General features: G+C 68.7%; 59 protein-coding genes and 1 other RNA gene (2 of these 60 only partly in view). 41 read left to right on the top strand and 19 right to left on the bottom strand.

The genetic code is table 11. From position 1 onward, the window contains the following. The 3 genes from mltG to IM708_RS07525 all read left to right on the top strand — a co-directional run. A protein-coding gene (gene mltG, locus IM708_RS07535; RefSeq protein WP_209425726.1) for an endolytic transglycosylase MltG crosses the window boundary here: on the top strand, positions 1-926 show its 3' portion. 229 nt of this gene lie to the left of the window's left edge; the window shows 926 of its 1,155 coding nt (coding positions 230-1,155); its start codon lies beyond the left edge, outside the window; its stop codon occupies positions 924-926. Positions 927-1,126: 200 nt separating this feature from the next. Next, positions 1,127-1,489 carry a hypothetical protein gene (locus IM708_RS07530; RefSeq protein WP_209425725.1) on the top strand — a complete coding sequence of 121 codons (363 nt, stop codon included), beginning with the start codon at positions 1,127-1,129 and terminating at the stop codon, positions 1,487-1,489. Continuing rightward, positions 1,386-2,783 (top strand): terminase family protein, encoded by a 1,398-nt coding sequence (locus tag IM708_RS07525; RefSeq protein ID WP_209425724.1) that lies wholly within the window; start codon positions 1,386-1,388, stop codon positions 2,781-2,783. Before IM708_RS07530 ends, IM708_RS07525 begins: the two co-directional genes overlap by 104 nt. Positions 2,784-2,852: 69 nt before the next feature. On the opposite strand, the gene IM708_RS07520 is transcribed toward IM708_RS07525, so the two are convergent. After that, on the bottom strand, positions 2,853-3,410 hold the full coding sequence (locus tag IM708_RS07520) for an N-acetyltransferase (RefSeq protein WP_209425723.1): 558 nt from the start codon (positions 3,408-3,410) through the stop codon (positions 2,853-2,855). Between the two features lie 205 nt (positions 3,411-3,615). On the opposite strand from IM708_RS07520, the gene IM708_RS07515 reads away from it, so the two are divergent. From IM708_RS07515 to cysE, 16 genes are all read left to right on the top strand, one after another. Continuing rightward, positions 3,616-4,818 (top strand): phage portal protein, encoded by a 1,203-nt coding sequence (locus IM708_RS07515; protein WP_209425722.1) that lies wholly within the window; start codon positions 3,616-3,618, stop codon positions 4,816-4,818. Then, the gene (locus IM708_RS07510) at positions 4,815-5,060 is read left to right on the top strand and encodes a hypothetical protein (RefSeq protein ID WP_209425721.1); all 246 of its coding nucleotides are present in this window, start codon (positions 4,815-4,817) and stop codon (positions 5,058-5,060) included. Before IM708_RS07515 ends, IM708_RS07510 begins: the two co-directional genes overlap by 4 nt. 14 nt (positions 5,061-5,074) lie before the next feature. Next, complete coding sequence (locus IM708_RS07505; RefSeq protein ID WP_209425720.1) at positions 5,075-5,620, top strand: HK97 family phage prohead protease; 546 nt, start codon at positions 5,075-5,077, stop codon at positions 5,618-5,620. A gap of 172 nt (positions 5,621-5,792) precedes the next feature. After that, positions 5,793-6,968 carry a phage major capsid protein gene (locus tag IM708_RS07500; RefSeq protein WP_209425765.1) on the top strand — a complete coding sequence of 392 codons (1,176 nt, stop codon included), beginning with the start codon at positions 5,793-5,795 and terminating at the stop codon, positions 6,966-6,968. Positions 6,969-7,137: 169 nt separating this feature from the next. After that, positions 7,138-7,725: a hypothetical protein gene (locus IM708_RS07495; RefSeq protein ID WP_209425719.1), complete on the top strand. Its 588-nt coding sequence runs from the start codon at positions 7,138-7,140 to the stop codon at positions 7,723-7,725. Beyond that, positions 7,722-8,060, top strand: coding sequence for a head-tail adaptor protein (locus tag IM708_RS07490; protein WP_209425718.1), 339 nt, complete (start codon positions 7,722-7,724; stop codon positions 8,058-8,060). The genes IM708_RS07495 and IM708_RS07490 overlap by 4 nt, the downstream gene beginning before the upstream one ends. Continuing rightward, positions 8,057-8,461 carry a DUF3168 domain-containing protein gene (locus IM708_RS07485; RefSeq protein WP_209425717.1) on the top strand — a complete coding sequence of 135 codons (405 nt, stop codon included), beginning with the start codon at positions 8,057-8,059 and terminating at the stop codon, positions 8,459-8,461. The genes IM708_RS07490 and IM708_RS07485 overlap by 4 nt, the downstream gene beginning before the upstream one ends. A gap of 39 nt (positions 8,462-8,500) precedes the next feature. Beyond that, positions 8,501-8,914: a phage major tail protein, TP901-1 family gene (locus IM708_RS07480; RefSeq protein WP_209425716.1), complete on the top strand. Its 414-nt coding sequence runs from the start codon at positions 8,501-8,503 to the stop codon at positions 8,912-8,914. A 10-nt stretch (positions 8,915-8,924) separates the two neighbouring features. Further along, positions 8,925-9,245, top strand: a complete 321-nt coding sequence (locus IM708_RS07475) for a gene transfer agent family protein (RefSeq protein ID WP_209425715.1) — start codon at positions 8,925-8,927, stop codon at positions 9,243-9,245. Then, positions 9,245-9,469 carry a rcc01693 family protein gene (locus IM708_RS07470; protein WP_209425714.1) on the top strand — a complete coding sequence of 75 codons (225 nt, stop codon included), beginning with the start codon at positions 9,245-9,247 and terminating at the stop codon, positions 9,467-9,469. The genes IM708_RS07475 and IM708_RS07470 overlap by 1 nt, the downstream gene beginning before the upstream one ends. Continuing rightward, complete coding sequence (locus IM708_RS07465) at positions 9,466-10,122, top strand: phage tail tape measure protein (protein WP_209425713.1); 657 nt, start codon at positions 9,466-9,468, stop codon at positions 10,120-10,122. Before IM708_RS07470 ends, IM708_RS07465 begins: the two co-directional genes overlap by 4 nt. A 4-nt stretch (positions 10,123-10,126) precedes the next feature. Beyond that, on the top strand, positions 10,127-10,759 hold the full coding sequence (locus tag IM708_RS07460) for a DUF2460 domain-containing protein (protein WP_209425712.1): 633 nt from the start codon (positions 10,127-10,129) through the stop codon (positions 10,757-10,759). After that, positions 10,756-11,613 carry a DUF2163 domain-containing protein gene (locus IM708_RS07455; RefSeq protein WP_209425711.1) on the top strand — a complete coding sequence of 286 codons (858 nt, stop codon included), beginning with the start codon at positions 10,756-10,758 and terminating at the stop codon, positions 11,611-11,613. Before IM708_RS07460 ends, IM708_RS07455 begins: the two co-directional genes overlap by 4 nt. Next, entirely contained in the window at positions 11,610-12,056 is a 447-nt protein-coding gene (locus IM708_RS07450) for a peptidase (protein WP_209425710.1), read from the top strand. The genes IM708_RS07455 and IM708_RS07450 overlap by 4 nt, the downstream gene beginning before the upstream one ends. Before the next feature lie 18 nt (positions 12,057-12,074). Next, positions 12,075-15,965 carry a glycoside hydrolase/phage tail family protein gene (locus IM708_RS07445; protein ID WP_209425709.1) on the top strand — a complete coding sequence of 1,297 codons (3,891 nt, stop codon included), beginning with the start codon at positions 12,075-12,077 and terminating at the stop codon, positions 15,963-15,965. Between the two features lie 103 nt (positions 15,966-16,068). Further along, positions 16,069-16,872, top strand: a complete 804-nt coding sequence (cysE, locus tag IM708_RS07440) for a serine O-acetyltransferase (protein ID WP_209425708.1) — start codon at positions 16,069-16,071, stop codon at positions 16,870-16,872. Between the two features lie 3 nt (positions 16,873-16,875). On the opposite strand, the gene purB is transcribed toward cysE, so the two are convergent. From purB to ssrA, 5 genes are all read right to left on the bottom strand, one after another. Continuing rightward, positions 16,876-18,183, bottom strand: coding sequence for an adenylosuccinate lyase (purB, locus tag IM708_RS07435; protein WP_209425707.1), 1,308 nt, complete (start codon positions 18,181-18,183; stop codon positions 16,876-16,878). Positions 18,184-18,439: 256 nt separating this feature from the next. Next, the gene (locus IM708_RS07430; RefSeq protein WP_209425706.1) at positions 18,440-19,360 is read right to left on the bottom strand and encodes a pseudouridine-5'-phosphate glycosidase; all 921 of its coding nucleotides are present in this window, start codon (positions 19,358-19,360) and stop codon (positions 18,440-18,442) included. Next, positions 19,361-20,263, bottom strand: coding sequence for a PfkB family carbohydrate kinase (locus IM708_RS07425; RefSeq protein WP_209425705.1), 903 nt, complete (start codon positions 20,261-20,263; stop codon positions 19,361-19,363). It lies immediately after the preceding gene. Beyond that, positions 20,260-20,889, bottom strand: coding sequence for a class I SAM-dependent methyltransferase (locus IM708_RS07420; RefSeq protein ID WP_209425704.1), 630 nt, complete (start codon positions 20,887-20,889; stop codon positions 20,260-20,262). The genes IM708_RS07425 and IM708_RS07420 overlap by 4 nt, the downstream gene beginning before the upstream one ends. 93 nt (positions 20,890-20,982) lie before the next feature. Next, positions 20,983-21,336, bottom strand: a transfer-messenger RNA (tmRNA) gene (gene ssrA, locus IM708_RS07415). A 65-nt stretch (positions 21,337-21,401) separates the two neighbouring features. Between ssrA and IM708_RS07410 the strand changes: the two genes are divergently transcribed. The 5 genes from IM708_RS07410 to IM708_RS07390 all read left to right on the top strand — a co-directional run bounded on the left by IM708_RS07410 (position 21,402) and on the right by IM708_RS07390 (position 27,019). Continuing rightward, positions 21,402-22,625 (top strand): aminotransferase class V-fold PLP-dependent enzyme, encoded by a 1,224-nt coding sequence (locus tag IM708_RS07410; RefSeq protein ID WP_209425703.1) that lies wholly within the window; start codon positions 21,402-21,404, stop codon positions 22,623-22,625. Positions 22,626-22,644: 19 nt separating this feature from the next. Then, a complete protein-coding gene (locus IM708_RS07405) occupies positions 22,645-24,060 on the top strand; it encodes a deoxyribodipyrimidine photo-lyase (RefSeq protein WP_209425702.1) in 1,416 nt (471 codons plus the stop codon). Positions 24,061-24,138: 78 nt separating this feature from the next. Further along, positions 24,139-25,350 (top strand): cyclopropane-fatty-acyl-phospholipid synthase family protein, encoded by a 1,212-nt coding sequence (locus IM708_RS07400; protein ID WP_209425701.1) that lies wholly within the window; start codon positions 24,139-24,141, stop codon positions 25,348-25,350. A 28-nt stretch (positions 25,351-25,378) separates the two neighbouring features. Then, positions 25,379-25,837: a TrgA family protein gene (locus IM708_RS07395; protein ID WP_209425700.1), complete on the top strand. Its 459-nt coding sequence runs from the start codon at positions 25,379-25,381 to the stop codon at positions 25,835-25,837. A 42-nt stretch (positions 25,838-25,879) separates the two neighbouring features. Then, positions 25,880-27,019 carry an NUDIX domain-containing protein gene (locus IM708_RS07390; protein WP_209425699.1) on the top strand — a complete coding sequence of 380 codons (1,140 nt, stop codon included), beginning with the start codon at positions 25,880-25,882 and terminating at the stop codon, positions 27,017-27,019. Between the two features lie 4 nt (positions 27,020-27,023). Here IM708_RS07390 and IM708_RS07385 read toward each other — a convergent pair whose 3' ends face one another. From IM708_RS07385 to IM708_RS07370, 4 genes are all read right to left on the bottom strand, one after another. Then, the gene (locus IM708_RS07385; protein ID WP_348524951.1) at positions 27,024-28,226 is read right to left on the bottom strand and encodes a multidrug effflux MFS transporter; all 1,203 of its coding nucleotides are present in this window, start codon (positions 28,224-28,226) and stop codon (positions 27,024-27,026) included. Further along, entirely contained in the window at positions 28,223-28,855 is a 633-nt protein-coding gene (locus IM708_RS07380; protein WP_209425698.1) for a DsbA family oxidoreductase, read from the bottom strand. The genes IM708_RS07385 and IM708_RS07380 overlap by 4 nt, the downstream gene beginning before the upstream one ends. Then, positions 28,852-30,372: a class I adenylate-forming enzyme family protein gene (locus tag IM708_RS07375; protein WP_209425697.1), complete on the bottom strand. Its 1,521-nt coding sequence runs from the start codon at positions 30,370-30,372 to the stop codon at positions 28,852-28,854. Before IM708_RS07375 ends, IM708_RS07380 begins: the two co-directional genes overlap by 4 nt. 354 nt (positions 30,373-30,726) lie before the next feature. Then, positions 30,727-32,436: an extracellular solute-binding protein gene (locus IM708_RS07370; RefSeq protein ID WP_209425763.1), complete on the bottom strand. Its 1,710-nt coding sequence runs from the start codon at positions 32,434-32,436 to the stop codon at positions 30,727-30,729. A gap of 387 nt (positions 32,437-32,823) precedes the next feature. Here IM708_RS07370 and IM708_RS07365 point away from each other — a divergent pair, with 387 nt between their 5' ends. The 5 genes from IM708_RS07365 (at position 32,824) to IM708_RS07345 (ending at position 37,574) form a co-directional block, all read left to right on the top strand. Next, positions 32,824-33,606: a 3-hydroxybutyrate dehydrogenase gene (locus IM708_RS07365; protein ID WP_209425696.1), complete on the top strand. Its 783-nt coding sequence runs from the start codon at positions 32,824-32,826 to the stop codon at positions 33,604-33,606. A 108-nt stretch (positions 33,607-33,714) separates the two neighbouring features. Continuing rightward, the gene (locus tag IM708_RS07360) at positions 33,715-34,833 is read left to right on the top strand and encodes an SPFH domain-containing protein (protein WP_209425695.1); all 1,119 of its coding nucleotides are present in this window, start codon (positions 33,715-33,717) and stop codon (positions 34,831-34,833) included. Between the two features lie 7 nt (positions 34,834-34,840). Continuing rightward, positions 34,841-35,932 (top strand): primosomal protein N' (replication factor Y) - superfamily II helicase, encoded by a 1,092-nt coding sequence (locus IM708_RS07355; protein ID WP_209425694.1) that lies wholly within the window; start codon positions 34,841-34,843, stop codon positions 35,930-35,932. Next, on the top strand, positions 35,932-36,369 hold the full coding sequence (dtd, locus tag IM708_RS07350) for a D-aminoacyl-tRNA deacylase (RefSeq protein WP_209425693.1): 438 nt from the start codon (positions 35,932-35,934) through the stop codon (positions 36,367-36,369). Before IM708_RS07355 ends, dtd begins: the two co-directional genes overlap by 1 nt. Positions 36,370-36,389: 20 nt before the next feature. Next, positions 36,390-37,574, top strand: a complete 1,185-nt coding sequence (locus tag IM708_RS07345) for a M24 family metallopeptidase (RefSeq protein WP_209425692.1) — start codon at positions 36,390-36,392, stop codon at positions 37,572-37,574. Between the two features lie 209 nt (positions 37,575-37,783). On the opposite strand, the gene IM708_RS07340 is transcribed toward IM708_RS07345, so the two are convergent. Together IM708_RS07340 and IM708_RS07335 are read right to left on the bottom strand one after the other, a co-directional pair. Beyond that, a complete protein-coding gene (locus IM708_RS07340; protein ID WP_209425691.1) occupies positions 37,784-39,622 on the bottom strand; it encodes an ABC transporter ATP-binding protein/permease in 1,839 nt (612 codons plus the stop codon). Between the two features lie 67 nt (positions 39,623-39,689). Next, on the bottom strand, positions 39,690-41,330 hold the full coding sequence (locus tag IM708_RS07335; RefSeq protein ID WP_209425690.1) for a LysM peptidoglycan-binding domain-containing protein: 1,641 nt from the start codon (positions 41,328-41,330) through the stop codon (positions 39,690-39,692). 98 nt (positions 41,331-41,428) lie between these two features. Between IM708_RS07335 and IM708_RS07330 the strand changes: the two genes are divergently transcribed. Next, positions 41,429-41,995 (top strand): TIGR00730 family Rossman fold protein, encoded by a 567-nt coding sequence (locus tag IM708_RS07330; RefSeq protein WP_209425689.1) that lies wholly within the window; start codon positions 41,429-41,431, stop codon positions 41,993-41,995. A gap of 13 nt (positions 41,996-42,008) precedes the next feature. Here the strand turns inward: IM708_RS07330 and IM708_RS07325 are convergent, their stop codons facing one another. Genes IM708_RS07325 through IM708_RS07305 form a run of 5 tightly spaced genes read right to left on the bottom strand, consistent with a single transcriptional unit; the run spans position 42,009 to position 45,126 of the window. Continuing rightward, positions 42,009-42,506 (bottom strand): hypothetical protein, encoded by a 498-nt coding sequence (locus tag IM708_RS07325; protein ID WP_209425688.1) that lies wholly within the window; start codon positions 42,504-42,506, stop codon positions 42,009-42,011. Beyond that, positions 42,496-43,452 carry a D-glycerate dehydrogenase gene (locus IM708_RS07320; protein WP_209425762.1) on the bottom strand — a complete coding sequence of 319 codons (957 nt, stop codon included), beginning with the start codon at positions 43,450-43,452 and terminating at the stop codon, positions 42,496-42,498. Before IM708_RS07320 ends, IM708_RS07325 begins: the two co-directional genes overlap by 11 nt. Next, positions 43,449-43,784: a tRNA-binding protein gene (locus tag IM708_RS07315; RefSeq protein WP_209425687.1), complete on the bottom strand. Its 336-nt coding sequence runs from the start codon at positions 43,782-43,784 to the stop codon at positions 43,449-43,451. Before IM708_RS07315 ends, IM708_RS07320 begins: the two co-directional genes overlap by 4 nt. After that, a complete protein-coding gene (proC, locus tag IM708_RS07310) occupies positions 43,781-44,593 on the bottom strand; it encodes a pyrroline-5-carboxylate reductase (RefSeq protein WP_209425686.1) in 813 nt (270 codons plus the stop codon). Before proC ends, IM708_RS07315 begins: the two co-directional genes overlap by 4 nt. Positions 44,594-44,622: 29 nt before the next feature. Then, positions 44,623-45,126 (bottom strand): YbjN domain-containing protein, encoded by a 504-nt coding sequence (locus tag IM708_RS07305; protein WP_209425685.1) that lies wholly within the window; start codon positions 45,124-45,126, stop codon positions 44,623-44,625. Between the two features lie 270 nt (positions 45,127-45,396). On the opposite strand from IM708_RS07305, the gene truB reads away from it, so the two are divergent. The 7 genes from truB (at position 45,397) to rpe (ending at position 50,414) form a co-directional block, all read left to right on the top strand. Then, positions 45,397-46,311 (top strand): tRNA pseudouridine(55) synthase TruB, encoded by a 915-nt coding sequence (gene truB / locus IM708_RS07300; protein ID WP_209425684.1) that lies wholly within the window; start codon positions 45,397-45,399, stop codon positions 46,309-46,311. A gap of 418 nt (positions 46,312-46,729) precedes the next feature. Beyond that, positions 46,730-47,140: a hypothetical protein gene (locus IM708_RS07295; protein WP_209425683.1), complete on the top strand. Its 411-nt coding sequence runs from the start codon at positions 46,730-46,732 to the stop codon at positions 47,138-47,140. Beyond that, entirely contained in the window at positions 47,137-47,847 is a 711-nt protein-coding gene (locus IM708_RS07290) for a MotA/TolQ/ExbB proton channel family protein (RefSeq protein ID WP_209425682.1), read from the top strand. Before IM708_RS07295 ends, IM708_RS07290 begins: the two co-directional genes overlap by 4 nt. A 6-nt stretch (positions 47,848-47,853) precedes the next feature. Beyond that, positions 47,854-48,240: a biopolymer transporter ExbD gene (locus IM708_RS07285; protein WP_245243056.1), complete on the top strand. Its 387-nt coding sequence runs from the start codon at positions 47,854-47,856 to the stop codon at positions 48,238-48,240. After that, positions 48,237-48,623: a biopolymer transporter ExbD gene (locus IM708_RS07280; protein WP_209425681.1), complete on the top strand. Its 387-nt coding sequence runs from the start codon at positions 48,237-48,239 to the stop codon at positions 48,621-48,623. Before IM708_RS07285 ends, IM708_RS07280 begins: the two co-directional genes overlap by 4 nt. Continuing rightward, the gene (locus IM708_RS07275; RefSeq protein WP_209425680.1) at positions 48,620-49,585 is read left to right on the top strand and encodes a TonB family protein; all 966 of its coding nucleotides are present in this window, start codon (positions 48,620-48,622) and stop codon (positions 49,583-49,585) included. The genes IM708_RS07280 and IM708_RS07275 overlap by 4 nt, the downstream gene beginning before the upstream one ends. Positions 49,586-49,703: 118 nt before the next feature. Beyond that, positions 49,704-50,414: a ribulose-phosphate 3-epimerase gene (gene rpe, locus IM708_RS07270; RefSeq protein WP_209425679.1), complete on the top strand. Its 711-nt coding sequence runs from the start codon at positions 49,704-49,706 to the stop codon at positions 50,412-50,414. Between the two features lie 96 nt (positions 50,415-50,510). Here the strand turns inward: rpe and tsf are convergent, their stop codons facing one another. Together tsf and rpsB are read right to left on the bottom strand one after the other, a co-directional pair. Continuing rightward, on the bottom strand, positions 50,511-51,407 hold the full coding sequence (gene tsf, locus IM708_RS07265) for a translation elongation factor Ts (protein WP_209425678.1): 897 nt from the start codon (positions 51,405-51,407) through the stop codon (positions 50,511-50,513). A gap of 74 nt (positions 51,408-51,481) precedes the next feature. Further along, positions 51,482-52,282: a 30S ribosomal protein S2 gene (gene rpsB / locus IM708_RS07260; RefSeq protein ID WP_209425677.1), complete on the bottom strand. Its 801-nt coding sequence runs from the start codon at positions 52,280-52,282 to the stop codon at positions 51,482-51,484. A gap of 302 nt (positions 52,283-52,584) precedes the next feature. Here rpsB and IM708_RS07255 point away from each other — a divergent pair, with 302 nt between their 5' ends. The 4 genes from IM708_RS07255 to IM708_RS07240 form a co-directional block, all read left to right on the top strand. Then, positions 52,585-53,280, top strand: coding sequence for a DUF1194 domain-containing protein (locus IM708_RS07255; protein ID WP_209425676.1), 696 nt, complete (start codon positions 52,585-52,587; stop codon positions 53,278-53,280). 95 nt (positions 53,281-53,375) lie between these two features. After that, complete coding sequence (locus IM708_RS07250) at positions 53,376-53,834, top strand: ClpXP protease specificity-enhancing factor SspB (protein ID WP_209425675.1); 459 nt, start codon at positions 53,376-53,378, stop codon at positions 53,832-53,834. A gap of 60 nt (positions 53,835-53,894) precedes the next feature. Then, complete coding sequence (locus tag IM708_RS07245) at positions 53,895-54,359, top strand: YbaK/EbsC family protein (protein WP_209425674.1); 465 nt, start codon at positions 53,895-53,897, stop codon at positions 54,357-54,359. After that, a protein-coding gene (locus IM708_RS07240) for an RDD family protein (RefSeq protein ID WP_209425673.1) crosses the window boundary here: on the top strand, positions 54,356-54,641 show its 5' portion. It continues 149 nt past the right edge of the window; the window shows 286 of its 435 coding nt (coding positions 1-286); it begins with the start codon at positions 54,356-54,358; its stop codon lies beyond the right edge, outside the window. Before IM708_RS07245 ends, IM708_RS07240 begins: the two co-directional genes overlap by 4 nt.

Below are 54,641 nucleotides of genomic sequence, written 5' to 3'. Positions count from 1 at the left end.
CCGAACGCGATGATCGACTGCGGTTCGGCTCCTATCTGATCGAACCCGGCGTCTCGATGGACCAGATTCTGGACATCGTGACACGCGGGGGGGCGTCCACCTGCGGGACGGAGGTGGTGCTGCGCGTCGGCGTGACGCGCGCCGAACTGCTGGTCCGCGATCTGGACACGGCAACCGGCCGGTTTGCCGAGGTGGCGCTGATGCCCGTCGATTCGGAGGACCGGCCGGAAGAGTTCGACGCCGTTCTGGAGCAGGCCGACACGCGTTTTCGCGTGACCCTGGCGGAAGGGGTGACAAGCTGGCAGGTCTGGTTTGCGTTGACCAATGCCCCGTTCCTGGAAGGGGAATTGCCCGAGGTGCCGGCGGAGGGATCGCTGGCGACGGAAAGCTACGAGGTCCGTCCGGGCGCCGATCGCGCCACCTTGATCGACGAGATGCAGGCCCGGCAAAGCGCGATCCTCTCCGCGGCATGGGAAAATCGCGCTGAGGGACTGCCGCTCGACAGCCCGGAAGAGGCGCTGATCCTGGCCTCCATCGTCGAGAAGGAGACTGGCCAGCCGCAGGAGCGCCCGCAGGTGGCCAGTGTCTTCGTCAACCGACTGCGCGTTCCGATGCGCCTGCAGACGGACCCGACAGTGATCTACGGGATCACGCAGGGCGAGGGCGTTCTGGGCAGGGGATTGCGGCGGTCCGAACTGGATGCGCGCACGCCCTACAACACCTATCAGATCGACGGATTGCCGCCCACGCCGATCGCAAATCCCGGCCGTGCGGCGATCGAGGCGACTCTGAACCCGGATGAGACGCCTTACCTCTATTTCGTCGCGGATGGGACCGGGGGACATGCGTTCGCGACCAACCTGGCCGACCACAACAGCAACGTGGCCCGCTGGCGCGAGATCGAAGCGCAGCAGCGAAGTCAATGAGTTGCGCTGCGACCTTGGCAGAATGTGGCAGATTTTAGGCTTTTTCCCGGCGGGATCACGGCGGAGTCAAATTGACTTTGCGTACGCCTTGATGTAGACATTCGGGCAAGCTGGAAGAATTGCAAAAGCGGCACGGGGTACGCCCCCGGGCCGCTTTTTCTTTTCGCTCGTGCGGAGCAGCATGAGAACGGGCAAAAAAAATGAAACAAGAAACGACAACGATAAACAAGAACGAGCTCGAACTGGAACAGGCGAGAGAGCGCAATATCGCGCGCTTCATGATCGAAACGCTAACCAAGGCCGCCGACAGGTTTGCCACCCTGCAGGCGGAACTGGAAGCTGGGGAGCATCAGAATTTCCCACAGGCAAAGGTGGCGCTCGATGAGTTTACCAAACTTGGCACACTCGCGGTCAATGACAGGGGCAAGTTCTACAAATATCTCAAAGGGGAACTCGACGATGCCGGGATTGGCGAACTCGACCTCGGCGCCGCACGCGCCGAAATCCGACGCCGAATGGATCGCTTGCGCACCAGCGCCGGTGCAGGAAGCGTTCCTGAATGACCTGAGCGATCAGGCGCTGATGGCATTGCCCTGGCTTTTCGAGTTCTGGGCATTGCCGCATCAGTTGCCGCCCGAGGCCACGGCCTCGGGCGGGGCATGGCGGACCTGGGTCTGTATCGGCGGGCGTGGCGCGGGGAAAACCCGTGCCGGTTCCGAATGGGTGCGTGCGCAGGTTGAAGGCGGCCGCCCCGGCGATCCGGGCCGCGCCAACCGTGTGGCCCTGGTGGGCGAGACCTACGACCAGGTGCGGGACGTGATGATCTTTGGCGACAGTGGCATCATGGCCTGCTCGCCCCCCGACCGCCGCCCGGAGTGGGAGGCGTCGAAGCGCCGACTGGTCTGGCCGAACGGGGCCACCGCACAGGCCTTCTCGGCGACCGAGCCCGAGGCGCTGCGCGGCCCGCAATTCGACGCAGCCTGGGCCGACGAACTGGCCAAGTGGAAAAAGGCGGAAGAGGCTTGGGACATGCTGCAGTTCGCGTTGCGACTGGGCGATCACCCGCAGCAGATCGTCACCACCACACCGCGGGCGCAACCCACGCTGAAGCGAATCCTCGGCTTGCCCAGCACGGTATCCACCCATGCCCCGACCAGCGCCAACAAGGCGTGGCTGGCGGCGTCTTTCCTTGAGGAAATGCAACAGCGTTACGGTGCGACCCGGCTGGGCCGCCAGGAACTGGAAGGCGTCCTGCTGGAGGATGCCGAGGGCACTCTGTTTCCAAGCGCCCTGATCGAGGCGGCGCGCGTGCGTGAACTGCCCGCTTTGTCCCGCATCGTAGTCGCCATCGACCCCTCGGTGACCGGGCACGCGAAATCGGACGTTTGTGGCATCCTGGTCGTGGGGGCGATGACCGAAGGCCCGGTCAAGGACTGGCGCGCATATGTGATCGAGGATGCTAGCGTTGCCGCCGTCTCGCCGTCGGAATGGGCGGAGGCCGCGCTCGCGGCGAAGGCGCGACACGGCGCCGATCGTGTTGTGGCCGAAGTCAATCAGGGCGGTGACCTGATCGCGGGTGTCCTGCGGCAGGTCGATCCGCTGGTTCCCTACCGCGCCGTGCGCGCAACGATTGGCAAGGCTGCGCGCGCAGAGCCTGTGGCCGCGCTTTATGAACAGCGCCGCGTGAAGCACATGCCCGGTCTGTCCTTGCTGGAGGAACAGATGGCGCTAATGACGGCGCAGGGGTTTTGCGGGCCGGGCAGCCCCGATCGTGTCGATGCATTGGTCTGGGCGCTGCACGAGTTAATTATTGAACCCGCCTCACGCTGGCGTGATCCGCGGGTGCGCACGCTCTGAGGGTGGGAAGAAGGCAACCTCTTCCGACAGCCTTTTTCGAGCGCTCTCCTGGCCCGTGTCGAGCGTCTGTCAGGACGCACCGAATGCGCTGTGGTAGCTGACGACCCCTGTCGGGATCGGATCGGAGAAAGCCAGGCACATGAAATACTCGGCTGGGACCCCTGGAAACCGAAGTTTCGCATCGGTCATGAAGCCGAAGCGATGATAGTACCCCGGATCGCCGAGAACCACACATCCCCGGGCACCTTGCGCATGTAGACGCGACAATCCCTCGCAGATCAGGGTGCCACCGATGCCCTCGTGCTGTCGGTCGGGCCGCACCGACACCGGGCCGAGGCCGAACCAGGCCACTTCGCGCCCGCCGACAAGCACGGGCGAAAACGCGACATGGCCAACGATTTCGTCGCCTTCCTCAGCCAGCAGCGACAGGGTGAGTGACCCTTCGCGACGGAGCGCGTCGATGATCGCGCTTTCGGTGCCTGAACTGTGCGCTGAACCGGCGAACGCATCCTCGGTGATGCGTCGAATCTGATCGGCGTCGGCCGGGGTTTCGTTGCGAATCTTCACGTGCGTCAGAATCCTTGATGCTCTCTTCCCGTCAACGTGGCGGCTGATCGCCTGTGCCATTTTCACGGAGCTACAGCAATCTGCCGGCCCTAGCGCATTCGACTACCGCGTTGCGGGGGCAGCGTACGCTCGCCTTTCGCCATCTTCAGGAATCTCGTCGAAAACACAGACCAAGCCCAGGTGGCGCCGAGCGTATCACGCCTGCCCCCAAGCCACCGTCCGCTTGCCGACTGCTCGGCTCGGGCGAAAGACGAAGAGGTTTCGCATGTTCGATTTCTTTCGAAAGTCGGCGGACACGGTGCCCGAGGCCAAGGCCTCGGCCGTGGGGCCGTTGACTGCGGGGCCGGTCGGCAAGATCGCCGCGATTCAGGCAGCGACCAGGGTCAACTGGACGGCGCGAGATACCGGGTCGCTGACGCGCGTGGGCTTCCAGCGAAATCCGATGGGGTTTCGCGTGGTCCGCATGATCACCGAAGCGGCTGCCGCCTTGCCGCTGATCCTGCAGGATGCCGAGCGGCGGTATGAACAGCATCCCCTGCTGTCACTGATGCGCCGCCCGAATCCGATACAGGGAAAAGCCGAGTTTCTTGAGGCGATCTACGCCCAACTTCTGCTTTCCGGTAACGCCTATGTCGAGGCCGTGGCCCCCGCTGGCGGCATGCCGTCGGAACTGCATGTACTGCGTTCCGATCGGATGAGCGTGGTGCCGGGGCCGGATGGCTGGCCGCAGGCCTATGATTACAGCGTGAGTGGACGCAAGCATCGATTCCTCATGGGCGCCGAACCCGCCGAGATGCCGGTCTGCCATATCCGCGCCTACCATCCGACCGACGATCACTACGGTCTTTCGCCATTGGAAGCGGCCGCCACGGCGATCGATGTGCACAATGCGGCCTCGCGCTGGTCGAAGGCGCTTCTGGACAACGCCGCGCGCCCTTCCGGAGCAATCATCTACAAGGGCGCCGACGGGCAGGCCAAGATGTCGAACGAGCAGTTCGAGCGCCTGCAATCGGAGATGGAACACCACCATATGGGCGCACGCAACGCCGGGCGTCCGATGTTGCTGGAAGGGGGGCTGGACTGGAAACCGATGGGATTCAGCCCCTCGGACATGGAGTTTCACAAGACCAAGGAAGCCGCGGCGCGCGAAATCGCCATCGCTTTCGGCGTGCCGCCGATGCTGATGGGTATTCCCGGCGACGCGACCTACGCAAACTATCAGGAGGCCAATCGCGCCTTCTACCGGCTTACGGTGCTGCCCCTGGCGGCGAAAGTCACGGCGGCGCTGGGACACTGGCTTTCGGGCCATGTCGGCGCGGCGGTCGAACTCAAGCCGGACCTCGACCAGGTTCCTGCGCTGTCGGCCGAGCGCGAGCAGCAGTGGCGTCGGGTGAGCGAGGCAAGTTTTCTGAGCGATGCCGAGAAGCGCGTGCTTCTGGGCCTCCCCCGGCTGGCGGAGGATACATGAACGTCGCGCGGCGCACGGTGGGTGGGTCCCGCTTTCTCTATGACAGCTTCGACCTCGCGCAGGCCCGGATCGACGCCCAGGAGCGTGTCGAGGAAGAACGGCGCGCAGGGCTAGAATACCGCCTGAACCGGATCGAGACGATGATCGAACGGCTGGAAAAGCGACTGTGGCTGGCGGTCTACGGGGTCGCGGCCGGGGTTCTGATGCATGGCGCGCTGGCTTTGCTGGCGACCCGTTTGTGAGAGAGGCGTCCTTGATGTTGGAGACCAAGTTCAACCGACCTGAAGAGGCCCTTCGCATCCACGATGGATCGAAGGTCGCAGGTTACGCCTCGATCTTCGGGGCGCGCGATCAGGGCGGCGACACCGTCGTGCCGGGCGCCTATGCAGCCTCGCTTGCGCGGCTGGCGGCAGCGGGCGGGCGGGTGCGTATGCTCTGGCAGCACGACGCGTCGCAGCCCATCGGCGTCTGGGACACCGTGCGCGAAGATGAGCGCGGCCTTTGGGTCGAAGGTCGCTTGCTGACCGAAGTGACGCGCGCGCGAGAAGCCGCGGCGCTGATGGAGGCTGGCGCCGTCGATGGCCTGTCGATCGGTTATCGAACGGTCAGATCCGAGAAATCGCCGGGCGGCGGGCGCAGGCTGCTGGAACTGGAACTCTGGGAGGTGTCGCTGGTGACCTTCCCCATGCTTTCGGTCGCCCGGGTGGCGGCAAAAGGCGCTTCCGTGACGGACGACATCGCGGCGGCAATGGCGGTGCTGGCGCAGGGGATCGACTCCGCGCGCGCAGCAATGCGGGAATGAAGCCCATGCGTCGCCTGCGCGACCAATCAACGCCTGCCGGTTTCGACCGGCGTGGGACAGGCGGGTACAGGGATGACCCGACCCTATGGCCGGGCGGATCCGGCTCAATGACTGACGCAAACACTCAAGGATGACAGCCATGACACCACAGGTTCCGGGCTACGGCCAGGATATGGACACCGCGCTCGAGCCTGGCGACGAGGCGCGTCGACTGAAGTCGGCAATGGATGGTTTCGTGAACGAGATCAGATCCTTCCGAACTGAAATCAAGACCAATCTTCAACAACATGACGAGCGTCTCACCATGCTGGACCGTAAACTTTCGATCAAGTCCCAACGCCCCCCGCTGTCGACCGGCGATGGCTGTCAGAACCTGCATCTGAAGGCATTCGACGCCTACCTGCGCTCTGGCGACGATGACGCGCTGCGCGGCCTCGTGCTCGAAGGCAAGGGGATGAACACGTCCGTCAACTCCGAAGGGGGCTACCTTGTGGATCCGCAGACCACCGATCGGATTCGAGGGGTGCTCTACGCGTCCTCCTCGCTCCGATCGATCGCGAATGTCGTCCAGGTCGAGGCGTCCAGCTTCGACGTTCTGGTCGATCACAGCGAAATCGGTTCGGGTTGGGCCAGCGAAAGCGACCCCGTTGCCGACACCGCCAGTCCGGTCCTTGACCGGATCTCGATCCGCCTGCACGAGCTTTCGGCCATGCCCAAGGCCAGCCAGCGACTGCTGGAAGACAGCGCCTTCGACGTCGAGGGCTGGCTTGCCGACCGGATCGCCCAGAAGTTCGCCCGCGCCGAGGCCTCGGCCTTCATTCACGGCGATGGCGTCGACAAGCCGCGTGGTTTCCTCGACCATGCGATCGTCCCCGAAAACCTCGCGGATTGGGGGTCGCTGGGGTACGTGGCGACGGGCGCGGCGGGCGATTTCCTCGGCACGAACTCCGCCGATGCCATCGTCGATCTGGTCTACGCGCTTGAAGCCGGCTATCGCGCCAACGCGGTCTTCGTGATGAACTCGAAAACCGCGGGCGCCGTGCGCAAGATGAAGGACGCTGACGGCCGCTTCCTGTGGTCCGATGGTCTGGCAGCCGCCGAACCCGCGCGTCTGATGGGCTATCCGGTGCTGGTCGCCGAAGACATGCCGGACATTGCCGAGGACGCCTATGCGATCGCCTTTGGCGACTTCACCGCCGGCTACACCGTTGCCGAACGGCCGGACCTGCGGGTTCTGCGCGACCCGTTCAGCGCCAAGCCGCATGTGCTGTTCTACGCAACCAAGCGCGTGGGCGGCGACGTCACCGATTTCAAGGCGATCAAGATCCTGAAGTTCGCCGTGAATTGAGCATCGGTTCGGGTCGATTGGCGAATCGGCCCGAACCGGTTGCGGCGCAGGTTCGCGGGGTGTCCATCTTGATGTCGCATCACCTCGCATCGTCCAGCTGCTCCCCTCCGTCCGAGCGATGCGGGGGCGTTCCTGCGCCGTTTTTTCTACCTGGTCTGGAGAATTTCGCATGGATCTGATCGAAACCACGGCCATCGCGGCGGAAGATCTGCCAGTTGCGACCTTCCGTGCGCACCTGCGCCTTGGCGTCGGTTTTGCCGACAGCGCGTCGCTCGATCCCGAACTCGCCCGACATTTGTCTGCGGCAATTGCACGGATCGAGGCCGAAAGCGGCAAGATCCTGCTTCAGCGGGGATTCAAACTGATTTTGCGCAACTGGCGGACCATCGACGCGCAGACCCTGCCGGTCGCCCCGGTGACCGCGATCCAGGCGATCACGCTTCGTAATCGCGCCAACAGTCCAACGATCGTCGCATCGGACCGCTACCGGCTGTTTCCCGATCGCCATAGACCGCAGATCGTCGCGCGCGGTGCCATGATGCCGGCGATCCCGATTGGTGGTCTGGTCGAGATCGACTTCACCGCGGGCTTCGGCCCGTCCTGGGACGCCGTGCCCGACGATCTTGCCCATGCCGTGATGATACTCGCCGCGCGATTTTTCGAGGACCGCACCGGCGCAGGAACCCCCGCGACGGTCAGCGCAATGATCGCGCGCTGGACTCCGACCAGACTGACAGCGGGGGGGCATCGCGGATGAACAGGTATTCGCTCAACCGTCCAATGCTCCTGGAACAGGCGCAGTTCACGCAGGACGGCGCTGGTGGGCATGCTACCGACTGGCACTCCCTCGGCACTCACTGGACCGAACTCAGCCCGGGGCCGGCGCGCGAGGTGCGCGGGGACATCGTGCCGGAAGGACAGATGGCGTTCCGCATCTTTCTGCGTTCCGCACCACACGACAGCCCGCAACGCCCGCGCCCCGGCCAGCGTTTCCGCGATGGCTCCCGCATCTTCAATATCGTTGCTGTCAGCGAGGCCGATCCCTTGGGCGCATTTTTGATCTGCCACGCGCGCGAAAGGGTTCCGATATGAGCTACAGCTGCGCGGCCGATCTGCAGGGGGCGATCTTTCAGTTGCTTCAGGCCGATCCCGACCTGGCCTCGGCCGGCGTGCCCGTCCATGACGCCCTGCCTCCGGGCGCGCCGCGCGGAACCTATGTCCTGCTAGGCCCCGAGGACGTGATCGATCGGTCGGATGCCAGCGGCCCCGGCGCCGAGCACCGCTTCACCATCAGCGTGGTCAGCGATGCCGCGGGGTTCTCTACCGCCAAGCGGATTGCGGGTCGGGTGAGTGTCTTGCTCCAGGATCCTCCGCTAGATCTGGGGCCGAGCCGGTTGGTCCACATGTGGTTCCACCAAGCCCAGGCACGCCGGATCGACGGCGGCCGGGGGCGACAGGTTGAGCTGCGCTTCCGGGCGCGGATCGAAGGTTGATGCGCCCCTTGGCGCGATTTTCAGAACTGGAGGAAGTCGATGGCGGTTCAGAAAGGCAAGGATCTGCTGATCAAGATGGACATGACCGGCACGGGTGATTTCGAAACCGTGGCGGGACTGCGCGCAACGCGCATCAGCTTCAACGCCGAAACGGTGGATACGACCAACCTCGACAGCGCCGGCGGCTGGCGCGAGCTGCTGGGCGGGGCAGGGGTCAAATCGGCGTCGCTGACGGGTTCCGGAGTCTTCCGCGACGCAGCCACCGATGAGCGCGCGCGCGCGGCGTTCTTTGCCGGCGAGATCCCGCAGATGCGAGTGATCATCCCCGACTTCGGCACGATCGACGGGCCTTTCCAGATCACCGCGATCGAATACTCCGGCTCGCACAACGGCGAGGCCAGCTATGAGTTGTCGCTCGCCTCGGCGGGCGCGCTGAACTTCACCGCACATTGAGGGGGCAGCGATGGTTAATCCCTTCAGGGGCGAAGTCGCGCTGGTGTTGGACGGTCAGCGTCATGTTCTGAAACTGACGCTGGGCGCGCTGGCCGAACTGGAAGAAACCCTTGGCGCCGACAGCCTGGTCGATCTGGTCGAACGGTTCGAAGGCGGTCGCTTCTCGGCCCGCGACGTACTGGCGCTGATCCTTGCGGGGCTGCGCGGCGGCGGCTGGCGCGGCGACGCCGAAACCCTGGCCCATGCCGATCTGGTGGGCGGCCCGATGCAGGCCGCGCGCACCGCCGCGCAACTTTTGGCGCGGTCCTTCGCCCTGCCCGAGGCCGGCTGATGACATCGTCCAGCCGACGGATCGACTGGGCGGGCCTGATGCGCGCGGGCCTTCACGGGCTGGGCCTGAAGCCTGGCGAGTTCTGGGCCCTCACGCCGCTGGAACTGATGCTCATGCTCGGGCGCGAGGCGGGCGATGCCGGATTCTCGCGCGCCTCGCTCGATGCGTTGATGGCGCAATTTCCGGATGATCCGGCGCACCGAAATCCCAAGGGGGGCGAATGAACGACCTCGATGACATCAGCGCGCAGATCGCCCAGCTTGAAGCGCGCCTCGGGCCGACCACCGACATGATCGCCGTGTTCGACGCCGAACTGGCGCAGATGGGCAGGACCCTCAACGCCACGGGACGCGAGGTCGAGGGCATGTCGCGCTCCTTCGGCTCGGGCGTGCGCCGAGCCTTCGATGGCGTGGTCTTCGACGGCGGCCGCCTGTCGGACGCGATGCGGCAACTGGGCCGGTCGATTTCCAACACCCTCTACGGCGCCGCGATGCGCCCGGTGCAGAACGCCCTCGGCGGCGCGCTCGCCTCCGGCCTTTCGGGCATGATGGCAAACGTCATGCCCTTCGCCAACGGCGGCGCCTTCAGCCAGGGAAGGGTCATGCCCTTTGCCAGGGGCGGCGTCGTCTCGGGCCCGGTCACCTTTCCGATGCGCAACGGCACCGGCCTGATGGGCGAGGCCGGACCCGAGGCGATCATGCCCCTGACCCGCGGCGCCGATGGTCGGCTGGGCGTGCGGGCCGACGGCGGTGCGGCACGGCCGGTCAATGTGGTGATCAACATCTCGACCCCGGATGTCGCCGGCTTCCAGCGCAGCCAGAGCCAGATCGCCGCGCAGATGAACCGCCTGCTCGCGCAGGGGCACAGGAACGGGTAAGCGCATGGCCTTCCACGACGTCAGATTCCCCACCAACCTCAGCTTCGGATCGCTCGGCGGCCCCGAGAGACGCACCGAGATCGTGACCTTCGCCAACGGTCACGAGGAACGCAACACCCCCTGGGCCCAGTCGCGCCGACGCTACGATGCCGGGGTCGGCCTGCGTTCGCTCGATGACCTTGAAACGGTCCTGGCCTTTTTCGAGGCCCGCCAGGGGATGCTTCACGCCTTTCGCTGGAAGGACTGGGTCGATTTCAAGTCTGCCCGCGCCGCGAATGCCATCGCCGCGACCGATCAGGTGATCGGCAGCGGTGACGGCGCGCAGCAGGCCTTCGCGCTGGTCAAGACCTACCGCTCGGGCGACGCCAGCGTCGTGCGCCCCATCCGCAAGCCCGTCGCCGGTACCCTGCGCGTCGCCATCGACGGGGTCGAGATGGCGGCAGACGCGGGCTGGGCACTGGATACCGCGACCGGTCTCGTGAGCTTCGACACCCCGCCCGCACCGGCGGCGACCATCACCGCGGGCTACGAATTCGACGTCCCGGTCCGTTTCGACACCGACCTGATCCAGATCTCGCTCGCCAGCTTCGCGGCGGGCGAGATCCCGAAGATCCCGGTGATCGAGGTGCGGCTGTGAGCGGCGGCACGTCAACCCTCGCCCGCGCCTGGGCGCTCAGTCGCCGCGACGGACGCGTTCTCGGCTTTACCGACCACGACCGCGACCTAGACTTCGACGGCATCCTGTTTCGCGCCGAAACCGGCATGACCGCGAAAGCCTTGATGCAGACCACGGGGCTGTCGACCGACAACACCGAAGCCTCCGGGGCACTCAGCAGCGCCGGCCTGACCGAGGCCGACATCTTCGCCGGTCGCTACGACGCCGCCGAACTACGCATCTGGCAGGTCGACTGGACCTCGGTCACCGACCGGCAACTCCTCTTCCGCGGCACGCTGGGCGAGATCACACGGGCGGGCGGCGCGTTTCGCGTCGAACTGCGCGGGCTCTCCGAACCCCTCTCGCGCGGCGCTGGCCGCGTCTTCGGCGCGCTCTGCCCCGTGGTTCTGGGCGACAGCGCCTGCGGCTTCGATCTCGCCTCACCGGGCTATTTCGACCTCTGTCAGATTACCGCGGTCGCTGAAAGCGGCGCCCTCCTGACGCTGCCGCCGCTGGAAACACACGCCTCCGGCTGGTTCACCGCCGGGCGGGTGCGGTTTCTGGACGGCGCGGCGGGGGGCCTCACCGGCCTGATCAAGCGCGACCACAACGCCGGCGATGCGCGCCAAATCGAGCTTTGGGCCGCACCGGGCGCCACGCCCGCGCCGGGCGACGCGATCCGGCTGGAGGCAGGCTGCGACAAGCGCTTCGCGACCTGTCGTGAAAAATTCGCCAATCAAGTCAACTTCCGCGGCTTCCCGCATATCCCGGGCGAGGATTGGCTGACCCTGATGCCGCGCGGCGATGGCGTCAATGATGGCGGTCGCCGTCGATGAGCGTGGACCGGTCGGAAGCCGTCGCGCGCCTTGCCCGCGACTGGCTGGGCACCCCCTACTGCCACCGTGCGGCGCGCAAGGGCATCGGCTGCGACTGCCTCGGCCTCGTGCGCGGCCTCTGGCAGGACCTCCACGGCGCGGCGATCCCGCCCGTTCCGTTCTACGGCGCCGCCTGGGACGAACCCGACGCGGGCGAAACGCTCTGGCGCGCGCTCGCGCGGCAGCTGACCGAACTCCCCCCGTCGGCAACCATGCGCCCCGGCCAAATTCTGCTTTTCCGGATGCGCGCGCGCGCGGCGGCGCGCCACGTGGGCGTGCTCTCGTCGGCCGGTGCGACCCCCGATTTCCGCTTCATCCACGCCTACGAACGTCATGGCGTGATCGAAAGCCCGCTCAGCCTGCCCTGGCGGCGGCGCGTCGTGGCGCGGTTCGAATTTCACTGAACAAGGAGGCCGAGGCAGATGGCGACACTGGTCCTCTCGGCGGTCGGGGCTGCGGCAGGCGCGCAGGTCGGCGGCGCGGTCCTGGGGCTTTCGGGTGCGGTGATCGGGCGCGCGGTGGGCGCGACGGTCGGCCGCGTCATCGACCAGCGGCTTCTCGGGTTGGGTTCGCGCTCGGTCGATCATAGCCGCGTCGACCGGCTGCGCATCACCGGCGCGGGCGAGGGGGTGGCGCTGCCGCGCCTCTGGGGCCGGATGCGGCTCGCCGGCCACGTCATCTGGGCCTCGAACTTCGAGGAACATGCCGGCCGGTCGCGCCGCACCAAGGGCGGGCTGGGGCCGCGCGTCAGCGAGGGCGCGCGCTACACCGTCAGCCTCGCCATCGCCCTCTGCGAGGGTCAGATCACCGGCCTCGGCCGCGTCTGGGCGGATGGCGAGGAAATCGACCGCGACACGCTGAACCTGCGGCTCTATCCCGGCACCTCGGACCAGTTGCCCGACCCGAAGATCGAGGCGATCGAAGGGGCAGGGCGCGCGCCCGCCTACCGCGGCACCGCCTATGTGGTGATGGAGGACCTGGACCTCGGCCCCTTCGGCAACCGCATTCCCGGCTTTTCCTTCGAGGTCATGCGCGCCGCGCAAGCCCCGGACCAGACCACCCTTCAACAGGCGGTCCGCGCGGTCGCCTGGATGCCGGGCTCGGGGGAGTACGCGCTGGCGACCGACCCGGTCGACACCGACGATGGCCTCGGCGCGCGCCGCATGCTCAACGTCAATTCGCCGGGCGGTGGGTCGGACTTCACCGCCTCCCTCGACTCGCTGCGCAACGAGTTGCCGGCGGTCGGCTCGGGCCTTCTGGTCGTGTCGTGGTTCGGCGACGACCTGCGCTGCGCCGACTGCCGCATCCGCCCCAAGGTCGAGGCCCCGGCGCGCAACACCAGCCAGCCTTGGGCGGTCAGCGGCCTGACCCGCGCCGCGGCCCAGACACTGCCGAACCTGGACGGCGCGCCGGTCTATGGCGGCACCCCCTCGGACGCCTCGGTCCTGCAGGCCATCGCGGCGATGAACGCGGCCGACCAGAAGGTGGTCTTCTACCCCTTCATCCTGATGGACCAGTTGGCCGGCAACACGCTGCCCGACCCCTGGACCGGCGCGGCGGGCCAGCCGCCGCTGCCTTGGCGCGGGCGCATCACGCTCTCGCAGGCGCCCGGCCTGCCCGGCTCGCCCGACCGGAGCGCCGCCGCGGCGGACGAGGTCGCCGCTTTCTTCGGCACCGCGCGCGCGCAGGACTTCACCGTCACCCCCGGCCGCGTCATCTATATCGGCCCTGACGAGTGGTCCTACCGCCGCTTCATCCTGCACTGCGCGGCGCTCTGCGCGGCCTCAACCGGGGTCGACGCGTTCTGCATCGGCTCCGAGATGCGCGCACTCAGCCAGATCCGCGGCGACGGCGACAGCTTTCCGGCCGTCGCCGCGCTGATCGACCTCGCGCGCGATGTCCGCACCCTCCTCGGCCCCTCGGTCAAGCTCAGCTATGCGGCCGACTGGAGCGAATATTCGGGCTACCGGGACGCCGCCGGCAACCGCTACTTCCACCTCGACCCGCTCTGGGCGGACCCCGACATCGACTTCATCGGCATCGACAACTACATGCCGCTGTCGGACTGGCGCGACGGCGACACCCATCTCGACCGCGTCCACTGGCCCGCAATCCACGACCTCGACTACCTCAAGGACAATGTCGCCGGGGGCGAGGGGTTCGACTGGTTCTACCCCGACGCCGCCGCCCGCGCCGCCCAGGCCCGCCAGCCGATCACCGACGGCGCCCACGACGAACCCTGGATCTGGCGCTACAAGGACCTGCGCGCCTGGTGGGAAAACCCGCACCACGACCGCATCGATGGCCAGCGCGCCGCCACCCCCAGCCCCTGGCAGCCCCGCTCCAAACCCGTCTGGTTCACCGAGATCGGCTGCGCCGCCATCGACAAGGGCACCAACCAGCCCAACAAGTTCCTCGATCCCAAATCCTCGGAATCGAGCCTGCCCTGGCACTCCACCGGCCAGCGCGACGACCTGATCCAGATGCAGTACCTGCGCGCGCTCGCCGCGCACTGGACCGACCCCGCGCAGAACCCCGTCTCGCCCCTCTACGGTGCGCCAATGGTCGACTGGGACCGCGCCCATGTCTGGGCGTGGGACGCGCGCCCCTTCCCGTGGTTTCCCGGCCGCCGCGACCTCTGGTCCGACGGCGACAACTGGGCGCGCGGCCACTGGATCACCGGCCGCGCCATGAATCAGCCCCTCGCTGCCGTCGTGGCCGAGGTCTGCGCCGCCGCCGGCGTCACCGCGGTCGATGTCAGCGACCTGCGCGGGCTGGTGCGCGGCTACGCCATTCCGTCCACGCAAAGCGGCCGCGCTGCGTTGCAACCCCTGATGCTCGCCCACGGGTTCGAGGCGATCGAGCGTGACGGCACCCTCGTCTTCCGCATGCGCGACGGCCAGCCCCTGCACCACATCGACCACGACGCCCTGATCGCCCGCGACGGCGGCGATCTGGAAACCATCCGCGCGCCCGAGCCCGAGGTCCCCGGCCGCGTCCGCCTGAACTACATCGAGGCCGAGGGCGATTTCGACACCCGCACCGCCGAGGTCGTCCTGCCCGACCACGACGCCAGCGACACCCAGCAAAGCGAACTCTCGCTCCTGCTGACGCGGGCCGAGGCGCGCGGCATCGTCGGCCGCTGGATGGCCGAGGCGCGGGTCGCCCGCGACGTGGCGCGCTTCAGCCTCGCGCCCTCCTCGCCGGTGCGCGCGGGCGATGTCGTCGGCCTGCACACGGCCGAAGGCTTGCGCCACTACCGCGTCGACCGGATGGAACTGACCGGCGCGCGCGAGGTCGAGGCCGTGCGTGTCGAGCCCGGCGTCTACCGCGCCGCCGACATCGTCGAGGAACCGACCGCGCCGCGCGCCCATGCCGCCCCGGCGCCGGTCCTGCCCGTCTTCCTCGACCTGCCGCTGATGCGCGGGGACGAGGTCGCGTATGCCCCGCACCTGGCCGTCGCCGCGCGCCCCTGGCCCGGCAGCGTCGCCGTCTACGACATGAATGAGGCCGGGGCCGAGCCGCCGCTCAACACCCTGATTTCGGCGCGCGCGACGCTGGGCGCCAGCATGACCGACCTGCCGCGCGCGCGCCCCGGCCTCTGGGCGCGGGCGGACCTGCTGGTCCGGCTGCCCGACGATCTGGCGCTGATCCCTGCCGGCCGGCCCAGCGTGATCGCGGGCGCGAACCTCATGGCCATCGGCGACGGCGAGACCTGGGAGCTGTTCCAGTTTGCCGACGCCCAGCCCGAAGCCCGCGGCCTCTGGCGTCTGCGCGACCTCAACCGCGGGCTTTTCGGCACCGATGCCGTGGCCCCGCCGGTCTGGCCCGCCGGCAGCACGGTGGTGCGCATCGACAGCGCCCTGCGCCAGATCGACCTGCCGATCAACCTGCGCAAGGTCGCGCGCACCTACCGGATTGGCCCCGCCAGCCGCGCCGCCGACGACCCGGTCCATGTCAGCCGCACGCGCGCCTTTCAGGGCGTCGGCCTGCGCCCCTACGCGCCGGTCCACCTGCGTGCCACACGCGCCCCGGACGGCAGCGTCGCCGCCCGCTGGATCCGCCGCACCCGGCTCGATGACGACTGGGACCTCTTCGACGTGCCGCTGGGCGAGGAGCGCGAGCAGTACCTGATCCAGATCCATGCCGGCGGCACGCTGCGCCGCGAAACCCGCGTTGCCACCGCGGACTGGACCTATTCCGCCGCCGATCAGGCGGCAGACGGGACAGGGGGCGGCTTCACGCTGCGCGTCGCGCAGCTTTCCGACCGCTTCGGGCCGGGACCCTTCAGCGAAACCGCGCTCGGCCAATAGGCGCGCCCCACGCAAGACCCGGCGCGCGCACAACTTGCGCGCGCGCTCTGGAAAATGCCGCGAAACTCGTTATCTTTCCTCCACGATGGATCGGAGGTGCGGCATGCCCGAAGCGCAACACAAACTCGCCACGCTCGACCCGGTGTGGTCCCGCATCGCCGACGAGGCGCGTCAGGCCATCGCCGACGAGCCGCTGATCGGCGGCGTGCTGCACAACAGCCTGCTGCACCACCGCACGATGGAACACGCGCTGGCCTATCGCTTCTCGCTGAAGCTTTCCTCGCAGGAACTCAGCGAGCAGATCCTGCGCGAGATCGGGGACGAGGCCTACGACACCGACCCCTGGCTGGGCGAGGCCGCGCGCGCCGATCTGGTCGCCGTCTATGAGCGCGACCCGGCCTGCACGCGCCTGCTTCAGCCGATGATGTATTTCAAGGGCTATCAGGCGGTTCAGGCCTACCGCGTCGGCCACTGGCTCTGGCAGCAGGGGCGGCGCGACCTGGCCTATCTGGTGCAGATGCGCGTGTCCGAGGTTTTCGGCGTCGACATCCACCCCGCCGCGCGCATCGGCAAGGGCATCATGATCGACCACGCCCATTCCATCGTCATCGGCGAAACCGCCGTCGTCGGCGACAACGTCTCGATGCTGCATTCGGTCACGCTGGGCGGCACCGGCAAGGAACACGACGACCGCCACCCCAAGATCGGCGACGGCGTGCTGATCGGCGCGGGGGCGAAGGTGCTGGGCAACATCACCATCGGCCATTGCACGCGGATCGCCGCAGGCTCGGTCGTGCTGTCGGACGTGCCGCCCTGCAAGACCGTCGCCGGCGTGCCGGCGCGGATCGTGGGCGAGGCGGGCTGCGACCAGCCCTCGCAGACGATGGATCAGCTGCTGAGCAAGTAGCGCTCAGCCCGCGCCGAAGACGCGGGCGAAGATCGTGTCGACGTGCTTGGTGTGATAGCCGAGGTCGAACTTCTCCTCGATTTCCCCGCGGGGAAGTGCCGCGCAGACTTCCGGATCGGCGAGCAGTTCGGTCTTGAAGTCCTTGCCTTCCTCCCAGACCTTCATGGCGTTGCGCTGCACCAGCCGGTAGGCATCCTCGCGCGTCACACCCGCCTGGGTCAGCGCCAGCAGGACCCGCTGGCTCATCACCAGGCCGCGGAACCTGTTCATGTTCGCCAGCATGTTCTCGGGATAGATCACCAGCTTCTCGATCACCCCCGCCAGCCGGTGCAGGGCGAAATCCAGCGTCACGGTGGCATCCGGGCCGATCATCCGCTCGACCGAGGAATGGCTGATGTCGCGCTCGTGCCAAAGCGCCACGTTCTCCAGCGCCGGCACCACCATGCCGCGCACCAGCCGCGCCAGCCCGGTCAGGTTTTCGGTCAGCACCGGGTTGCGCTTGTGCGGCATCGCGCTCGACCCCTTCTGCCCGGCCGAAAAGAACTCCTCGGCCTCCAGCACCTCGGTGCGCTGCATGTGGCGGATCTCGGTCGCGATGTTCTCGACGCTCGAGGCGATGACGCCCAGCGTGGCGAAGAACATCGCGTGGCGGTCGCGCGGGATGACCTGCGTGCTGATCGGCTCGACCTCCAGCCCCAGTTGCGCGCAGACATGCGCCTCCACGGCCGGGTCGATATTGGCGAAGGTGCCGACCGCGCCCGACAGCGCGCCGGTGCGCACCTCGTCGCGGGCGGCCTCCAGCCGGCGGCGGGCGCGGGCCATTTCGGCGTAGAAACGGGCGAAGGTCAGGCCCAACGTCGTCGGCTCGGCATGGATGCCGTGCGACCGGCCGATGCGCACCGTATCCTTGTGCTCCATCGCGCGGGCCTTCAGCGCCGCCAGCAGGCGATCGATCCCTTCCAGCAGCAGGTCGGACGCGCGGACAAGCTGGATGTTGAAGGTCGTATCCAGCACATCCGATGAGGTCATGCCCTGATGGACGAAGCGCGCGGCGTCCTGGCCGACGATCTCGGCCAGATGCGTCAGGAAGGCGATGACGTCATGCCTGGTGACCGCTTCGATCTCGTCGATGCGGGCGGTGTCGAACTCGGTATCCTTCGCCTTCCAGACGGCTTGCGCGTTTTCGCGCGGGATGACACCCAGATCGGCCATCGCGTCACCGGCATGGGCCTCGATCTCGAACCAGATGCGGAACTTCGTCTGCGGCGACCAGATGGCGACCATCTCGGGGCGGGAATAGCGCGGGATCATCGCGAGGCTCCTGAAAAGGGTCTGGGGTTGCGGCCTGATAGACCGGCCGGGCAGGGGCCGCAAGGCGGGGCCGGGTCCGAGCCTTTCCCCGCGGGGAATGCGAGAGCGCGAGGCGCGATTTCCCCGCGGGGAAATAAGAGGTCGTTAAGCAAATTTTCCCGCAGGCAGGTGGAAAGCCGCGCAAGGCATTTCCCCGCGGGGAAATAAGACATTGTTAAGCATCTTTCCGCGCGGGGAAACGGGGAAGGCGGCAGGTTCAGGCGGCGGGGTCGGCGGCCAGTCCGGCGGCGATGGCGGCGGCGAGGCGGGCGTTCGATTTCACCAGCGAGATATTGGCGGTGAGCGAGCGTCCGTCTGTCAGCTCGAATATCCGGTTGAGCAGGAAGGGCGTGACCTCCTTCGCGGCGATGCCGCGGGCGACCGCTTCGACCAGCGCGGCCTCGATCACCGGTTCGATTTCCCCGCGGGGAAATGCCGCGGCCTCGGGGATCGGGTTCGCGACCAGTTGCCCGCCGTCCAGCCCCAGCGCCGCGCGCATCCGGTGGGCGGCGGCGATCTGCGCCGCGCTGTCCATCCGCAACGGCGCCTTCAGCCCCGAATCGCGCGACCAGAAGGCCGGAAAGGCGTCTTGCCCGTAGGCGATGACCGGCACGCCCAGGGTTTCCAGCATCTCCAGCGTCTTCGGCAGATCGAGGATCGCCTTGGCGCCGGCGGCGACCACGGTGACCGGGGTGCGCGCCAGTTCCGGCAGGTCGGCCGAGATATCGAAACTTTCGCTGGCGCCGCGATGCACCCCGCCAATGCCGCCGGTGGCGAAGACCTCGATCCCCGCCATATGCGCGCAGATCATCGTCGCGGCGACGGTCGTCGCCCCGGTCCGCCCGCTGGCAAGGCAGGCGGCAAGGTCGGCGCGGCTGAGCTTCATCACCGCCACCGCCTGTCCCAGCGCATCGAGCGTGGCGTCGTCGAGGCCGACGCGGATGCGCCCGCCCATCACCGCGATGGTCGCCGGCACGGCGCCGGCGGCGCGCACCTCGGCCTCGACGGCGCGGGCGGTCTCGACGTTCTGGGGCCAGGGCATGCCGTGGGTGATGATCGTCGATTCCAGCGCGACCACGGGTTTTTTGACTTCAAGTGCGGACTTAACTTCGTCCGATAGTGACATCAAATTATTCATCTAACCGATTTCTCCGGCGACATGGGCGGCGGCGGCTTCCTGGGCGCGGGTCAGCGCCTGCTCGCGCCCGGCGCCGCGGGTCTCAGATACGATATGCGCGGCCATGAAGGTATCGCCCGCGCCGGTGACGCGTGCCACCAGAACCTCGCGCGCGGGGCGGGTCAGGGGCGGGGCACCGGCGCGGGCGTCGGTGGAGTCGCGCGCCCCGTCGGTGACCAGTGCGCGCGCCGCACCACGCGCGACCAGCGCCTGCGCCGCTGTGCGGCTGTCAGTGAACCGCGTCTGGCAGAGGAGGCCGGCCTCCTCGAGGTTCAGATAGAGCGTGGCGCGGGCGTGGCGCAGGAAGGGCAGCAGGCGTTCGGCCTTGCCGGGGCTGGCGGGGGCCACGCGCAGATCGGCAGCGGCGAAGAGCGGCGATCCGGCGATGCGATCCAGCAGCGTCACCGTCAGGTTGCCGTCCAGCGCCACCGGCCCGCGCCACGGCGCGGCAGCGGTGCCCAGCCGGCCATCGGCCAGCGGCGCGAGGATGCGCTCGCCCGCGGCCTCCAGCGAATGGGCGTCGGCGATGGCGGCGATCAGGCCGTTCGCCCCCTCGATCGCCATGTAGCGGTCGATCGGCAGATCGTCGGAGCGGTAGGCGAGCGTGGTGTCGACACCCAGCGCCTGGCAGGCGGCGGTCAGCGCCTCGCCCTCGGCGTCGCGGCCGATGGCGGTCAGCACCGACGGGCGCAGGCCGAAGCGGGCCAGCGTCATGGCGATGTTCAGCGCCACGCCCCCCGGCAGGCGGCTGATCCGCCCTGGCACGTCGGAGCCGAGCCGCATCTGCGCCGGCGTCCGCCCGATCACGTCCCAGAGGACAGAGCCGATGCAGAGGATGTCGGGGCCTGGCGGGGGCGCGGTCATCGGCGGGTGAACTGCAAGATCAGCGCGTGGTCGGTGGCGTGGGGGTCGGCGGGGTCCGGCGCGGCGTCGTAGATCGGTACCTCGGACAGGGTGAGGCCCGCGATCCGGTCGGCGAGCGCGTCGAGCGCGGCGGGAAAGCCGCGCGCCGCCCAGACGCCGGCATTGACCGAGAGCGCGAAACGCGCGCCAGGCAGGGCGATGTCCAGAAGCGGCGGCACCCCCTCGGGCCCGACATGGCCGTGGGTGAAGGTGCCCGAAGAAACGATGCCGCGATAGACCGCGGGCAGGTCCAGCGGGCGGGTCACGTCGGCGGCGATCAGCGTGCGGTAGCAGCCCTTTTCGCGGGCGCGGTCCAGCATCGCGGGCGAGAGGTCGATCCCGTCGATGGCGCCGGAAAGGCCGAGGCCGGCGAGCGCTACGCCCAGAAGCCCGGTGCCCGCGCCCACGTCGAGGACCGGCGCGCCGCCGCCGGCCGCCATGAAGGCCGCGGCGACCTGCGCGGGCAGCACATAGCCCCGGTTGCGGGCGAAGTCGGCGTCGTAGCTGTCGGCCCAGTCGGCGTAAAGCTTGAGGCAGTCTTCGGGCGTCTGCAGGGCGTAGGCGTGGGAAAGATCGGGTTTGGTCATGCGCCGGATTAGGCCATGGCGGACAGGCGAACTCAAGGCCCGGTGGCGGCGGTTCGCGGGTGCGGCGCGGGTCAGGGTGCTGAACTGGAATGAAGTGCAGGCTTCTGTTGCCAGGTGCCTGCGAACCCCGCCTGACACGGCTAAGCGCCAGGGCTTAAGTTTCGGTAGTGGTTACTGCTTACGCAGCAACGGCCACCGGAGCACGGTTGTCATTGGCAACTGTACTTTGCGCACCGATAACGGTGGTAGCTCACCGGGACAAAGCAAACCCCTTTAGACGTTCGTCGATCCTGTTTCGGCCCCATTTTCCCCCAATGAGGGTGATTGGTGGAGCCGCCGGGTACCGCCCCCGGGTCCGATCCGCGTATTACGGGCGCGTTTATGTCCATAGTCCCCGTTGCCGGGAACACCCCTGATATAGGCGCAGTTTGCCGCCGGCTCAAGCCCCCCGTTGGGGTCTGTCGCCTGGCGCGCGCGGGTCCTAGTCTGCGCCCGAACGAGGGGAGATTCGAATGCAACTGGATATCGATTTCGTGCGCGCGCAGTTTCCGGCCTTCGCCGAGCCGTCGCTGGACGGGCAGGCGTTTTTCGAGAATGCGGGTGGCAGCTACACCTGCGCGCCGGTGATCGAGCGGCTGACGCGGTTCTACCGCGAGCGCAAGGTGCAGCCCTACGGACCCTATGAGGCCTCGCGCCTGGCGGGCGCGGAGATGGACGAGGCGCGCACGCGGCTGGCGGCGATGATGGGCGTGGCGGAGGACGAGGTCAGCTTCGGCCCCTCGACCAGCGCCAACACCTATGTTCTGGCGCAGGCGTTCCGGCAGCACCTGAAGCCGGGCGATGCGATCGTCGTCACCGACCAGGACCACGAGGCCAATTCCGGCCCCTGGCGGCGGCTGGGCGAGGCGGGGATCGAGATCCGCGAATGGAAGCTCGACCCCGCGACCGGGCATCTGGCGCTGGAGCGGCTGGAGGCGATGCTGGACGAGCGGGTGAAGCTGGTCGCGTTCCCGCACTGCTCGAACGTCGTGGCCGAGGTGAACCCGGTGGCCGAGATCGCCGCGCTGGCGCATGCCGTGGGCGCCGTGGTCTGCGTCGACGGGGTCAGCTACGCGCCGCACGGGCTGCCGGATGTCGGCGCGCTGGGGGCGGATATCTACCTGTTCTCGGCCTACAAGACCTACGGGCCGCATCAGGGGATCATGGTCATCCGCCGCGACCTGGGGATGCGTCTGCCCAACCAGGGGCATTATTTCAACGCCGACACGCTTTACAAGCGGTTCACCCCGGCCGGGCCGGACCACGCGCAGATCGCCGCCTGCGCCGGGATGGCGGACTATATCGACGCGCTGGCCAGCCACCACGGCGGCGAGGGGCGCGACCCCAGGGGCCGCGCGGCGCTGGCGCACGATCTGATGCGCGGGCATGAAACGCGACTTCTGCAGCCGCTGCTGGACCATCTGGGCGCGCGCAACGACCTGCGCCTGCTGGGCCCGCGCCGGGCCGAGGGGCGGGCACCCACCGTCGCGGTGCTGGCCGAGAAGCCCGGCGCCGATCTGGCCCAGGCGCTGGCCGCCGAGGGGATCATGGCGGGCGGCGGCACCTTCTACGCCAACCGCGCGCTGGAGGCGCAGGGCGCGGACCTGGCGCACGGCGCGCTGCGCCTGAGTTTCGTGCACTACACCAGCGAGGCTGAACTTGACCGGCTGATCCGCGCGCTAGATCGGGTGCTGTGACAGGCAACCGGACCGTTTCATGCAGCCGCTGATCCTCTGGTTCCGCCGCGACCTGCGGCTGGACGACAACCCGATGCTAAGCGCCGCCGCCGAGACCGGCCGGCCGCTGATCCCGGTGTTCATCGCCGACGACAGCGTCACCGGGCTGGGCGCGGCGCCGCGGTGGCGGCTGGGGCAGGGGCTGGAGGTGTTCGGCAAGACGCTGGCGGACCATGGCTCGCGGCTGATCCTGCGGCGCGGGAACGCGCTGGAGGTGCTGCGCGATCTGGTGCGCGACACCGATGCCGCCGGCGTCTGGTGGGGGCGGCTTTACGATGCGCCGGCGCGCGCGCGCGACACCGAGGTCAAGCAGGCCCTGCGCGCGGCGGGGACCGAGGCGCAAAGCTTTGCCGGGCACACGCTGATCGAACCCTGGCAGGTGGCGACGGGCGAGGGCGGCCACTACAAGGTCTACACGCCCTTCTGGAAGGCGCTGTCGGCGCGCGGCGTGGCCGCGCCCTGCAAGGCGCCGTCGAAGCTGCAAGCGCCCGACAGCTGGCCAACCTCGGACAGCCTTGCCGACTGGGGGCTGGGCGCGGCCATGAACCGCGGGGCGGCGATCGTCGCGCGCCACGCTCGCGTCGGGTCGGCCGAGGCCGAGGCAAAGCTCGACGCGTTCCTCGACGGCGCGGTCGAGGACTACAGGACCGCCCGCGACTTTCCGGCGGGCGAGACGACCTCGCGCCTGTCCGAGAACCTGACGCTGGGCGAGATCGGCCCGCGCCGCGTCTGGTGGCGCACCCAGCGCCTGCTGGAACAGGACCGGGGCCACAAGGGGGCCGAGCATTTCCTGAAGGAGCTGGCCTGGCGCGACTTCGCGCATCACCTGGTCTTCCACACGCCCGAAATCACCAGCGGCAACTGGCGCCCGGAATGGGACGCCTTTCCCTGGCGCGACGACAATGCCGACGCCGAACGCTGGCGCCGCGGCCTGACCGGCGAGCCCTTCGTCGATGCCGGCATGCGCGAGATGTACGTGACCGGCACGATGCACAACCGAGCCCGGATGATCGTCGCCTCGTACCTGACCAAGCATCTGATGACGCACTGGAAAGTCGGCCTGAAATGGTTCGAGGACTGCCTGATCGATTGGGACCCGGCGTCGAACGCGATGGGCTGGCAGTGGGTGGCCGGGTCGGGCCCCGATGCCGCGCCCTATTTCCGCGTCTTCAATCCCGCCACGCAGGGCGAGAAGTTCGACCCCGACTGCACCTGGCGCCACCGCTTCATCGCCGAACTGGCCCGCAACCCCGGCGCCGACGCGCGCGCCTATTTCGACGCGGTGCCGCGGTCCTGGAAGCTGAGCCCCGACGCGCCCTATCCCGAACCGCTGGTCGATCTGGCCGAGGGGCGCAACCGCGCGCTGGCCGCCTACGAGCGGCATCGCGGCAAATGACGGCGACGTGATTTTTTCGTTGCGATTACATCCTTCTCGATTACGCTGATCGACAGTTCCGGGGACACCAGAGACAAGATGGACGCGTTCACCAGTACCGAAGGCCAGGGCAACCTGCCGCGATATTTCCGTCAGGCCTTCGAGCAGGCCCGCAGGATCACGCACGGGCGCCTCGACCTGGTCCTGCCCGACGGAAGGCGATTCCGCGCCCAGGGGCCGAAACCCGGCCCGGTGGCCGAGATCGTGATCCACAACCCCGACTGCTTCGCCCGCCTGATCCGCGAGGGGGATCTGGGCTTTTCCGATGCCTTCCTCGAAGGGTGGTGGTCGACGCCGGACTTGCAGTCCTTCATGGACCTGATCACCCACGACAACCCCGATGTCTACGAGGGCTACGGCGGCATGACGCTGGTGCGGCTCTATGAGCGGCTGCGCCACTGGCTGCGCGGCAACAGCCGCACACAGGCGAAGAAGAACATCGCCTATCACTACGACCTCGGCAACGATTTCTACGCGCACTGGCTCGACGACAGCATGACCTATTCCTCGGCGCTGTTCCGCACCGGGCAGGAAAGCCTGGAACGCGCGCAGGAGCAGAAATACGCGGCGCTGGTCGATTCGCTGCAACTGCAGGAGGGCGACCATGTGCTGGAGATCGGCTGCGGCTGGGGCGGGTTTGCCGAATACGCCGCCGGCAAGCGCGGGCTGAAGGTGACCGGGCTGACCATCAGCCAGGCGCAGCACGACTATGCCGTCGCCCGCATGCAGCGGGCGGGGCTGGCCGACCGGGTCGAGATCAAGCTCCAGGACTACCGCGACGAACGCGGCCAGTACGACGCCATCGCCTCGATCGAGATGTTCGAGGCGGTGGGCGAGAAATACTGGCCGGTCTATTTCGACACCTTGCGCGAACGGCTCAAGCCCGGCGCGCAGGCGACGCTGCAGATCATCACCGTGCCCGACGCGCGCTTCGACGCGTATCGTGCGGGCGTCGATTTCATCCAGAAATACATCTTTCCCGGCGGCATGCTGATCTCGCCCTCGCGCCTGCGGGCCGAGGTGGCGCGCGCCGGGCTGATCCCGCAGGGGTCTATCGAATTCGGCGAAAGCTACAGCCAGACCCTGCGCCGCTGGCACCAGACATTCCTCGACGGCTGGACGCGCATCCAGCCGCTGGGTTTCGACGACCGCTTTCGGCGGATGTGGGAATTCTACCTGACCTCCTGCGCGGCGTCCTTTCAGGCGGGGTTCTGCGACGTGACGCAGATCACCCTGCGCCGCCCGGCCTGATCCCGCCGGCCCAGCAAAAGGAAACGCGATGTTCACGCTGATCCGTCCCCTTTCGGCGCTGGTGCTGGCGATCCTGGCGATCGTCGCGGCCGAGGCCTACCGGCCGCTGTTCGCCGAGGGCGCGCAGCTTGGCGGGCTCAACCTGTGGGTTGCGGGGATCGCTGCGGTTATCGGCTTCGGCTATCTGGGGCCGCGCGTCGATCACGGGTTCTTCTGGACCCTGTACTATACCGCGCAGGCGGTCGTGCTGACGGCGCTGGTCGCGGCGCTGGGGGCGGCGCTGCGCATGGTCTTCGTCCACGGCTACCGGCGCGTGTACCGCGAGCCGATGGACGCGGTCGAGGGCTTCGTCGACCAGACGCTGCGGTTCATGGCGGTCGCGATGGATCGGTCGTTCCTGCTGCTGCTCGGCGGCGGGGCGCTGATCTGCGGGATTGTGCTCTGGCTGCTTTTCCGGTTACTCGAAAGGCGACGCCTTGCCCGCTGACGGGCCCCGACCCCCTTGGCCACCGGACGCTGTCCAGATCGCATGACCCCGCTTTTCGTCTTCGGCACCCTGCGCCACCTGCCGCTTCTGCGCGTGGTCGCCGGGGCGCGCGCGGTTCAGGTCGAAGCCGCGACGCTGCCCGATCACGCGGTGCTTCATGCCGTCGACCGGGCCGGCGCGGTGCAGGAATTCCCGGTCTGCCAGCCCCGGACCGGGGCGCAGGCGACGGGGCTGCTGCTGCGCCCCGACCCGGTGGTGCGCGCGCGGCTGGACGCCTACGAGCGGGTCTTCGGCTACGAGCTGGCCAGCGTCAGCGTGACCACCGCCAGCGGCCCGGTCGAGGCGCTGATCTACCGCCCCGAGCCCGGCGAATGGAACGGCGGCGCGCCGTGGTCGCTGGACGACTGGGCGCGCGACTGGGGGCGGGTGACCACCGCCACCGCCGCCGAGGTGATGACGCTGCTGCCGCAGACCGAGCCGCGCCACATCCGCACCCGCTACCGCATGCTGCAGGCCCGCGTGACCAGCCGCCAGCGCGCCGAGGCCGAGCCCGCGCCCGCCACCCTGCGCCGCGCCCCGGCCGGCGACGACGTGCAGATCGCCCGGCTACGCGCGCCCTATACCGGCTTCTTCGGGGTCGAGGAGGCCGATCTGCGCTTTCGCCGCTTCGACGGCGCGCTCAGCCGGCCGGTGACGCGCGCGGCCTTCGTGATGGCCGATGCGGTGACGGTGCTGCCCTACGACCCTGTGCAGGACCTGGTGCTTCTGGTCGAGCAGTATCGCTTCGGCGTGCACACCCGCGGCGACCGCAACCCCTGGGTGCTGGAAACCATCGCCGGGCGCATCGACGCCGGTGAGACGCCCGAGGACGCCGCGCGCCGCGAAAGCCTTGAGGAGGCGGGGCTGGAGTTGCGCGCCCTGCTGCCGGTGCCGGCGTTCTACCCCAGCCCGGCGGCGGTCAGCGAATTCATCCACGCCTATGTCGGGCTTGCCACGCTCGACCCCGGCACGCAGGCCACCGCCGGGCTGGAGACCGAGGCCGAGGATATCCGCCCGCACGTGCTGCCCTTCCCGCGGCTTCTGCACCTGATCGACAGCGGCGAGGTGGCGACCGCGCCGGTGCTGATCAGCGCGCTGTGGCTGGCCAGCCAGCGCGACGCGCTGCGCGCCGAAAGCCGCTGAGCGTTCAGGCCCGCCGCGCGGCCAGCCGCACGCAGGTCAGCGCGAGCGCCGCGCAGACCAGCGCGCCCAGCGCCAGCGGCGCGGCGGTGCCGTCGAAGGCGCGCGCGATGGGCGTGGCGATCACCGCCGCCGCCATCGTCGACACCCCGCCCATGACCGAGGTCGCCATGCCCGCGACATGGCCCAAGGGCTCCAGCGCCAGCGCGTTCAGGTTGCCGAAGATCAGCCCGATCGAGAAGAACTGCAGCCACATGAAGACGACGAAGGCGGGAAAGTCGACCATGCCCAGCATCATCAGCCCCAGGATCACCGCCGCCGAGCCGATCTGCGCGGCCAGCGCGATGGACAGCAGCCGCTGCATGCCCAGCCGCACCACCAGTTGCGCGTTGATCAGGCTGGCCGGGGCCGACAGCACCGCGACCAGCGCGAACCAGTAGGGAAATTCCGCCCCCCGCCCGAAAGTCTCGTCGAAGATCAAGGGGACCGAGGCCAGCCAGGCGAACATCGGCGCGAAGCTGAGCGACAGCGCCAGCAGGTAGAGGCGCACGCGCGCATGGCCCAGCACCTCGCGCAGCGCAAGCATCAGGTCGGTGGGGTGCAGGCGGCGGCGGTTCTCGGGCGCCAGCGTCTCGGGCTGGCGCAGCGCCAGCCACAGGCCCGAGGTCAGGCCGAAGACGAGAAAGCTCCAGAAGATCGCGCGCCAGCCGAAGGCCGCGTCGATCTGCGCCCCGATCAGCGGCGCGACGGCGGGCACCAGCACGAAGACCGCCATGGCGAACGACATCACCCGCGCCATGTGCCGCCCGACATAAAGGTCGCGCACCATCGCCTGGCTGACGACGCGCGGCGCGGCCGACCCCAGCCCCTGGATGAACCGCGCGATCAGCAGCATCTCCAGGCTGTCGGAGGTGGCGGCGACCGTGGCGGCGAGCATGTAGATCGCGATCCCGGTCAGGATCACCGGCTTGCGCCCGAACCGGTCCGAAATCGGCCCCGACAGGAACGTGCCGAGGCCGAGGCCCAGCACGAAGACCGTGATCACCAGCTGCGCGCGCCCCGGGTCGGGCGGCGACAACTCGTTCCCGATGACGCCAAGGACCGGCAGCATCGCGTCGATGGAAAACGCCACCGTGGCAAAGAGCAGCGCCAGCAGGGCGATGAACTCGCCGAACCGCATGGTGCGCGGCGGCGCGCTGGCCAGGCTCACGCGCGGCCCGCCATCTGGTCGATCACCTGCAGCCAGACATCGCGCGGCTGCGCGCCGTGCAGGACGTGCTGCCCGTCGATGATGAAGGCCGGCACGCCCGACAGGCCGCGGGCGCGGATATCGGCGTCGCGGGCGCGGATCTCCTCCACGTCGCCGTCGCTTTCCAGAAGGCGGGCGATCATCGCCGCATCCAGCCCCGCGGCCCCGGCGATGCCGGTCAGCACCTCCGGCTCGCCGATATCGGCGCCGTCGACGAAATAGGCGCGAAAAAGGGCGGCGACCACGGCGTTCTGCCGGCCTTCCAGCCCCGCCCAGTGGATCAGCCGGTGCGCATCCAGCGTCGAGGGCAGGCGCGTCTGCGCTGCAAAGTCGATCGGCACGCCCGCCGCCTCGGCCGCCTGCTGGATAGTCAGCATCCGCTTCACCGCGTCTTCCTTGCTGCCGAACTTCGCCTCCAGATAGGCGGCGCGGTCCATGCCGCCTGCCGGCATGTCGGGGTTGAGCATGAACGGGTGCCACTCGACCGCGAAGGGATGGTCGGCGCGGGCCTCCAGCGCCGCATCCAGCCCCGCCTTGCCGATGTAGCACCAGGGGCAGATCGGGTCGGAAAAGATGTCGAGGCGGATCATGCGCCCTCCTTCCAGGCGTCGCGCAGGGCGCGCCGGTTCAGCTTGTTGTTGGCGCCCTTGGGCAGGGTGTCGCGCGCGACGAACAGGCGCGGCTGCTTGTAGCGCGCCAGCAACTCCGCGCCATGCGCGGCCAGCGCCGCATCCTCCAGCGGCCCGGCGGCGGGCACGTAGAAGAGTGCGATGACGCTGACGCCTGCGCGCACCGGCAGTTCGACCGCGGCGCTTTCGCTTATGCCGGGGTGGGCGTCGAAGGCGCGCTCCACCTCCAAGGGCGAGACGCGAAAGCCGCCCGCGTTCAGCATGTCGTCGTCGCGGCCGAGGTAGCGGATCGCGCCGTCGTCGTCCATCGCCACCGTGTCGCCGGTCAGGAACCAGCCGCCCCGCATCCGCGCCGTGGTCTCCGCCTCGGCCCGCCAGTAGCCCAGCATCAGGCCCGGATCGTCCGCGCCCACCGCCATCTCGCCCGGCGTGCCGCGCGGCACGGGGTTTCCCTCCGGTCCCAGCACCGCGACGCGGCGTCCGGGCTGCGGATAGCCCGCCACGCCGGGGGGTGCGGGGCGTTCCGGGCTGGCCGAGACATAGGTGGATACTTCCGACATCCCCAACGCCTCGTAGATTTCGGTTCCGGTCGCCTCCTGCCAGGTGGCGCGCGTCGTCTCGGGCATCTTCTCGCCGGCGGAAAGGCCGTGGCGCAGGCGGGGCAGGGCGGGCACCGGCATCTTCAGCAACTGCCGGTAGACCCCCGGTGCGGCGGCAAAGATCGTCGCGTCGAAGCGCTTCATCAGAAGCGGCAGTTGCGCGGGCTCGATCCCGGCGTCGGGGATCAGGGCGGTGGCGCCGATCGCCCAGGGGTCCATAAGCCCGGTGCCCAGCGTATAGGTCCAGTTGAAGGCGCCGGCGTGCATCAGCCGGTCCTCGGCACGCAGCCCGTACCAGCCCGCCCACATCATCCGCCGCGCCCAGACCGCGCGATGGGCGTGCATCACCGCCCGCGCCCGCCCCGAGGTGCCCGAGGTGAAGACCATGTAGGCCAGCCGGTCGGGCGCGCCCCGGTCCCAGTCGCAGGGCGGCAGCGCCTGCCAGGCGGCCAGGTCGGCCGCGGCGATCACCCGCGCCGGATGGTCCGGCAGCGCGATGCCCGCGCCCGCGACCACTGCCGCGGGGTCCAGCAGCGCCGCCATGCCGGTGATCTCGGCCCCGGTCAGTTGCGAGGAGGTCGGCACCGGCACCACCCCCACCGCGATCGCGCCCAGATAGGCCAGCGGGAAATCGACCGTGTTGCCCAGCCGCAGCAGCAGCCGGTCGCCGGGGACCAGCCCCGCGCGCAGGAAGCCGGTGCCGATCCCGCGCACCGCCGCGGTCAGCCGCGCATAGGACCACCGCTCGGCCCCGGTCAGGCGCAGGACCTGCAGGGCGATCTTGTCGGGCGTGGCCGCGCCCGCGCCGAGGACGTATTCGGCCAGGTTGAACGGCGCGGGGGGCGGCGCAAAGGGCGCAGGGTCGGTGACGGACAGCATGGCCCCTGCTACGCCCGCCGCGCCGGGCAGGCAAGAGGCGGGCGGGCCGGTCGGGCCGCGGGGAGGCGTTCGCACCGCGTGCCGGCCATGCGCCCGATCATCCGAGCGAGCCGCCCGACCTTCGCCAGGACCGCTATCAAGAGGTTGAAATCAGATTAATTTTTTTCGGGATATCGAGCCATGTCAAGGGCTTGACCCCTCTGCTCAAGCTTGAGCAAACCCCCGGATTCGGGGCTCAGCGGAACCAGCTGCGCACCGCCACCGCACCGTCCGAAATGTCGCGCCCCATCCCCTCGACCGTGCCGCAGCCGGCCAGCAGCAGGACCAGACCCAGAACCGCAAGCCTCCGCATCGTCACTCCTCGTACCACCAGACCTCGGGCAGGAAGCCCGTCCAGTCGCCGTAAATTGGCAGCCGCTCGGGAAAATGCAACCCTTGCGCGATCGCGAGGCGCGACACCGGGGCAAACCAGAACGGCACCGCATAGCGCCCGGCCATCAGCGCCCGGTCCAGCGCGCGCACCGAGGCCGTGAACGTCTCGGCCGAACTCGTCTCGAGCATCGTGGTGATCATCGCCTCGACCGCCGCCGAGTCCACGCCGGGCAGGTTGCGCGTCCCCGGCGCCTCCACGCCTTGCGACCCCCAGTAGAGCCACTGCTCGTTACCCGGGCTCAGCGACATCAGGCGCACGAAATGCGTCATGTCGAAGTCGTAGGCATTGCTGCGCTCGACATATTGCGCGGGGTCGATCTGCAGCACGCGGGCAGAGATGCCCAGCCGATCCAGCGCCTCGATGTAGATCGCGGCGATGGCCTGCACCTCGGGCTGGCCCTGGCGCAACAGGATCTCGAAGCTCAGCGGCTGGCCGGCGGCGTTGCGCAGCCGACCGGTGGCATCGGGCTCCCATCCGGCGGCGGCCAGCTGGCGCGCGGCGATGCGCATGTTGCCCCGGTTCGCGCCGCCCTCGCTGACCGGCAGCGCGTAGCCGTCCAGCGCGCCGGGGGGCAGGGTGTCGGCAAAGGGCGCCAGCAGCTCGCGCACCTCGTCCGTCGCCGGGCCGGGCTGCATGCCCAGGTCGGAGTTGCCGAAATAGGAGGTGATGCGCGGCTCCAGCCCGCCGTTGATCACCTGGTTGATCCGCTCGAAATCGAAGGCATGGATCAGCGCGTCGCGCACCCGCCAGTCGTCGAAGGGCGCGCGCCTTGTGTTGATGACAAAACCGTTCATCCCCGACGGGCGCTGGTGCGGCACCTCCTCCAACCGCACGCGGCCGTCGCTTACGGCGGGAAAGTCGTAGCTGTCGACCCACCGCGCCGCATTGGGTTCGCGCCAGACCGAGATGTTTCCGGCCTTGAACGCCTCGAACGCGACCGCCGCGTCGCCGAAGAAGTCGTAGCGGATCTCGTCGAAATTGTGCTGCCCGGCAAAGACCGGCAGATCGGCGGCCCACCAGTCGGGGTTGCGGCGGAAGCTGACGAAGCGCCCCGGCTCGAACCGGTCGACGACATAGGGCCCCGATCCGACCAGCGGCTCCAGGCTGGACGCGCCGAAGCGGCGGTCTTCGAACTGCGCGCGCTGCAGGATCGGGCGCAGGCCCAGGATCAGCGGCAGTTCGCGGTCGGGTTCGGTGAAGGTCAGTCGGACGGACCGCGGCCCGGTCGCTTCCATCGTCGCGACCTTGTCCCAGGCGGTGCGAAAACGCGGGTGCCCTTCGGTGCCCAGCGTCTCGAACGACCAGATCACATCGTCGATGGTGACGGGGCTCTCGTCCGAGAATCGCGCCCCCTCGCGCAGGGTGAATTCGACGAAATCACGCGATTCGTTTGTCTCGACCGACTCGGCCAGCCCGGCGTAAAGCGTGAAGGGTTCGTCGTAGTTTCGCACCAGAAGACTTTGAACCGTGAGCAGGGAAACCCCCCAGGGGGCGGTGCCGGCCAGGATATAGGGGTTGAGCGAATCGAATCCCCCGGTTTCGGCGAAAACCACGCGCCCGCCCTTGGGCGAATCGCGATTCGCATGGGGCAGGGACACCATATCTGGGGGAAGCGCGGGGTCGCCGTACATAGCGATGCCGTGCCGGGGTTGCGCGGCCAAGGGGCTTGCTGCAGCTGCAAACACCGCCAGGCACACAACCCAAAGCCGAAACCTTCCGCGCATCATTCGCCTCATTGTGGTATGTCGCGCAACAATCGTGTCGCTTTGCCCGTTTTCGCCTGCCTACCCCGCGCCGGCCACGATTTCAAACTTTTAGCTTGGATCGTTCACGGGGATTGGATATAAAGAGGGCACTGCTCGATAGGTTTCTTGCCTGTATGAAACCTGCCTCAACGACTGACGCCCGCCTTGTGCGGGCGTTTTTTTTGGCCCGCCTCCGGGTGGTCTGGCAGCCCCCTCTGGCATCCCCCGGCGCGCCGGTTATGCTGCGCCGCGACATCAAGCAAGGGGAAAGCCATGAGCGACGGCAAGCTGCGCGGCAAGCGCGCGATCGTGACGGGGTCGAATTCGGGGATCGGGCTGGGCGTGGCCGAGGCCTTCGCGGCCGCGGGCATCGAGGTCGTGCTCAATTCGTTCACCGACCGGGACGAGGATCACGCGCTGGCGAAGGACCTGTCCGACCGCCACGGCGTCCCGGTGCGCTACATCGCCGCCGACATGTCGAAAGCCGACGACTGCCGCGCCCTGGTCGAGAAGGCCGGCGGCTGCGACATCCTGGTCAACAACGCCGGCATCCAGCACGTCGCCCGGATCGAGGAGTTCCCCGCCGGGAAATGGGACGCGATCATCGCCATCAACATGTCGTCGGCCTTCCACACCACCGCCGCCGCGCTGCCGGGCATGTATGACGCGGGCTGGGGCCGGGTGATCAACGTCGCTTCGGCCCACGGACTGACCGCCTCGCCCTACAAATCCGCCTATGTCGCGGCCAAGCACGGCGTCGTCGGGCTGACCAAGGTCACCGCGCTGGAGGCCGCCGGCCGCGGTATCACCGCCAATGCCATCTGCCCCGGCTACGTGCTGACGCCGCTGGTGGAATCGCAGATCCCCGACCAGATGAAGACCCACGACATGGACCGCGAAACCGTGATCCGCGAGGTGATGCTGCAACGCCAGCCGTCCAAGGAATTCGCCACGGTCGAGCAGATCGGCGGCACCGCGATTTTCCTCTGTTCCGACGCCGCCGCGCAGATCACCGGCACCACGATCAGCGTCGACGGCGGCTGGACCGCGCTCTGACCACGCAAACCGGTGCGCCGACCCCGCGACGCCGCCCCCCGACGTCGCCATTGAGGCGGCGTCGATTCGCCGCTAGAACGGTCCCGTCTCGCCGCGGGAGTGTTTGCGATGGTGTTCAGTTTCCTCAAGGGCCAGTTCATCGATGTCATCGAATGGCTCGATGACAGCCGCGACCGTCTGGTCTGGCGGTTCGAGCGTTACGGCAATTCGATCATGTACGGCGCCAAGCTGACCGTGCGCGAGGGGCAGGCGGCGGTCTTCATCCACGAGGGGCAGCTGGCCGATGTCTTCGGCCCCGGCCTCTATCAGCTGGAAACCAACAACCTGCCGATCATGACGGCGCTGCAGCACTGGGACCACGGCTTCAACTCGCCCTTCAAGTCGGAAATCTACTTCGTCAACACCCGCCGCTTTCCGGGCCTGAAATGGGGCACGCAGAACCCGATCATGCTGCGCGATCCGGAATTCGGCCCGCTGCGCCTGCGCGCCTTCGGCTCCTACGCCGTCCGCGTCGCCGATCCCGCCCGTTTCATGACCGAGATCGTGGGCACCGACGGCGATTTCACCGAGGACAAGATCGCCGGCCAGATCCGCAATATCGTCGTGCAGAAGGTCAGCCGCGTGCTGGCGGCAAGCGGCATCCCCGCGCTCGACATGGCGGCCAATACCAAGGACCTGTCGGAGATCGTTGCCAAGGCGATCGAACCCACGCTGACCGACTACGGGCTGTCGATGCCCGAGCTTTACATCGAGAACATCTCGCTGCCCGAGGAGGTCGAGAAGGTGCTCGACCAGCGCACCTCGATGGGGATTGCGGGGGATCTGAACAAGTACACCCAGTTTTCCGCCGCGCAGGCCATGCAGAAGGCCGCCGAACAGGGCGAAGGCGGCATGGGGACCGGCATCGGCATGGGCATGGGGATGGGCATGGGCCAGGCGATGGCCCAGGGCATGGCCGGGATGGGCCAGCAGCAGCCCCCCGCCGCGCCCCAGGCTTCGCCGCCCCCGCCGCCGCCGGCCGAAGCGCAGTGGCACTTGGCCGAAAACGGCCAGACCAAAGGCCCCTACGGCACGGCGCAGATCCAGCAGATGATCGCGCAAGGCGCCGTGACGCGCGACGCGATGGTCTGGACCGCGGGCCAGGACGGCTGGAAGAAGGCCGGCGACATCCCCGATCTGGCGCGGCTTTTCACCGCGCCGCCGCCCCCGCCGCCGCCCGCGGGATAAGCCGCAGGTGTCCGCGACCGGCGCCCCGGCAGAAACGCACCGCTTTCCCTGCGCGCAATGCGGCGCGCAGTTGCGCTATGCGCCGGGCCAGCGCCGCCTGACCTGCGAATACTGCGGCCACGAACAGCCCATCCCCTTCACCGACGCCGACCGGAACGCGGCGCTGGAAACCCACGCGCTGCAGACCGCGCTCGCCGATCGCCTGCCCGACGCCGCGATGGAGGAGACCCGCGTCCTCAACTGCGGCAATTGCGGCGCGCAGGTGCAGTTCGACCCGGCGCAGCATTCGGCGCAATGCCCGTTCTGCGCCTCGCCCGTGGTCGCCGACACCGGCACCCACCGCCACATAAAGCCCGCCGCCGTCCTGCCCTTCCGCCTGACCGAGGAGGAGGCCCACGGCGCCATGAACCGCTGGCTGCGCGGCCTCTGGTTCGCGCCGACCGAGCTGAAGAAATACGCCCGCCCCGACCGCAAGATGGACGGGCTTTACGTCCCCTACTGGGCCTTCGACGCCCGCTCGCGCGCCCGCTACACCGGCGAGCGGGGCGACGCCTATTACGAGACCCGCCGCGTCGGCAAGAAGACCGAGCGCGTGCGCCAGATCCGCTGGCGCCGGGTTTCGGGCAGCGTCCAGCGGCAGTTCCGCGACGTGCTGGTGATGGCCGCGCAGTCGCTGCCGCGCAAGTTCACGCGCGGGCTGGAACCCTGGATGCTGGCGGACCTCTCGCCCTACGACCCGCAATACCTCTCGGGCTTCCGGGCCGAGGGCTATACCGTCGATCTGGCCGACAGCCACCGCATCGCGCTCGAGCGCATGGAGGAGGTCCTGCGCCAGGACGTGCGCCGCGACATCGGCGGGGATGAGCAGCGCATCAGCAGCCTTGATGCGCAGCATGCCGACGAGCGCTTCAAGCACCTGCTGCTGCCGATCTGGATGGCCGCCTACCGCTACCGCGGGCGCAGTTTCCGCTTCGTCGTCAACGCCCAGACCGGCAATGTTCAGGGCGAACGTCCCTGGTCGGTCTGGAAGATCGCGGGCGCCATCGCGGCGGCGCTGGTCGCGGCGGCGCTCTTCGTCATCCTGGGCGAGGCGTTCTGATGCGCGCGCTCCTGCAACGCGTGACCGAGGCGTCGGTGACGGTCGAGGGGCAGGTGGTGGGCCGGATCGGCCCCGGCCTGATGATCCTCGTCTGCGCGATGCCCGGCGACGATGCCGCCCGCGCCGCGGCGCTGACCGAGAAGATCGCGAAGCTGCGCATCTTCCGCGACGACGCCGGCAAGATGAACCTGGCGCTGCCGCAGGCCGGCAACGCCGCGCTGGTTGTCAGCCAGTTCACGCTGGCCGCCGACACCTCACGCGGGAACCGCCCCGGCTTTTCCGGCGCCGCAGATCCCGAAAAGGGACAGGCGCTTTACACCCGTTTCGCCGATAGTCTGGCCGGGCAGGGCGTAACGGTCGAACGCGGCGTCTTCGGCGCCGAAATGCAGGTGGCGTTGGTCAACGATGGCCCGGTCACGATCTGGTTGGAAAACTGACGCTCTGCTTGGAGAAGGCAATGGACCTGAAGACCACGGATTTCACCCCGCAGGACTATGCCGCGCGCCTTGCCCGCATCCGTCACGGGATGGAGGCGGCGGGCGTCGACACGATGATCATCACCGACCCGTCGAACATGGCCTGGGCCACCGGCTATGACGGCTGGTCCTTCTACGTCCACCAGGCCGTCGTCGTCGGGTCCGAGGGCGCGCCGATCTGGTGGGGGCGCGGCATCGACGCGGCCGGCGCCCGGCGCACGATCATCGGCGCGCCCGATGACGCGATCCGTTCCTACGACGACAGCTACGTCCAGAACGACGACAAGCACCCGATGGAGACCCTGGCCAACCTGCTGGCCGAAAAGGAATGGGATTCCGGGGTGATCGGCGTCGAGCTTGAGAATTACTATTACTCCGCCAAGGCCCATGCCGTGCTGGTCGAGCATCTGCCGAAGGCCACGATCATCGACGCCACCGCCCTGGTCAACTGGCAGCGCACGGTAAAATCGCGGACCGAAATCGAACGCATGCGCCGCGCCGCCCGCATCGTCGAGGCGATGCACCACAAGATCCTGGAAGTGGCCGAACCCGGCCTGCCCAAGCACCAGTTGGTGGCCGAGATCCTGCGCGCCGCCGTGCTGGGCGCGGACGGGCATTGGGGCGATTACGCCGCCATCGTGCCGATGGCCCCGTCGGGGCTGGACGCGACCGCGCCGCATCTGACCTGGGACGACCGGCCGATGCAGAAGGACGAGTCGCACTTCTTTGAAATCGCGGGCGTTTACCGCCGCTACCATGTGCCCCTGTCGCGCACGCTCTATTTCACCGAACCGCCCACCAAGTACCGCCAGGCCGAAGCCGCCGTGCAGGAGGCGACCGAGGCCGGGCTGGCGCAGGCGCGCCCCGGCAATACCTGTGATGACATCGCAAACGCCTTCAACACCACGCTGGAACGGCATGGTTTCTACAAGGAAAATCGCTGCGGCTATTCCATCGGGCTAAGCTATCCGCCGGACTGGGGCGAACGCACCATGTCGCTGCGCCGCGGGGACGAGACGGTGCTGGAACCCGGCATGTGCCTGCACTTCATGCCCGCGCTCTGGCTGGACGACGGCGGGCTGGAGATCACCGAGAGCATCCTGATCACCGACACCGGGGTCGAGAAGTTCTGCTCCCTGCCCGGCGAGATCTTCCTGAAAACCTGAGGCGCGCCGCCGCGCAGCGCCGGTCCTGTTCGCGCCGCGGTCATCGCCGATATCGAACGCCGGGTGGCCTCCCGCGCGGGCTGAACCGGCGCCGATTCCGTCAACAAGGCGTTGTCGGGGCGTTCGGAACTGCCATACGTTTGCCATACGCTTGCCAGCCGCTTGCCATACGCCCGCCAGCACCCTGCCAGACGGGTTGCAGGGGGCGTTCAGGCCTGGTCCGACCGCTCCCGCGCCTGCCGCATCCACATCGCCGCATAGCGCCCGCCCTGCGTCAGAAGCGCCTCGTGCGTGCCTTCCTCGACCACCTCGCCGGCCTCCAGCACCACGATCCGGTCGGCATCGACCACGGTCGACAGCCGGTGCGCGATGGTGATCACCGTGCGCCCCTTGCCCATCGCGTTCAGGCTTTCCTGGATGTTCCCCTCGGTCTGCGTATCCAGCGCCGAGGTGGCCTCGTCCAGCAGCAGAATCGCGGGGTTTTTCAACAGGGTGCGGGCGATTCCGACGCGCTGCTTTTCGCCCCCCGACAGCTTCAGGCCACGCTCGCCAACCTGGGTTTTGTAGCCCTCGGGCAGGGTCTGGATGAAGTCGTGGATGCGCGCCGCGCGCGCCGCCGCCTCGACCTCGGCGCGCGTCGCGTCATTCTTGCCGTAGGCGATGTTGTAGTAGATCGTGTCGTTGAACAGCACCGTGTCCTGCGGCACCACCCCGATCGCCCGGTGCAAACTGTCCAGCGTCACATCCCGCACATCCTGCCCGTCGATCAGCAGCCGCCCGCCCGTTGCATCGTAGAACCGGAACAACAACCGCCCGATCGTCGACTTCCCCGACCCCGACGCCCCCACCAGCGCCACCTTGGCGCCCGCCGGCACGTCCAGAGTGATCCCCTTCAGGATCACGCGCTCGGGGTCGTAGGCGAAGCGCAGGTTCTCCAGCCGCACGGCGCCCCCCTTCAGTTTCAAGGGCTTGGCGTTCGGTGCTTCCACGACATCGGGTGGCTGGCCCAGCAGGCCGAACATCTCGCCCATGTCGACCAGCGACTGTCGGATTTCCCGATAGACCGTGCCGAGGAAGTTCAGCGGCATGGTGATCTGGATCATGTAGGCGTTGACCATGACGAAATCGCCCACCGTCAGCGCGCCCTGTTCCACCCCGATGGCCGCGAACACCATCACCACGACCAGCCCGGCGGTGATGATCGCGGACTGTCCGAAATTCAGGTAGGCCAGCGAATAGGCGGTCTTCAGCGCGGCGCGCTCGTAGCCCTCCATCGCGCCGTCATAGCGCTGCGCTTCGCGGTCTTCAGCGTTGAAATACTTGACGGTTTCGAAGTTCAGCAGGCTGTCGATCGCCTTCTGGTTGGCATCGGTGTCCTGGTCGTTCATCTGCCGGCGGATCTTCACCCGCCATTCGGTCACCTTGAACGTGAACCAGATATAGAGCGCGATGGTCACGACGATCGCCGCCAGATAGCGCGCGTCGAAGAGCACGACGAAGATGATCGCGATCAGCGCGAGTTCCAGCACCAGCGGCCCGATCGAGAAGATCAGGAAGCGCAACAGGAAATCGACGCCCTTGACCCCGCGCTCGATGATCCGGCTCAGCCCGCCGGTCTTGCGCGTCAGGTGATAGCTCAGGCTGAGGCGATGAATATGCGTGAAGGTCTCCAGCGCCAGCTTGCGCAGCGCACGCTGCCCGACGACGGCGAAGACCGCGTCGCGCAGTTGCTGGAACCCCACGTTCAGAAGCCGCGCCATGCCGTAGGCGACCGTCAGCCCCACCGCGCCCACGCCGACCAGCCAGCCGGTGCCGGCATCCGCGGGGGCAAGCGCATCGACCGCGGCGCGGTAGATCAGCGGCGTGCCGACCGCGACGAGCTTGGCCACCAGCAGGAGCAGAAGTGCGGTGACGACGCGGACCTTGACGCCCGTCTCGCCCTCGGGCCAGAGGTAGGGGCCGACCTTGCGGATCGTCGCCCAGCCCGAGGCCTCCTGCGCGGGACGGTCGGGCGGGGCGGCGTCGGGCGCATCGCTGGCGAGGGTCATGGCTGGCGTGTCCGTGGTCTGTGCCGCTGTCACCTAGTTCCTTGCGGGTGCGAAGGAAAGGGGCGGTTCAGTCCGGAACGACGAAGACCTGACCGGGATAGATCAGGTCGGGATCGCGGATCTGATCGACATTCGCGCGGTAGATCTGAACGTAACGCACGCCCTCGCCATATTGCGCGCGCGATATCCGCCAGAGCGAGTTGCCGGGCTGCACGGTGATCAGCCGCACCTCGGGCGCGTCGGTGGCGTCCGGGTCGTCGCCATCCGGGCGGGCAGGGGCGGGGGCCAGGGTTTCCGGCGCGGCGCGCTGGAACGGGGTTTCGAACCGCGTGGAAACGCGCCCGTCCGCGGCCAGCTGGTCGGCGCGCAGGGTATAGAGGCCGGGCGCCAGTTCCGGCACGGCGACGGACCATGCGCCGCGGTCGGCCTGCGCCAGCGCCAGGGGCCGGTTGTCGAGGTAAAGCTGCACCCGCGCCTCTGGATCGCCCCGACCGGCGCGCCCGGCGATGCGGACCGCGCCATCCTCGCCGTAGCTGATCGTCTCGATCACCACCGCGTCCGAGGTCTGCGGCGGCGGTTCGCCCAGATCCACCGCGCCGCTCGTGCGCAGCACGAAGGCCGGGGGCAGTGCCGGGGTGGCAGCCGGAGCCGCCGCCGCGGGCGGCGGCGCAAGCGCGCCGACCGGTGCCGTCGGGCTGTCCGCCTGCGCGCCGGCGGCGGAATTGGTGGCGGTCGCGTTGCGGGCAAGGTCGGGCAGGGCAAGATCGGGCAGGGGGGCGGTCTCGGTGCCTGGCGTCGGCGCGCGCCCCGGCGACGGGGCGGCGGGTCCGTTGGCCGGCGCCAGCAGGTCCGGCGCCGCGCCGTCGCGCCCGGCCGCGGCCGGGCGTTGCAGGGGCGGTGGGGGCGCCGGCGCCGCCAAGGCGGTCGCGTCGGCGTCGGGCAGATCCTCGCCCGTCGGGGCCGGTTCGCCCGGTGCCGCCGCGGGCAGGGGCACCGGGGCCGGGGCGACATCGCGCAGGGCGGTTTCGACCGCAGCTTCGGGCATGGCTTCGGTCTGCGGGATGTCCGGGGTTGGCTCGTCCGCTCTTTCATCGCGCCCCGGCTCCGCGGCAGCGGTTTCGACCGCTTCCTCTGGGTCGCGCAAGGCGATCTCGACCGGGGGTGCGGTTGTCTCGGCGTCCGCCGCCTCGGATAACGCCTCGGACGCCGTTTCGGGTGCCAGCGCCGTCAACGCCGGCGTGAGGCGCGGGGCGAGGATCACGGTATCTCCGGCGCGCGTCACCGCCCCTTCGCCACGGCGGCTTTCCAGCGTCATCGCCTGTGGATCGTCCGAGGGCGCGAGGGTGAACAGGATCACGAACTGCCCGGCCGCATCGGCCAGCGTCTCGGCCACCGCCTCGCCGTCGACGCGCAGCACCACCGAGGCGCCGGGCGCGGCGGTGCCCGCGACCAGCGCGCTGCCGTCAGCGGCCACGCGCACGACGTCGAAGGCGGGCGGCGTCGGGGCTTCGGCCTCGGCCGCGGCATCCGGGGCGGGTGCGGGTTCGGCGTCGACCGGTGCGTCCTCGACCGCGACTGCGGGCGGGGCGGAGGCAACGTCCGGTGCCACGTCTGGTGCGGGCGAGCGGTCGATCACCGTCACCACCGCAAAAGACAGCGCCGCGATGACACCGCCAATCAGGACCGTTCGCTGCAGGAAAGCCGACATTTTCAGTTTCCGTAAACCTTTATCGGTTGTAGCAACGCACCGTTGCCGCGGCAAAAGAATTCCGTCACCACCGACCCGCCATACGAAAGGGACCGTCCATGCAGGGCTTCAGCGCCTCGGTCTGCGTCTTTTGCGGCGCGCGCCCCGGCCGCGACCCCGCGCTGGTCGACGCTGCCCAGGCCACCGGCGCGATGCTGGCGCGCAATCGCTGGCGACTGGTCTTCGGTGCGGGCGATGTCGGCCTGATGGGCGAAGTGGCGCGCAGCGCCCGTGCCGCCGGCGGCGCATGCCTCGGCGTGATCCCGCAGCACCTGATGGCGCGCGAGGCCGCCGGGCGCGACCTGTCGGGTCTGGTGGTGACCGAGACGATGCACGAGCGCAAGAAGGTCATGTTTGCCAATTCCGATGCGCTGGTCGTCCTGCCCGGTGGCGCCGGCACACTGGACGAGTTCTTCGAAGTGCTGACCTGGGCGCAGATCGGCCTGCATGATAAGCCGATCCTGCTGCTGAACGCCGGCGGTTACTGGCAGCCGCTTCTGGCGCTGATCGACCATATCATCGCCCAGGGCTTCGCCGAACCGCCGCTGCGGGCGCTGTTTTCCGTGGCCGAGGACACCGCGGCGCTGGAAACGGGATTGCAGGCCTGCTTGGCGCCAGCGGATTGAGGCGGCGCGGGCGCTAGGCGCCGGGCTCCACGAAGTCGCGGGCGATGGTGCGCAGGATGACCAGCACGAGCCAGCGGATCAGGCTGTCGTCGTCCCGCTCCAGCGCATCGGGGTCGAGCGGCGCGATGCGCAGCGCCGCCAGTTCCGCCGCCAGCGACATCAGCGCGCGCTCCACCGCCTGAAGGTCATCGGGTAGGTCGCTTTCGGTGGGTGCCGGGCGGATCGCGCCGGGGGCAGGGGGCGGGGCGGAGGATGCACCGCGGCGCGCTTCAAGCGCATCGAGGGTGGCCAGCGCCTCTTGCGCCGTCGCCTGGGCCTGCGCCACCCGGTCTTCCAGCGTGGCAATGTCCGGTCGGTCGGCAAGGCGGGTTTCCTGCGCAAGACCGCGCAGTTGCACGACCAGAACGATCGCCAGTACCAGAACCAGCGCCAACAGCAGAAGCGTCGCGTTCAGCAGCGCCGCGCCCAGGCTGCGCAGCGTGCCCGGACGGGAGCCGGGTTCAGACGACATTGGGCAGCGCCCGGCCATCGCGGAAGGCGCGGGCATTCTCCAGCACCATCAGGCCCATCGCCTCGCGCACTTCCAGCGCGGCGGTGCCCAGGTGCGGCAGCAGCACGACATTTTCCATCGCGCGCAGCGCCTCGGGCACCTGCGGCTCGTGTTCGTAGACATCCAGGCCCGCGCCCGCGATCCGCCGCGCCCGGAGCGCGTCGATCAGCGCCGCCTCGTCGATCACGTCGCCGCGCGAGATGTTGACCAGATGCGCCTGCGGACGCATCGCCGCCAGCGCGTCGGCGTCGATCATGTGGTGCGTCGTGGGCGTAGCGGGAATGGCGAGCACGACGATATCTGCGGCGGCCATCACATCGATCAGCCGGGGCAGGGCACGCGCGTCCGGCAGGTCGGGCAGGGGGCGCGGGGTGCGGGTGTGATAGAGCACCTGCATGCCGAAGCCGAAATGCGCGCGCTTGGCGATCGCCTGTCCGATCCGGCCCATGCCGATCACGCCCAGCACCTTGCCGGTCATATGCAACCCCAGGAGTTGCGTCGGATGCCAGCCCTCCCACAGCCCGGCGCGGACCAGCCGCTCGCCCTCGCCAGCGCGGCGCGCGGTCATCAGCATCAGCGTCAGCGCGATATCGGCGGTGGCATCGGTGACAGCGCCCGGCGTGTTCGTCACCTCCAGCCCGGCGGCGCGGGCGGCCTCGACATCGATATGGTTGTAGCCGACACCGAAATTCGCCAGCAGCCGCGCCCGCGGTTTCGCCGCCGCGGCGAAGACTGGGGCCGAGAACATGTCGCCCAGCGTCGGCATGATCACGTCGGCCTCGGCCAGGGCTTCGTGCATCTCGGCCTTAGTCATCGGCGTGGTTGCCTGGCGCACGGTCAGGTCGAACCCTTCGCTGGCGGCGGCCACCACCCGGTCGGGCAGCGGACGCGAGAGATAGAGCTTCAGCACAACCGCGCCCCGTCCGGAACCGCGCGTTCCGGCGCGATCAGCACGATATCACCGTTGCCATCGGCCAGCCCGAGCACCAGCACCTCGGACCGGACCGGCCCGATCTGCCGGGGCGGAAAGTTGACGACGCCCAGCACCTGCCGGCCCACCAGATCCTCGGGCGCGTAATGCTCGGTGATCTGGGCCGAGGATTTGCGCTCGCCGATCTCGGGGCCGAAATCGACCCAGAGCTTGAACGCAGGCTTCTTCGCCTCGGGGAACGGCTCGGCGCGGGTCACGGTGCCGACGCGGATATCGACCTTCATGAAATCGTCGAAGGAGATGGTCATTGGTCCAGCTCCCGGGCGCGGGCAGCGGCGGCGGCGACGGCGCGCGGCAGCAGCGCGGGAAAGCCGGCCGCGGGGTCCATCAGCACCTCCAGCGCGGCGGCGGTGGTGCCGCCCGGGCTGGTCACGTTCTCGCGCAGCGTGCCGGGGTCCTCGGATGCTTCCTCGGCCAGCGCACCGGCGCCGGCGACGGTGGCGCGAGCCAGCTGCAGCGCCATGTCGGGTGGCAGGCCCTGCGCCGCGCCGGCCTCGGCCAGTGTCTCGATCAGGTGAAACACATAGGCCGGGCCCGAGCCCGAAACGGCGGTCACCGCATCCATCTGCGCCTCGCTCTCCAGCCGTACGGTCTGGCCGGCAGCGGCCATCAGCGCGTCGGCGAGGTCAAGCTGCGCGCCGCTGACGCCCGAGTTGCCGATCAGCGCGGTGATGCCGCGCCCGACGGCGGCGGGCGTGTTCGGCATCGCGCGCACGATCCGCGCCCCGGCGCCCAGGAACCCGGCCAGCCGGTCCAGCGAGGTGCCCGCGGCGATCGAGACGAAAAGCGTGCTCTCCGACGCCAGTTCCGCGATCTGCGGCAGCGCCTCGCCCATCATCTGGGGCTTCACCGCCAGCAGCACGACTGCGGGGTTCGGGGGCAGGGGGCCGTTCACCGCGACACCCGTGCCGCGCAACCAGTCCGAAGGGTGGGGTTCGATCACATGCACCGATTGCGGCTGCAACCCGCGTGCCAGCCAGCCCTTCAGCAGCGCCGATCCCATCTTGCCGCAGCCCAGCAGCACAAGGCCGCGCGCGTTCGTTTCCGTCAGGTCCATGCCACCCCCATGCGTTGCGGGGGCGAAGCTTAGGCCCGGCCGTATCCGCGTGCAATGGCCAGATCGAGCGCCTGCGCCGGCGACCTGTCGCCCCAGCAGACCAGCTGGAAGGCGGGGTAGAACCGCTCGCAGGCCTCGACCGCGGTGCGGATCATCTGGTCGATCTGCTCGGGTGCCGCGATCTGGTCGCCGGCCAGCAGCAAACCGTAGCGCCAGACCATCAGGCGCTGGCTTTCCCACCAGGTAAAAGCGCCGCCCCAGCAAAGGTCGTTGGCGCTGTTCAGCACCGTCATCAGCGCCGGGCGCCGGTCTTCTGGCGGGTCCAGCTCGAACGTGCAGATCAGTCGCAGGGTCGCATCGCTGGGCGACCAGGCCAGCGTCAGCGCATAGGTGCGCCAGCTGCCCTCCACCGACATCGCGATCTGGTCGTCGCCGACGCGGTCGAACTCCCAAGCGTGGTGCTCGGCCAGCGTCTCGACAATGTCGATCGGATGGATCTCGTCGGTGAGGATGCTGTCTTCCCAAAGCGACATGGCCTGGCCTTTCCGCAATCTTGGGCCGCCTCGTGCCATGCCCACAACTGACTGGGGACAAGGCAAGGTACGGCACGGTACGACACCACCCGTACCAGATATGGTGTGTGAAAAGCGAGGGCCTGTAAAGAGAAATCTGGGGATACAATCCTGGGGTGCAGCACTTTTTGACGGAACAGCCGCTTCTTTGTCACCGGCCCATGCGCCTGGCTTGATCGCGCCGGGCGAAGCGGCTAGACCGCGCGGCCACGCAGAACGGAAAGGGCAAGAATGGCACGCGGGCACAAGGGACGCGCGATCTCGGGCTGGCTGGTGGTCGACAAGCCCGCCGGCGTCACCTCGACCTCGGTCGTGGGCAAGGTCCGTTGGGCGCTTAAGGCCGCCAAGGCCGGCCACGCCGGGACGCTGGACCCGTCGGCGACCGGGGTTCTGGCGGTGGCCCTGGGCGAGGCGACAAAGACCGTGCCCTTCGTCACCGACGCGCTGAAATGCTACCGCTTCGGCGTGCGCTTCGGCCAGGCGACCACCACCGATGACGCCGAGGGCGCGGTGATCGCCCAATCCGACGCGCGGCCCACCGACGCCCAGATCGAGGCCGCGCTGCCCGCGTTCCGCGGCCAGGTCCAGCAGGTCCCGCCGCAATTCTCGGCCGTCAAGGTCGAGGGCGAGCGCGCCTATGACATCGCGCGCGCGGGCGAGGCGATGGACCTGGCGGCGCGGCCCTTGTTCGTCGAACGTCTGGACCTGGTCGTGCGCACTGATGCCGATCACGCGGAATTCGAGATGGTCTGCGGCAAGGGCGGCTATGTGCGTGCCATCGCGCGCGACCTCGGCCAGGCGCTGGGCTGCCACGGGCACGTCACCTGGCTGCGGCGTACCTGGTCCGGTCCGTTCGAGGCGAGCAACGGGATCACGCTCGATCAGATCGAGGCGCTGGCCGGCACGCCCGAACTCGACCAGCACGTGCTGCCGCTGGAGGTCGCGCTGCGCGATCTGCCCGAAGTCGTGCTGAACCTCGAAGGCGTGACCCGTGTGCGCAACGGCAACCCCGGCACCGTCATCCGCTCGGACGCGGAATTCGGGGAGACCTGCTGGGCAAGCTATCAGGGGACCGCCGTTGCGGTCGGCGCCTACATGGGCGGCGTGCTGCATCCCAGCCGTGTCTTCGTGACGGAAAAGGCCTGAGGTCGGAGCGAACGACACCGCACGTATTAATTACATAATACAGATTATTCGCCAAATGTATGCGCTCTACCGATCTCCTCACGATACCAGGCAGAAAGGTGATTGTCGCCGGCACGCCCCCTGAACCCCTCTCGTGGCAAATGCGGTATTTCTCGATGAATTCGGTTTCCTGCGGAGACTTATTTCTGTCGCCTGGTAGCTCCCGCGATATCCAGAAGTATGGCGGCGGTCTGCTGCGGTTCCCAGTCGGCCCTTCGATGCTGTTGGCATAGCTCGTTGCGGCCGCACCGGTTGGCCCTGCTACCGCGGCGCATCGCTTCTTGAAAGCGTCCGTCAGACAGTGCTAGCCGGAGAAGCGAGACTTGGCCCGCCCGACACTCCGAACCCGAAATTCCCGTCCCAGATGAAAGCCGTCCGGATGCGCCTTTTGCCCCTGTTCCTTGCCGCCAGCTTCCTCGCCGCCTTAGCGCCGCGGGCCGAGGCCGGCGCGCAGCTCTCCCTCCGGCTGGATCAGGTCACGCAGATGCAGGCCCAGTGTCAGCTGGTCTTCGTGCTGGAAAGCGGGCTCGACACCGCCATAGACGATCTGCGCGCCGAAACCGTACTTCTGACGCCCGAAAACCGAGTCCTGCGCCTGACGCTGCTGGATTTTCAGTCGCTGCCGCAGAACGGCCTGCGTGTGCGCAGCTTCAACCTGCCGGACGTCGACTGCGCGCAGGTCGGGCGCGTTCTGATCAACGCCATCAGCAGCTGCACGCCGCTCGATGCGGACCAGTGCAGCGACGCGCTCGTGGTGCACAGCGACACCGATATCGAGGTGCTGAAATGACCGCGCGCGACGCCTATCTGCCCGAAGGTCTCGGCGCGCTTCTGGACCTTGGCGGCCCGGTGGTCATGCTACTTCTGCTGATGTCCGTGGTCGCCGTGGCGCTGGTCCTGTGGAAGCTGATGCAGTTTCGCCGCGCCGCGGTGGGCCGTCACGCGGAACTTGCCGCGGCGCTGGCCGAACTGGACCGCGGTCGAGTAACCGCCGCGCTGCGCCAGGCAGGCGAAAGCCCCAGCCATCTGGCGCCGCTGACCATCGTCGCGCTCGGCGCCTCGCAGGAACCCGCTGCGACCGAAGCGCTGCGCGCGCGCCTGACCGGCCTGGCCGAGGCCGCGATCGCGCGCTTGCAATCGGGGTTTCGCGCGCTCGACAGCATCGCGCAGGTGGCGCCGCTTCTGGGCCTTTTCGGCACCGTGCTGGGCATGATCAGTGCCTTCCAATCGCTGCAGGAGGCCGGCGCCGCGGTCGATCCCGCAGCACTGGCCGGCGGAATCTGGGTGGCCCTGCTGACCACGGCGGTCGGGCTGGGCGTGGCGATGCCCGCAGCGCTGGCGCTGACCTGGCTGGAATCCCGCGTCGCGCGCGAATCGCGGATGGCGATGCAGATCATCGATGTCGCGCTTTACGCCGGCCTCGCCCCGCCGACCGAGGTGTCGGCGCGTCACCCGGCCGAAGGCGCCCTGCCCGACCGCGCCGCACGCCATGTGTGACCCGTGATGCATGACCGGCTGCAGGGCACGTTTCGGCGCCGACGTCTGTCGATGACGGCGTTGATCGACGTGATCTTTCTGCTGCTTCTGTTCTTCATGCTCAGTTCCACCTTTGCGCGGCAGGGCGAACTGCCGCTCGATCTGGCGATGGGCGGAGCCGCCGCCCTGCCCGACGCGCCCCCCCTCTTCCTGCAACTCGGCGCCCAGGGCCTGCGGCTGAACGGCCAGGACGCAACCCCGGATACCCTGCAATCGGCGCTTGCAGGCGACACCGGCGGCCTCGTCCTCGTCGCGTTGGCCGACGGCGTCAGCGCCCAGGCGCTGGCCGAGGTCCTGCACCTGATCAACCGCCAGCCCGGCTGGCGCGTCGCCGTGATCGGGGGCGGCGCATGAGGCGCCTCCTCTCCCCCATCCCGCGCCAGAAGGGAGAGCCGACGATCGCGCTGATCAACATCGTCTTCCTGATGCTGGTCTTCTTCCTGATCGCCGGCAGCCTTGCGCCCCGCCCCGATCCCGATGTCCGCCTGGTCCAACTGGACGGGATCGCGACCGAACCGCCGCGCGACGCACTGGTGATCTTGCCCGACGGCGCGCTGCGCCTGAACGGTCGGACCCTCGACCTGGAGGCTGCCGTGGCGGCCCTGGCCGGGGTCGAGGTCGCGCGCCTCCTGCCCGACCGCGCCGCCCCGGCCGATCGGATCGTGCAGATCGCGCGCCGGCTGCGCGCCGCCGGTGTGGAACGTCTGGTCATCGTGACCGAACGGGGGCTGCGATGACCGTCGCCGCCCGTTTCCTCGAAGCCCCGCCCTCGCTGGCGCGATACCGGGAGAAGTTGCTGCCACCGGCGCCGCAGCGGGACGCGCTGCGTCCATCACTCGGGGCCGTGCTTCTGGCCGGCGGTGCCTCGGTCGCGCTGCACCTCGCCGCCTTCGCCGCCTTCTCCCCCGATCCCGGCGTGCAGATTGCCGGTGGCGGCGACACCGCGCCCGGCGCCCTCGGCACCGGGTTCGAGGATTTCGTACAGGGCGGCATCGCCGCCGCCACGCCGGATACGATTCAGCCGCACACCCCTCCACCCCTCCTGCCCGCGCCCGCTGCCCCCGTCGCGTCCTCCGCGATGACACCCCTCGCAACGCTGCGCGCAGAGGAGGCGCTGCTGCCGCTCACCCCTCAACCCGAAGCCACGCCGGAGCCCGAGTCGCTCGCGCCCGCCGAACCCGCCTTGCCGCCCGAGATGGTCCAACCCGCCGATCCCGCGGCCATCCGCCCGGAACCTGACCGCGCCGAACCCGCGCCGCACACCAGCCCGCACCCCCCCGCCCGGCCGGAGGCGCCGGTCCGCGCCGATCCGACCCCGCCCGTACAAAGCCAGGCAGGCAACGCACCGCAGGAGATGCAGCGCGGCGCGCCGCAGGGTGCCGACATCGGAACCGCCGCCACCGCGCCGGCGACCCGCACCGCACCCGCGCCCGGCAATGCAGCGGCCGCCAGCTATCCCGGCGCGGTGATGGAGCGTCTGCAACGCGTCCGCCGCGGCCGCAGCCCTGTGCGCGGCACGGTAACGGTGGTGTTTTCGGTGGCGCCGACGGGCGCGCTGGCCTCGGTCCAGGTGGCGCGATCGTCTGGCCACCCGCAACTGGACGAAATGGCGCTGGACCACGTCCGGCGCGCCGCCCCCTTTCCCGCCCCACCCACCGGTGCGCAGCGCGAATTCCGTTTCGAATTCGAGGGCCGCTGAGCCTCCCGGCGCGCGTGCTTTCGGCTGGACCTCGGCACAGGGATCGCGTACCCCGCCGCGCAAGCCGCCCGACCTGTTCAGGCCGACCCTTCCCGCATTCTCTCAGGACGGAACCGCCATGACCCCTCCCCCCGCCTTCAGCCGCGCCATCAAGATCGCGCCCTCGATCCTCGCCGCCGATTTCGCCGCCTTCGGTGCCGAATGCCGCGCGCTCGAGGCGCAGGGCGCCGATTGGGTGCATGTCGATGTCATGGACGGCCACTTCGTGCCCAACATCACCTTTGGCCCGGCCACGGTCCGCGCGATTCGCCCGCAGGTGCGCGGGGTGCTGGACGTGCACCTGATGATCGCCCCGGTCGACCCCTATATCGACGCCTTCGCCGAGGCTGGCGCCGACATCATCACCGCCCATTTGGAGGCCACGCCGCACATTCATCGCACGCTGCAAGCCATTCGCGCTACGGGTAAAAAGGCCGGCCTCGCGCTCAATCCCGGAACCGGTGCCGAGGGCGTCGCGCATCTTCTGGACATGGTCGACCTAATTTGCGTGATGACCGTCAACCCGGGCTTCGGCGGGCAGAAGTTCATCGACATGACCGCCAAGATCCGCGCGCTGCGCGCGATGATCGGCGACCGCCCCGTACATATCGAGATCGATGGCGGCGTCACCACCGAAACCGCGCCGCTGGTCGCGCGCGCCGGCGCCGATGTGCTGGTCGCGGGCTCTGCCGTCTTCAAGGGCGGCACCGCCGACGCGCCCGAGGCTTACGGCCGCAACATCCGCGACATCCGCACCGCCGCCGAGGCCGCTGTCGGCCAGGCCGTCTGACCCAAGCCCTTCAGATCGGATCGCAGGATTTCCCTGCAACCGAATGAAAAGGCGGCGCAAACGCGCCGCCTTTTGTCATGCTCGATAGTCGGTGGATCAGCCGGCCAGGGTCTTGGCGACTTCCGCAGCGAAATCCTCTTCCTTCTTCTCGATCCCCTCGCCCACGGCCATGCGGACGAAGCCCAGGATCTCGACGCCCGCGTCCTTCGCGGCCTGCTCGACCGTGACATCGGGGTTGATGACGAATTTCTGGCCCAGAAGCGTCACTTCCTCCAGGAACTTCTTCATCCGGCCGGGGATGATGTTGTTGTGGATGACCGCGTCGGGCTTCGGCTTGGCGGCGGTGGCGTTTTCCTCCAGCGCCTTCTGCGTCTGCACCTCGCGCTCGCGCTCCAGCACGGCGGGGTCCAGGTCGCCCTCGCCCAGCGACATCGGCGCGGTCGCGGCGACATGCATGGCGATCTGCTTGCCGATGCCGTTGTCGGTGCCCTTCAGCGCCACCAGTACGCCGATCTTGCCGAGGCCCTCGGCGGCGGCGTTGTGCACATAGGCCGCCACGCTGTCGCCCTCGATCGCTTCCATCCGGCGCAGGGTCATGTTCTCGCCGATCGTGGCGATGGCGGCGGTCAAGGCGTCCTCGACGGTCTTGCCGCCCATGTCGGCGCGCTTCAGCGCGTCCAGATCGCCCGCACCGAGCGCGGCCTTTGTGATGCCGGACACCAGCTTCTGGAAATCGGCGTTCTTGGCGACGAAATCGGTTTCCGAGTTGACCTCGACCGCGACGCCGCGACCGCCCTCGACCGCCACGCCCACCAGCCCTTCGGCGGCGATGCGGTCGGCCTTCTTGGCGGCCTTCGCCAGGCCCTTGGTGCGCAGCCAGTCGATGGCGGCTTCCATATCGCCGTCGGTTTCGGTCAGCGCCTTCTTGGCGTCCATCATGCCTGCGCCGGTCGAATCGCGCAGTTCCTTCACCTGTGCAGCGGTAATCGCCATGGTGAGTCTCCTTCAGTGAATGACGTGGGGGCGGGCCGGAACCCGCCCCGCGATATCCTTGGCCGAGCGCCGGCTCAGGCCTGCGTCGCGCCCTCGGTCTCGGGCGTCTCGGTAGCGGCCTCGTCGGCGACGGCGTCCTCGACCGGGGCCTCTTCCAGCGCGCCGATGTCGACGCCCGCGGCACCCAGCTGCGCCGACATTCCGTCGAGCGCGGCGCGGCTGGCCAGGTCGCAGTAGAGCGCGATGGCCCGGGCCGCGTCGTCGTTGCCGGGGATCAGATGCGTCACGCCCTCGGGCGCGCAGTTGGTGTCGACCACCGCGACGACCGGAATGCCCAGCTTCCGCGCTTCGGCGATGGCCAGGTCTTCCTTGCTGACGTCGATGACGAACAGCAGGTCGGGCACGCCGCCCATCTCGCGGATGCCGCCCAGCGTCGCCTGCAGTTTCGCCTGCTCGCGCTCCAGGCCCAGGCGTTCCTTCTTGGTCAGCCCTTCGGCGCCGGTCTCCATCTGCTCGTCGATATTCTTCAACCGCTGGATCGACTGCGACACGGTCTTCCAGTTGGTCAGCGTGCCGCCCAGCCAGCGGTGGTTGATGTAGTATTGCGCGCAGCGCTCGGCGGCCTCGGCCACGGGCTTCTGCGCCTGCCGCTTGGTGCCGACGAACAGGATGCGGCCGTTCTTCGCCACGGTGTCGCGGATCACCTGCAGCGCATGGTCCAGCATCGGCAGGGTCTGCGTCAGGTCGATGATGTGGATGCCGTTGCGTTCGCCGTAGATATACGGCCCCATGCGCGGGTTCCAGCGCTGGGTCTGGTGGCCGAAGTGCACGCCAGCTTCAAGAAGCTGACGCAGATTGAAATCAGGGAGCGCCATGTCCATTTCCTTTCCGGTTTGCGCCTCGGCGGGGCCTCAGGGCTGTCGCCCAACCGGTGGATGCGCCGGGATGTCTCCCCGAGGGCACCCTGCCCCGCCTGTGAAGTGCGCGCGCCATACCCCGTTTGCGCCCGCCTTGACAAGCCCCATTCGCCCGGTGCCGCGCCGCGGCATACCTGCACCTGCGCAACTTGCGTCCGCTTCAGCGCCAACGGTCACAAGCTGACCTGAACGCACGGCCCTGCGCCCATATCACGCAAGCGTCGATTGCCTGTATCCAGCACCGATGTCAGAATCTTCGGATGACGCGCGCCCTCTTCGCCGCCATCTGCCTGTTTCTTGCCCTGGCCCCGCGCGACGGGCGCGCCTGCGGCGTGGCGCTGGTTCTGGCGATGGATGTCTCGGGCTCCGTCGATGCCGAGGAGTATCGCCTGCAGATCGACGGGCTGGCCACCGCGCTGCGCGATCCCGACGTGCAGCATGCCCTCCTGAAGGCGCGCGCCGCGGTCAGCGTCGTGCAATGGTCCGGCGTCGAGGAGCAGGACCTGTCGATCCCCTGGACGCGGATCGAGGAGGCCGCTGAACTCGCCCGCCTTGCCGAAGCCGTCGAATCGATGCGCCGCGCCTTCCGGCTGGGCAACACCGCCGTCGGCGCAGCCATCGAATTTTCCACCGCGCAGTTCGACACCGTGCCGGATTGCCTGCTATGGGTGATGGACGTCTCCGGCGACGGCGACGAGAACGAAGGCCACAGCGTCGGCACCGCGCGGCGGGCGGCGATGGGGCGCGGGATCATCATCAACGGCCTCGCCATCGAGGGGCTGGGCACCGGTCGGTCGATCACGAATTTCTACCGCAACTGGGTCGTCACCCCCGGCGGCTTTGTCGAAACGGCCGAGAATCACCGCGATTTCGCCCGTGCCATCCGCCTGAAACTCCTGCGGGAACTGGTTGCGCCGATCACCAGCCTGCCGCACACCCCGAGCGCCCTGAACTGAGTTGCGCGGTTGCATTTCCGACCGTACGCTCGCGCTGGCACCTTTTCATCCACGACGAAATCCCTATGGTGGCGGAAAGTTCGAGGGTTCGAGGCATGGATCGCGGCATAGATTACGGCAACCTGATGCACCGCGCGATGCGGGGCCTGATCCGCGACGTGATGGAAAAGATCTCGGTCGACGGTCTGCCCGGCGCGCATCACTTCTTCATCACGCTGAACACCGGCCATCCGGACGTGGCGATGGCCGACTGGCTGCGCGACCGCTACGCTGAGGAAATCACCATCGTCATCCAGCACTGGTTCGACAACTTGGCGGTCGATGACGACGGGTTCGCCATCACGCTCAACTTCGGCAACCAGCCCGAGTCGCTCTATATCCCCTTCGACGCGATCACCACCTTCGTCGACCCGTCCGTCGAGTTCGGCCTCAAGTTCGAAACCCAGATCGACGAGGACGACGAGGACGACGAAGACGATGAGGATCAGGAACCCGAGACCTCCGAGCCGTCGAAACCCGGCGAGGTCGTCAGCCTCGACAAGTTCCGCAAGTAGGCTCTTGCGCCCATCGACCCGCGTGCCCATCTTGGCCCGCGGGATGCGAAAGGGACCGGCATGAGCAAGAGCATGGCACGCGTCGTCGAGGCGATCGAACGCTGCGGGCTCGACGCGCGAATCCTTGAACCCGGGCCGAGCCGCACCGCCGAGGAAGCCGCTGCCGCTTGCGGATGCGAACTCGACCAGATCGTGAAATCGCTGATCTTTCAGGGTGAAAGCGGACGCATCTACCTGTTCCTGACCGCCGGGGGCAAACGCCTCGACGCCGCGCGTGCCGCCCGTGCCGCGGGCGAAAAGCTAAACCTCGCCGATGCCGAGACCGTCCGCCGCGAGACCGGCTTTGCCATTGGCGGCGTGGCGCCGCTGGGCCATCTTCGCGCGCCGCGCATCTTCGCCGACCCGCGCCTGGCCGACTTCGCGCAGGTCTTCGCCGCCGCCGGCACGCCCCGGCACGTCTTTGCCGTGGAACCGAAGGCCCTTGTCGCGGCCTGCGGCGGCGACTGGGCGGATTTCGCCGCATGACCCTACCCGATCCGCAGCTTCACCCCGAACTCTACCGCGATCTGGTCCTGAAGCGTTTTCTGGCCTGGGTGGTCGATGCGCTGGTGATCGTGGCGCTGGTCACTGTCGTCGTCCTGGTGACGGTGCTGGTCGCGCTCTTCTTCCTGCCGGTGATCGCGGTGACCATTTCCATCGTCTATCGATGGTTCATGCTGTCGCGCTACGGCGCGACGCTGGGCATGATGCTGGCCGCGATCGACCTGCGCCAGCTTGACGGGCGCCAACCCGACCCAGTGGTCTGCT

It is taken from the genome of Pararhodobacter sp. SW119 (genome assembly GCF_017811755.1).
Lineage (GTDB): Bacteria > Pseudomonadota > Alphaproteobacteria > Rhodobacterales > Rhodobacteraceae > Pararhodobacter.
This window is presented reverse-complemented; position numbering and strand designations above follow the sequence as displayed.

Excerpts from the sequence above, each read along its gene's own strand:
- IM708_RS07325 (WP_209425688.1), bottom strand. The coding sequence starts at position 42,506 with ATGTCGTCTGAACCCGGCTCCCGTCCGGGCACGCTGCGCAGCCTGGGC.
- IM708_RS07505 (WP_209425720.1), top strand. The coding sequence starts at position 5,075 with ATGTTGGAGACCAAGTTCAACCGACCTGAAGAGGCCCTTCGCATCCAC.
- IM708_RS07450 (WP_209425710.1), top strand. The coding sequence starts at position 11,610 with ATGAGCGTGGACCGGTCGGAAGCCGTCGCGCGCCTTGCCCGCGACTGG.
- IM708_RS07335 (WP_209425690.1), bottom strand. The coding sequence starts at position 41,330 with ATGTCGGCTTTCCTGCAGCGAACGGTCCTGATTGGCGGTGTCATCGCG.
- IM708_RS07330 (WP_209425689.1), top strand. The coding sequence starts at position 41,429 with ATGCAGGGCTTCAGCGCCTCGGTCTGCGTCTTTTGCGGCGCGCGCCCC.
- IM708_RS07485 (WP_209425717.1), top strand. The coding sequence starts at position 8,057 with ATGAGCTACAGCTGCGCGGCCGATCTGCAGGGGGCGATCTTTCAGTTG.
- IM708_RS07530 (WP_209425725.1), top strand. The coding sequence starts at position 1,127 with ATGAAACAAGAAACGACAACGATAAACAAGAACGAGCTCGAACTGGAA.
- IM708_RS07495 (WP_209425719.1), top strand. The coding sequence starts at position 7,138 with ATGGATCTGATCGAAACCACGGCCATCGCGGCGGAAGATCTGCCAGTT.
- IM708_RS07345 (WP_209425692.1), top strand. The coding sequence starts at position 36,390 with ATGGACCTGAAGACCACGGATTTCACCCCGCAGGACTATGCCGCGCGC.
- IM708_RS07460 (WP_209425712.1), top strand. The coding sequence starts at position 10,127 with ATGGCCTTCCACGACGTCAGATTCCCCACCAACCTCAGCTTCGGATCG.
- IM708_RS07490 (WP_209425718.1), top strand. The coding sequence starts at position 7,722 with ATGAACAGGTATTCGCTCAACCGTCCAATGCTCCTGGAACAGGCGCAG.
- purB (WP_209425707.1), bottom strand. The coding sequence starts at position 18,183 with ATGATCCCGCGCTATTCCCGCCCCGAGATGGTCGCCATCTGGTCGCCG.
- IM708_RS07280 (WP_209425681.1), top strand. The coding sequence starts at position 48,237 with ATGAGGCGCCTCCTCTCCCCCATCCCGCGCCAGAAGGGAGAGCCGACG.
- IM708_RS07340 (WP_209425691.1), bottom strand. The coding sequence starts at position 39,622 with ATGACCCTCGCCAGCGATGCGCCCGACGCCGCCCCGCCCGACCGTCCC.
- IM708_RS07245 (WP_209425674.1), top strand. The coding sequence starts at position 53,895 with ATGAGCAAGAGCATGGCACGCGTCGTCGAGGCGATCGAACGCTGCGGG.
- IM708_RS07470 (WP_209425714.1), top strand. The coding sequence starts at position 9,245 with ATGACATCGTCCAGCCGACGGATCGACTGGGCGGGCCTGATGCGCGCG.
- IM708_RS07305 (WP_209425685.1), bottom strand. The coding sequence starts at position 45,126 with ATGTCGCTTTGGGAAGACAGCATCCTCACCGACGAGATCCATCCGATC.
- IM708_RS07510 (WP_209425721.1), top strand. The coding sequence starts at position 4,815 with ATGAACGTCGCGCGGCGCACGGTGGGTGGGTCCCGCTTTCTCTATGAC.
- IM708_RS07525 (WP_209425724.1), top strand. The coding sequence starts at position 1,386 with ATGCCGGGATTGGCGAACTCGACCTCGGCGCCGCACGCGCCGAAATCC.
- IM708_RS07380 (WP_209425698.1), bottom strand. The coding sequence starts at position 28,855 with ATGATCCGCCTCGACATCTTTTCCGACCCGATCTGCCCCTGGTGCTAC.
- IM708_RS07390 (WP_209425699.1), top strand. The coding sequence starts at position 25,880 with ATGACCCCGCTTTTCGTCTTCGGCACCCTGCGCCACCTGCCGCTTCTG.
- truB (WP_209425684.1), top strand. The coding sequence starts at position 45,397 with ATGGCACGCGGGCACAAGGGACGCGCGATCTCGGGCTGGCTGGTGGTC.
- IM708_RS07295 (WP_209425683.1), top strand. The coding sequence starts at position 46,730 with ATGCGCCTTTTGCCCCTGTTCCTTGCCGCCAGCTTCCTCGCCGCCTTA.
- IM708_RS07430 (WP_209425706.1), bottom strand. The coding sequence starts at position 19,360 with ATGAATAATTTGATGTCACTATCGGACGAAGTTAAGTCCGCACTTGAA.
- IM708_RS07400 (WP_209425701.1), top strand. The coding sequence starts at position 24,139 with ATGGACGCGTTCACCAGTACCGAAGGCCAGGGCAACCTGCCGCGATAT.
- tsf (WP_209425678.1), bottom strand. The coding sequence starts at position 51,407 with ATGGCGATTACCGCTGCACAGGTGAAGGAACTGCGCGATTCGACCGGC.
- IM708_RS07405 (WP_209425702.1), top strand. The coding sequence starts at position 22,645 with ATGCAGCCGCTGATCCTCTGGTTCCGCCGCGACCTGCGGCTGGACGAC.
- IM708_RS07465 (WP_209425713.1), top strand. The coding sequence starts at position 9,466 with ATGAACGACCTCGATGACATCAGCGCGCAGATCGCCCAGCTTGAAGCG.
- rpsB (WP_209425677.1), bottom strand. The coding sequence starts at position 52,282 with ATGGCGCTCCCTGATTTCAATCTGCGTCAGCTTCTTGAAGCTGGCGTG.
- IM708_RS07520 (WP_209425723.1), bottom strand. The coding sequence starts at position 3,410 with ATGGCACAGGCGATCAGCCGCCACGTTGACGGGAAGAGAGCATCAAGG.
- IM708_RS07420 (WP_209425704.1), bottom strand. The coding sequence starts at position 20,889 with ATGACCAAACCCGATCTTTCCCACGCCTACGCCCTGCAGACGCCCGAA.
- cysE (WP_209425708.1), top strand. The coding sequence starts at position 16,069 with ATGCCCGAAGCGCAACACAAACTCGCCACGCTCGACCCGGTGTGGTCC.
- IM708_RS07375 (WP_209425697.1), bottom strand. The coding sequence starts at position 30,372 with ATGCTGTCCGTCACCGACCCTGCGCCCTTTGCGCCGCCCCCCGCGCCG.
- IM708_RS07425 (WP_209425705.1), bottom strand. The coding sequence starts at position 20,263 with ATGACCGCGCCCCCGCCAGGCCCCGACATCCTCTGCATCGGCTCTGTC.
- IM708_RS07365 (WP_209425696.1), top strand. The coding sequence starts at position 32,824 with ATGAGCGACGGCAAGCTGCGCGGCAAGCGCGCGATCGTGACGGGGTCG.
- IM708_RS07275 (WP_209425680.1), top strand. The coding sequence starts at position 48,620 with ATGACCGTCGCCGCCCGTTTCCTCGAAGCCCCGCCCTCGCTGGCGCGA.
- IM708_RS07475 (WP_209425715.1), top strand. The coding sequence starts at position 8,925 with ATGGTTAATCCCTTCAGGGGCGAAGTCGCGCTGGTGTTGGACGGTCAG.
- rpe (WP_209425679.1), top strand. The coding sequence starts at position 49,704 with ATGACCCCTCCCCCCGCCTTCAGCCGCGCCATCAAGATCGCGCCCTCG.
- IM708_RS07255 (WP_209425676.1), top strand. The coding sequence starts at position 52,585 with ATGACGCGCGCCCTCTTCGCCGCCATCTGCCTGTTTCTTGCCCTGGCC.
- IM708_RS07480 (WP_209425716.1), top strand. The coding sequence starts at position 8,501 with ATGGCGGTTCAGAAAGGCAAGGATCTGCTGATCAAGATGGACATGACC.
- IM708_RS07315 (WP_209425687.1), bottom strand. The coding sequence starts at position 43,784 with ATGACCATCTCCTTCGACGATTTCATGAAGGTCGATATCCGCGTCGGC.
- IM708_RS07360 (WP_209425695.1), top strand. The coding sequence starts at position 33,715 with ATGGTGTTCAGTTTCCTCAAGGGCCAGTTCATCGATGTCATCGAATGG.
- IM708_RS07395 (WP_209425700.1), top strand. The coding sequence starts at position 25,379 with ATGTTCACGCTGATCCGTCCCCTTTCGGCGCTGGTGCTGGCGATCCTG.
- IM708_RS07285 (WP_245243056.1), top strand. The coding sequence starts at position 47,854 with ATGCATGACCGGCTGCAGGGCACGTTTCGGCGCCGACGTCTGTCGATG.
- dtd (WP_209425693.1), top strand. The coding sequence starts at position 35,932 with ATGCGCGCGCTCCTGCAACGCGTGACCGAGGCGTCGGTGACGGTCGAG.
- IM708_RS07500 (WP_209425765.1), top strand. The coding sequence starts at position 5,793 with ATGGACACCGCGCTCGAGCCTGGCGACGAGGCGCGTCGACTGAAGTCG.
- IM708_RS07410 (WP_209425703.1), top strand. The coding sequence starts at position 21,402 with ATGCAACTGGATATCGATTTCGTGCGCGCGCAGTTTCCGGCCTTCGCC.
- IM708_RS07250 (WP_209425675.1), top strand. The coding sequence starts at position 53,376 with ATGGATCGCGGCATAGATTACGGCAACCTGATGCACCGCGCGATGCGG.
- proC (WP_209425686.1), bottom strand. The coding sequence starts at position 44,593 with ATGGACCTGACGGAAACGAACGCGCGCGGCCTTGTGCTGCTGGGCTGC.
- IM708_RS07515 (WP_209425722.1), top strand. The coding sequence starts at position 3,616 with ATGTTCGATTTCTTTCGAAAGTCGGCGGACACGGTGCCCGAGGCCAAG.
- IM708_RS07370 (WP_209425763.1), bottom strand. The coding sequence starts at position 32,436 with ATGTACGGCGACCCCGCGCTTCCCCCAGATATGGTGTCCCTGCCCCAT.
- IM708_RS07290 (WP_209425682.1), top strand. The coding sequence starts at position 47,137 with ATGACCGCGCGCGACGCCTATCTGCCCGAAGGTCTCGGCGCGCTTCTG.
- IM708_RS07445 (WP_209425709.1), top strand. The coding sequence starts at position 12,075 with ATGGCGACACTGGTCCTCTCGGCGGTCGGGGCTGCGGCAGGCGCGCAG.